Genomic DNA, 54,806 nt, shown 5'->3' with positions numbered 1-54,806 from the left:
GCTCAAGAGCTCCATATAACAAGGCAGATATGAAAATATCTGCCTTTGTTTTAATGGTTGCGGTCGCGTCTTGTTGTTTTTTGCTGGGTGATCGTGCGGGTGGTTTTGGTGTTGAAGTCAGGGCTGCCGAGTAAATTGTTGTAATGTCTTTTTCGGGTCGGCATAATGGTCGGCCTGATTTTGTTTTAGGTCAGTAGCTCAATTGGCAGAGCGACGGTCTCCAAAACCGTAGGTTGGGGGTTCGATTCCCTCCTGACCTGCCAGATTCACTTGGTGTGTCTGGCTTTCTTTTCACAGGATCTTCATAGATGACTCCTAAAGCTGAAGCTCAAGGCTCTCGCTTCGATCTGCTCAAGTGGCTGGTAGTAGTCGCTTTGGTGGTTGTTGGCGTTGTTGGCAATCAGTATTACTCTGCTTCGCCAATCCTGTATCGCGTACTTGCATTGCTCGCCATTGCTGCTGTAGCTGCCTTTGTAGGCCTGCAGACAGTCAAGGGCAAGTCTTTCTTTGTACTGGTCAAGGAAGCTCGCACCGAAATTCGTAAAGTCGTATGGCCAACTCGCCAAGAAACCACGCAGACCACGCTGATTGTTGTGGCTGTGGTCCTGGTTATGGCGTTGCTGTTGTGGGGGCTTGATTCCCTGCTCGGCTGGCTTGTTTCCTTGATTGTCGGCTAAGGGTGTCCCGTGGCTAAGCGTTGGTACGTTGTGCATGCTTACTCCGGTTACGAGAAGCATGTCATGCGCTCGTTAGTAGAGCGCGTAAAGCTGGCTGGCATGGAAGATGGCTTTGGCGAAATTCTGGTTCCCACTGAAGAAGTGGTTGAAATGCGTAATGGCCAGAAACGCAAAAGCGAGCGCAAGTTCTTCCCAGGTTATGTGCTGGTTCAGATGGACATGAATGAGGGTACTTGGCACTTGGTCAAGGATACTCCTCGGGTGATGGGTTTCATCGGCGGTACTGCTGATAAGCCTGCGCCAATCACAGACAAAGAGGCAGAAGCGATTCTGCGTCGCGTTGCTGATGGTAGCGACAAGCCGAAGCCGAAGACGTTGTTCGAGCCGGGTGAGTCGGTACGTGTCAACGACGGTCCGTTTGCCGACTTTACCGGCACGGTCGAAGAAGTTAACTACGAAAAGAGCCGGATCCAAGTGGCAGTGCTCATTTTCGGTCGCTCTACTCCGGTAGAGTTAGAGTTCAGTCAGGTCGAAAAGGTCTAGCTGAGCAAGCATCCCAACCCCGCAGCCCTAGGCTGTGGGGTTTTGTCGTCACTGGGATAAACGCGCAAGTAACCGGGGAGCCTTTCGAGGCGTTCGAACCCGTAATTGGAGTGCCTCATGGCCAAGAAGATTACCGCTTACATCAAGCTGCAAGTGAAGGCCGCTCAGGCTAACCCAAGCCCACCTGTTGGTCCTGCTTTGGGTCAGCACGGCGTGAACATCATGGAATTCTGCAAGGCTTTCAACGCCCGTACTCAGGGTATTGAACCAGGTCTGCCGACTCCAGTGATCATCACTGTCTATAGCGACCGTAGCTTCACTTTCGAAACCAAATCCACACCTGCTTCGGTTCTGCTGAAGAAGGCGGCCGGTCTGACTAGCGGTTCCGCTCGTCCGAACACCGTTAAGGTTGGCACCGTGACCCGTGCTCAGCTGGAAGAAATCGCGAAAACCAAAAACGCGGATCTGACTGCAGCTGATATGGACGCAGCCGTGCGTACTATCGCCGGTTCTGCTCGTAGCATGGGCCTTAACGTGGAGGGTGTGTAATGGCTAAGTTGACCAAGCGTCAAAAGGCTATCGCCGGCAAAATCGAAGCAGGCAAGTCCTACAACTTTGTAGACGCTGCTGCTCTGCTGGCTGAGCTGTCGACTGTCAAGTTCAGCGAGTCGTTCGACGTTGCTGTAAACCTGGGCGTTGACCCGCGTAAATCTGACCAGGTTGTTCGTAGCGCTACTGTGCTGCCACACGGCACTGGCAAGACCGTTCGCGTAGCTGTGTTCACCCAGGGTCCAGCTGCTGAGGCCGCTTTGGCTGCCGGCGCTGACCGTGTAGGTATGGACGATCTGGCTGCTGAAATGAAAGGCGGCGACCTGAACTATGACGTAGTTATCGCATCCCCGGATGCCATGCGCGTTGTTGGTCAGTTGGGTCAGATCCTGGGCCCGCGCGGCCTGATGCCTAACCCTAAAGTCGGCACCGTAACTCCAGACGTAGCTACCGCGGTTAAAAACGCCAAGGCTGGTCAGGTTCGTTATCGCACCGACAAAAACGGCATCATTCACACCTCCGTTGGCAAGGTCGGCTTTGATGCCGTCAAGCTGAAGGAAAACGTTGAAGCCCTGATCGCTGATCTGAAGCGTATCAAGCCAGCTTCCTCGAAAGGTATTTACGTCAAGCGCGTTACCCTGAGCACCACCATGGGTCCAGGCCTGGTCATCGACCAAGGCTCGCTCGACGCGTAAGACAAAGATTGGCGCAAGCGATTGCGCCAATTGAAAGATTGGGGTCCCTGCCTGGCGGGGGCTATCCAAGACCGTAGGCGACGCAAGTCTTAAACCTCAAGCCTACGCAGATGGTGCTCCCGGTTCCTTACCGAATCAGACACCAAAACGACATCTGGCCTCGGTTGGATGAAACGGTAACAAGCAGGAGTTTTTCCCGTGGCAATTAAACTTGAAGACAAGAAGGCCATCGTCGCTGAAGTCAACAAGGCTGCCCAAGTTGCTCTGTCCGCTGTCGTGGCTGATGCCCGTGGCGTAACAGTAGGCGCTATGACCGGACTCCGTAAAGAGGCTCGTGAAGCTGGCGTATACGTACGTGTTGTACGTAACACCCTGCTCAAGCGCGCCGTTGCCGGCACTCAATATGACGTGCTCAACGACGTGTTCACTGGCCCGACCTTGATTGCATTCTCCAAAGAACATCCGGGTGCTGCTGCCCGTATCTTCAAAGAGTTCGCAAAAGGTCAGGATAAGTTCGAGATCAAGGCAGCTGCGTTCGAGGGCAAGTTCCTCGCGGCTAATCAGATCGACGTACTGGCAAGCCTGCCGACCCGTGACGAAGCAATTTCTCAGCTGATGAGCGTGATTCAAGGCGCAACCAGCAAATTGGCTCGTACTCTGGCGGCTCTTCGCGACCAGAAAGAAGCAGCTGCAGCCTAAGGCTGAGCGTCTCCTTTCAGCGTTTATTGTTTATTTCGATGGCCGCGTAGGCTGTCACCCCAATACAGGAATTTATAGTCATGTCTCTGACTAACGACCAAATCATCGAAGCAATCGGCGAAAAATCCGTTCTGGAAATCGTTGAGCTGATCAAGGCCATGGAAGAGAAGTTCGGCGTTTCCGCTGCTGCTGCTTCCGCTGGTCCAGCTGCTGTCGCTGCTGTTGTTGAAGAACAAACTGAATTCAACGTCATGCTGCTGGAAGCTGGCGAGAAGAAAGTTAACGTGATCAAGGCAGTACGTGAACTGACCGGTCTGGGCTTGAAAGAAGCCAAGGCTGTAGTTGACGGCGCTCCAGGCATGGTTCTGGAAGCTGTTTCGAAAGACGCAGCTGACAAAGCCAAAGCCACTCTGGAAGAAGCAGGCGCTAAAGTCGAGCTGAAGTAAGCATCGACTTTGCTCCTCCAGCCCGAGCGTTAAGCGAAAGGCTGATGGCTGGTGGCTCTTGCCACCGGCCTTTTTCCGTTATTGGCAGCCGACTGGGTCGGTGCTGGTAACGAGCTGTAACCACCCGATGCGGTGGCGCAAACCATGGGGTTTGCACGATTTTCTGGCTGCTCCCGTCGGGAGGGGCCAAACAAGCAGGTGACCAAGCTGGGGAACGCTGATGGCTTACTCATATACTGAGAAAAAACGTATCCGCAAGGACTTTAGCAAGTTGCCGGACGTCATGGATGTGCCGTACCTCCTGGCCATCCAGCTGGATTCGTATCGTGAATTCTTGCAAGCGGGAGCGACTAAAGATCAGTTCCGCGACGTGGGCCTGCATGCGGCCTTCAAATCCGTTTTCCCGATCATCAGCTACTCCGGCAATGCTGCGCTGGAGTACGTCGGTTATCGCCTGGGCGAACCGGCATTTGATGTCAAAGAATGCGTATTGCGCGGTGTAACTTACGCCGTACCTTTGCGGGTAAAAGTGCGCCTGATCATTTTCGACAAAGAATCGTCGAACAAAGCGATCAAGGACATTAAAGAGCAAGAAGTCTACATGGGTGAAATCCCCCTGATGACTGAAAACGGTACCTTCGTAATCAACGGTACCGAGCGTGTAATCGTTTCCCAGCTGCACCGTTCCCCGGGCGTGTTCTTCGACCACGACCGTGGCAAGACGCACAGCTCTGGTAAACTGCTGTACTCCGCGCGCATCATTCCTTACCGCGGTTCGTGGCTGGACTTCGAGTTCGACCCGAAAGACTGCGTGTTCGTGCGTATCGACCGTCGTCGCAAGCTGCCTGCATCGGTACTGCTGCGCGCGCTCGGCTATACCACTGAAGAAGTGCTCGACGCGTTCTACACCACCAACGTTTTCCATCTGAGCGGCGAAACCCTCAGTCTGGAACTGATTGCTTCGCGTCTGCGTGGTGAAATTGCTGTTCTGGATATTCAGGACGAGAAGGGCAAGGTCATCGTTGAGGCTGGTCGTCGTATTACTGCGCGCCACATCAACCAGATCGAAAAAGCCGGTCTCAAGACCCTGGAAGTGCCACTGGACTACGTCCTGGGTCGCACTACCGCCAAGGCCATCGTGCATCCGGCAACCGGCGAAATCCTGGCAGAGTGCAACACCGAGCTGAACACCGAGATCCTGGCCAAAATTGCCAAGGCTCAGGTTGTTCGCATCGAAACTCTGTACACCAACGACATCGACTGCGGTCCGTTCGTCTCCGACACACTGAAGATCGACTCCACCAGCAACCAATTGGAAGCGCTGGTCGAGATCTATCGCATGATGCGTCCAGGCGAGCCGCCAACCAAAGACGCTGCCGAGACTCTGTTCAACAACCTGTTCTTCAGCCCTGAGCGCTATGACCTGTCTGCGGTCGGCCGGATGAAGTTCAACCGTCGTATCGGTCGTACCGAGATCGAAGGTTCGGGCGTGTTGTGCAAAGAAGACATCGTCGCGGTACTGAAGACTCTGGTCGACATCCGTAACGGTAAAGGCATCGTCGATGACATCGACCACCTGGGTAACCGTCGTGTTCGCTGCGTAGGCGAAATGGCCGAGAACCAGTTCCGCGTTGGCCTGGTACGTGTTGAGCGTGCGGTCAAAGAGCGTCTGTCGATGGCTGAAAGCGAAGGCCTGATGCCGCAAGACCTGATCAACGCCAAGCCAGTGGCTGCGGCGGTGAAAGAGTTCTTCGGTTCCAGCCAGCTTTCCCAGTTCATGGACCAGAACAACCCGCTGTCCGAGATCACCCACAAGCGTCGTGTTTCTGCACTCGGCCCTGGCGGTTTGACTCGTGAGCGTGCTGGCTTTGAAGTTCGTGACGTACACCCGACTCACTACGGTCGTGTATGCCCGATTGAAACGCCGGAAGGTCCGAACATCGGTCTGATCAACTCCCTGGCTGCCTATGCGCGCACCAACCAGTACGGCTTCCTCGAGAGCCCGTACCGTGTGGTGAAAGACGCTCTGGTCACCGACGAGATCGTGTTCCTGTCCGCCATCGAAGAAGCTGATCACGTGATCGCTCAGGCTTCGGCCACGATGAACGACAAGAAAGTCCTGATCGACGAGCTGGTAGCTGTTCGTCACTTGAACGAGTTCACCGTCAAGGCGCCGGAAGACGTCACCTTGATGGACGTATCGCCGAAGCAGGTAGTTTCGGTTGCTGCGTCGCTGATCCCGTTCCTCGAGCACGACGACGCCAACCGTGCGTTGATGGGTTCGAACATGCAGCGTCAAGCTGTACCAACCCTGCGCGCTGACAAACCGCTGGTCGGTACCGGCATGGAGCGTAACGTAGCCCGTGACTCCGGCGTTTGCGTCGTGGCTCGTCGTGGCGGTGTTATCGATTCCGTCGACGCCAGCCGTATCGTGGTTCGTGTTGCTGATGATGAAGTTGAAACCGGCGAAGCTGGTGTCGACATCTACAACCTGACCAAGTACACCCGCTCCAACCAGAACACCTGCATCAACCAGCGTCCGCTGGTGCGTAAAGGTGATCGGGTTCAGCGCAGCGACATCATGGCCGACGGTCCGTCCACCGATATGGGTGAGCTGGCTCTGGGCCAGAACATGCGCATCGCGTTCATGGCATGGAACGGCTTCAACTTCGAAGACTCCATCTGCCTGTCCGAGCGTGTGGTTCAGGAAGACCGCTTCACCACGATCCACATTCAGGAACTGACCTGTGTGGCACGTGACACCAAGCTTGGGCCAGAGGAAATCACTGCAGACATCCCGAACGTGGGTGAAGCTGCACTGAACAAACTGGACGAAGCCGGTATCGTTTACGTAGGTGCTGAAGTAGGCGCAGGCGACATTCTGGTAGGCAAGGTCACTCCGAAAGGCGAGACCCAACTGACTCCGGAAGAAAAACTGCTGCGTGCGATCTTCGGTGAAAAAGCCAGCGACGTTAAAGACACCTCCCTGCGTGTGCCTACCGGCACCAAGGGTACTGTCATCGACGTACAGGTCTTCACCCGCGACGGCGTTGAGCGTGATGCTCGTGCACTGTCGATCGAGAAGACTCAGCTCGACGAGATCCGCAAGGACCTGAACGAAGAGTTCCGTATCGTTGAAGGCGCTACTTTCGAACGTCTGCGTTCCGCTCTGGTCGGCCACAAAGCCGAAGGCGGCGCCGGTCTGAAGAAAGGTCAGGACATCACCGACGAAGTTCTCGACGGTCTTGAGCATGGTCAGTGGTTCAAGCTGCGCATGGCTGAAGATGCTCTGAACGAGCAGCTCGAGAAGGCTCAGGCCTACATCGTTGATCGCCGCCGTCTGCTGGACGACAAGTTCGAAGACAAGAAGCGCAAACTGCAGCAGGGCGATGACCTGGCTCCAGGCGTGCTGAAAATCGTCAAGGTTTACCTGGCAATCCGTCGCCGCATCCAGCCGGGCGACAAGATGGCCGGTCGTCACGGTAACAAAGGTGTGGTCTCCGTGATCATGCCGGTTGAAGACATGCCGCACGATGCCAATGGCACCCCGGTCGACGTCGTCCTCAACCCGTTGGGCGTACCTTCGCGTATGAACGTTGGTCAGATCCTTGAAACCCACCTGGGCCTCGCGGCCAAAGGTCTGGGCGAGAAGATCAACCGGATGATCGAAGAGCAGCGCAAAGTCGCCGAGCTTCGCAAGTTCCTGCACGAGATCTACAACGAAATCGGCGGTCGCAACGAAGATCTGGATAGCTTCTCCGACCAGGAAATCCTGGATCTGGCGAAGAACCTGCGTGGCGGCGTTCCAATGGCCACTCCAGTGTTCGACGGCGCCAAGGAAAGCGAAATCAAGGCCATGCTGAAACTGGCAGACCTGCCGGAAAGCGGCCAGATGCAGCTGACCGACGGCCGTACCGGCAACAAGTTCGAGCGCCCGGTTACTGTTGGCTATATGTACATGCTGAAGCTGAACCACTTGGTAGACGACAAGATGCACGCTCGTTCTACCGGTTCGTACAGCCTGGTTACCCAGCAGCCGCTGGGTGGTAAGGCACAGTTCGGTGGTCAGCGTTTCGGGGAGATGGAGGTCTGGGCACTGGAAGCATACGGTGCTGCTTACACTCTGCAAGAAATGCTCACAGTGAAGTCGGACGATGTGAACGGCCGTACCAAGATGTACAAAAACATCGTGGATGGCGATCACCGTATGGAGCCGGGCATGCCCGAGTCCTTCAACGTGTTGATCAAGGAAATTCGTTCCCTCGGCATCGATATCGATCTGGAAACCGAATAACACGTGACGCGAATCGAGAGCGGGGCAGCATTGCCCGCTCTCTGCTCCGCCAGGAGGAAAGGCCTTGAAAGACCTACTGAATTTGCTGAAAAACCAGGGTCAAGTCGAAGAGTTCGACGCCATCCGTATTGGATTGGCATCGCCTGAGATGATCCGTTCGTGGTCGTTCGGTGAAGTTAAAAAGCCGGAAACCATTAACTACCGTACGTTCAAACCTGAACGTGACGGCCTGTTCTGCGCCAAAATCTTTGGCCCGGTAAAGGATTACGAGTGCCTGTGCGGTAAGTACAAGCGCTTGAAGCACCGTGGTGTGATTTGCGAGAAGTGCGGCGTTGAAGTCGCGCTGGCTAAAGTTCGTCGTGAGCGCATGGCGCACATCGAACTGGCCTCGCCAGTTGCCCACATCTGGTTCCTGAAATCGCTGCCGTCCCGTATCGGCTTGCTGATGGACATGACCCTGCGTGATATCGAACGCGTTCTCTACTTCGAGAGCTATGTCGTTATCGATCCAGGCATGACCACCCTTGAAAAAGGTCAGCTGCTGAACGACGAGCAGTACTTCGAAGCGCTGGAAGAGTTCGGCGACGATTTCGATGCCCGCATGGGTGCTGAAGCTGTCCGTGAACTGCTGCACGCTATCGACCTGGAACACGAGATTGGCCGTCTGCGTGAAGAAATTCCGCAAACCAACTCCGAAACCAAAATCAAGAAGCTGTCCAAGCGTCTGAAGTTGATGGAAGCCTTCCAGGGTTCCGGCAACCTTCCAGAATGGATGGTGCTGACCGTTCTGCCGGTTCTGCCGCCAGATCTGCGTCCACTGGTCCCGCTGGATGGCGGTCGCTTCGCGACTTCCGACCTCAACGACCTGTATCGTCGAGTGATCAACCGTAACAACCGCTTGAAGCGCCTGCTTGATCTGTCCGCTCCGGACATTATCGTGCGCAACGAAAAGCGTATGTTGCAGGAAGCTGTCGATGCACTGCTCGACAACGGTCGTCGTGGCCGCGCTATCACCGGTTCGAACAAGCGTCCTCTGAAATCCCTGGCTGACATGATCAAGGGTAAGCAGGGTCGTTTCCGTCAGAACTTGCTCGGTAAGCGTGTTGACTACTCGGGTCGTTCGGTAATTACCGTAGGTCCGACCCTGCGTCTGCACCAGTGCGGTCTGCCGAAGAAGATGGCTCTCGAGCTGTTCAAGCCGTTCATTTTCGGCAAGCTGGAAATGCGTGGTCTTGCTACTACCATCAAAGCTGCCAAGAAGATGGTCGAGCGCGAGCTGCCGGAAGTTTGGGACGTTCTCGCTGAAGTGATTCGCGAACACCCGGTTCTCCTCAACCGTGCACCGACCCTTCACCGTCTGGGTATCCAGGCGTTTGAACCGGTACTGATCGAAGGCAAGGCTATCCAGCTGCACCCTCTGGTCTGTGCTGCGTACAACGCCGACTTCGACGGCGACCAAATGGCCGTGCACGTACCGCTGACACTGGAAGCCCAGTTGGAAGCGCGTGCGTTGATGATGTCGACCAACAACATTCTGTCGCCAGCCAACGGTGAGCCAATCATCGTTCCGTCGCAGGACGTTGTATTGGGTCTGTACTACATGACTCGTGAAGCGATCAACGCCAAGGGCGAAGGTCGTGTGTTCGCGGATCTGCAGGAAGTTGACCGTGTGTTCCGTGCCGGCGAAGCCGCACTGCACGCCAAAGTCAAAGTGCGGATCAACGAAACCGTCAACGATCGTGATGGTGGCAGCGTCAAGAACACCCGTATCGTCGACACCACTGTCGGCCGTGCGTTGTTGTTCCAGGTTGTTCCACCTGGCCTGTCGTACGACGTCGTCAACCAGCCGATGAAGAAAAAGGCGATCTCCAAGCTGATCAACCAGTGCTACCGCGTGGTTGGTTTGAAAGAGACCGTGATCTTCGCTGACCAGTTGATGTACACCGGTTTTGCCTATTCGACCATTTCCGGCGTTTCCATCGGCGTTAACGACTTCGTTATCCCTGATGAAAAAGCCCGCATCATCGGTGCTGCTACCGACGAAGTGAAAGAGATCGAAAGTCAGTACGCCTCCGGCCTGGTAACCCAGGGCGAGAAGTACAACAAAGTGATCGACCTTTGGTCCAAGGCGAACGACGAAGTTTCCAAGGCGATGATGGCCAACCTCTCGAAAGAGAAAGTCATCGACCGTCATGGCGTCGAAGTCGACCAAGAGTCCTTCAACTCGATGTACATGATGGCCGACTCGGGCGCACGGGGTTCTGCTGCGCAGATCCGTCAGCTCGCCGGTATGCGTGGCCTGATGGCCAAGCCGGACGGTTCCATCATCGAAACGCCGATTACTGCGAACTTCCGTGAAGGTTTGAGCGTACTTCAGTACTTCATCTCTACTCACGGTGCTCGTAAAGGTTTGGCGGATACCGCGTTGAAAACTGCGAACTCCGGTTACCTGACTCGTCGTCTGGTAGACGTGGCGCAGGATCTGGTTGTGACCGAGATCGATTGCGGCACCGAACATGGCCTGGTAATGACTCCGCACATTGAAGGCGGTGACGTTGTTGAGCCGCTGGGTGAGCGCGTATTGGGTCGTGTCATTGCCCGTGACGTGTTCAAGCCAGGTACCGAAGAAATCATCGTTCCTGCCGGTACGCTGGTAGACGAGAAGTGGGTCGAGTTCATCGAGCTGAACAGCATCGACGAAGTGATCGTGCGTTCGCCGATCAGCTGCGAAACCCGCTACGGCATTTGCGCCAAGTGCTACGGCCGTGACCTGGCTCGTGGTCACCAGGTGAACATCGGTGAAGCGGTCGGCGTTATCGCTGCCCAGTCCATCGGTGAGCCGGGTACCCAGCTGACCATGCGTACGTTCCACATCGGTGGTGCGGCAAGCCGGACCTCCGCAGCCGACAGCGTTCAGGTGAAGAATGGCGGTACCGTCCGTCTGCACAACCTGAAGCACGTTGAGCGAGTGGATGGTTGCCTGGTTGCTGTGTCCCGTTCCGGTGAGCTGGCAATCGCTGATGACTTCGGTCGTGAGCGCGAGCGCTACAAGCTGCCGTACGGTGCTGTGATTTCGGTTAAAGAAGGTGACAAGGTCGACGCTGGCGCAATCGTGGCCAAGTGGGATCCGCACACTCACCCAATCGTTACCGAAATGAAAGGTACCGTGACCTACGTGGGCATGGAAGAAGGCATCACGATCAAGCGTCAGACTGACGAATTGACCGGTATGACCAACATTGAAGTACTCGACGCCAAAGACCGTCCTGCTGCCGGTAAAGATATCCGTCCTGCTGTGAAGATGGTTGATGACAACGGCAAGGATCTCTTGCTGCCGGGTACCGACGTAATTGCTCAGTACTTCCTGCCTGCCAACGCCCTTGTCGGTGTTGCGGACGGTGCGAAAATCGCGATCGGTGATGTTATCGCTCGTATTCCGCAAGAGACTTCGAAGACCCGTGACATCACCGGTGGTCTGCCGCGTGTTGCCGACTTGTTCGAAGCCCGCCGTCCGAAAGAAGCCTCGATTCTGGCTGAAGTCAGCGGCACCATCGCGTTCGGTAAGGAGACCAAAGGCAAGCGCCGTCTGGTTATCACCCCGAACGACGGTAGCGATCCGTACGAAGAGCTGATTCCGAAGTGGCGTCACCTGAACGTCTTCGAAGGCGAACAGGTAAACCGCGGCGAAGTTATCTCCGACGGCCCGAGCGATCCACACGACATCCTGCGTCTGCTGGGTGTGAGTGCGCTGGCCAAGTACATCGTGAACGAGATCCAGGACGTTTACCGTCTGCAAGGCGTGAAGATCAACGACAAGCACATCGAGACCATCCTGCGTCAGATGCTGCGTAAAGTTGAAATCGCTGAATCCGGCGATTCCAGTTTCATCAAGGGCGACCAGATGGAATTGACTCACGTTCTGGTAGAGAACGAGCGTCTGGCTGGCGACGAGAAATTCGTTTCCAAGTTCACTCGCGTGCTGTTGGGTATCACCAAGGCGTCGCTGTCCACCGAATCGTTCATCTCGGCGGCTTCCTTCCAGGAAACCACTCGCGTACTGACCGAAGCGGCGGTAACCGGCAAGCGCGATTACCTGCGCGGCCTGAAAGAAAACGTGGTCGTGGGTCGTCTGATCCCGGCGGGTACTGGTCTGGCTTATCACAGCGAGCGCAAGCGCCGCCGTGATGCTGACAAACCGTTGCGCGTAAGCGCCAGTGAAGTGGAAGCTGCACTGACCGAAGCGCTGAACTCGAGCGGTAACTGAGTTCTGCGATAAATGAGCGTAAGGCCCTGGCCGTTCCGTTCATCGAATCGAGACAATTTGTCGAGGTTGGATGAGCGGGAAGGTCGGGGCCTTGCCTTGACTGGGGACAAGATCCTCTTTAGACTCTTGTACCCCTAAATTTGGCGGGAATTCGTTCCTGCCATTTTGCTTTTCTTGCAAGACAATAGCGTCGCAAGACAACAGTGGAGCTAGTAGATGGCAACTATCAACCAGCTGGTACGTCAGCCGCGTAAGCGTATCGTCGAGAAATCCGACGTACCTGCGCTGCAGAACTGCCCGCAACGTCGTGGCGTATGCACCCGTGTGTATACCACCACGCCGAAAAAACCTAACTCGGCACTGCGTAAAGTATGCCGTGTGCGTCTGACCAACGGTTTCGAGGTTTCCTCGTACATCGGCGGTGAAGGCCACAACCTGCAAGAGCACAGCGTCGTACTGATCCGTGGCGGCCGTGTAAAAGACTTGCCAGGTGTTCGTTACCACACCGTTCGCGGTTCTTTGGATACTTCCGGCGTTAAAGGTCGTAACCAGGGTCGTTCGAAGTACGGTACCAAGAAGCCTAAGTAGTAGCGGCTTTTTGTAAAACTGATTTTCTATTTTTCTGAGTCGATAAGAGTAAGGTCGGAGGCGTCCCGAAAGGGCACCGATTCCGAGCGAACCTGAAGACCGTTTGAGGGCTTATCCATGCCAAGAAGACGCGTAGCAGCCAAGCGCGAAGTGCTTGACGATCCAAAATACGGCAGCCAGATCCTGGCCAAGTTCATGAACCACGTGATGGAAAGCGGCAAGAAAGCCGTTGCCGAGCGTATCGTTTATGGCGCGCTGGAAAAGGTTAAAGAACGCAAGAACAGCGACCCCCTGGAAATCTTCGAGAAAGCTCTCGACGCCATCGCTCCGCTGGTCGAAGTAAAGTCGCGCCGTGTAGGCGGTGCTACTTACCAGGTTCCGGTTGAAGTTCGTCCGTCCCGTCGTAACGCTCTGGCAATGCGCTGGTTGGTAGACTTCGCCCGTAAGCGCGGCGAGAAGTCTATGGCTCTGCGTTTGGCTGGCGAACTGTTGGACGCTGCCGAAGGCAAAGGTGCTGCAGTTAAGAAGCGTGAAGACGTGCACCGTATGGCTGAAGCCAACAAGGCTTTCTCGCACTACCGCTTCTAATTTTAGCGTCACTAATTTTGCGAGGGCTTTATGGCTCGTACTACACCGATTAATCGCTACCGTAACATTGGTATCGTTGCTCACGTGGATGCTGGTAAAACCACCACCACCGAGCGCGTCCTTTTTTACACTGGCAAAAGTCACAAAATGGGCGAGGTGCATGACGGCGCCGCGACCACAGACTGGATGGTGCAGGAGCAGGAGCGTGGTATTACCATTACTTCTGCTGCTATTACCGCCTTCTGGCAGGGTTCCGAGAAGCAGCACAAGGACCAATACCGCTTCAACGTCATCGACACCCCGGGCCACGTTGACTTCACTATTGAAGTTGAGCGTTCCCTGCGTGTTCTCGACGGCGCGGTTGTTGTGTTCTGCGGCACCTCGGGTGTTGAGCCTCAGTCGGAAACCGTATGGCGTCAAGCCAACAAGTACGGTGTTCCACGTCTTGTTTACGTAAACAAGATGGACCGTGCTGGTGCGAACTTCCTGCGCGTGATCGGTCAGATCAAGCAGCGTCTGGGTCACACCCCGGTCCCAATCCAGTTGGCTATCGGTTCCGAAGACAACTTCCAGGGTCAGATCGACCTGATGTCCATGGAAGCTGTTTACTGGAATGACGCTGACAAAGGTATGGTTCCAGTTCGCAAGCCTATCCCTGCTGAACTGCAGGAATTGGCTGACGAGTGGCGCGGTAACATGGTTGAGGCTGCGGCCGAAGCCAGCGAAGAGCTGATGAACAAGTACCTCGAAGGTGAAGAACTCACCAACGCGGAAATCAAGGCCGCTCTGCGTCAGCGTACTATCGCTGGTGAGATCGTTCTGGCTGTTTGCGGTTCTTCCTTCAAGAACAAGGGTGTTCCCCTGGTTCTCGACGCCGTTATCGATTACCTGCCTGCGCCTGTTGATATTCCTGCCATCAAGGGTACTGACCCGGATGACGAGACTATCGATCTGGAGCGTCATGCAGACGACAACGAACCGTTCTCCGCTCTGGCATTCAAAATTGCCACCGACCCATTCGTGGGTACCTTGACCTTTGTTCGAGTTTACTCGGGCGTGTTGGCTTCCGGCGACGGCGTGATCAACTCGGTTAAAGGCAAGAAAGAGCGCGTGGGTCGTATGGTGCAAATGCACGCAAACGCCCGTGAAGAAATCAAGGAAGTACGCGCTGGTGACATCGCGGCCTTGATCGGCATGAAGGACGTCACCACTGGTGAGACTTTGTGCAACGCTGACAAGCCAATCATCCTGGTTCGCATGGACTTCCCGGAGCCGGTTATTTCGGTTGCCGTAGAGCCTAAGACCAAGGATGACCAGGAAAAAATGGGTATCGCTCTGGGCAAACTTGCTCAGGAAGACCCGTCTTTCCGCGTCAAGACTGATGAAGAGACTGGTCAAACGATCATCTCCGGCATGGGCGAGTTGCACTTGGACATCCTGGTTGACCGGATGCGCCGTGAGTTCAACGTCGAAGCCAACATCGGTAAGCCTCAAGTTTCGTACCGTGAGCGCATCACGAAGAGCTGCGAAATCGAAGGCAAGTTCGTTCGTCAGTCCGGCGGTCGTGGCCAGTTCGGTCATTGCTGGATTCGTTTTGCTCCTGCTGACGAAGGTCAGGAAGGTCTGCAATTCCTGAACGAAGTAGTGGGTGGTGTGGTTCCTAAGGAATACATCCCGGCTATCCAGAAGGGTATCGAAGAGCAGATGAAGAACGGCGTTGTTGCCGGCTATCCGCTGATCGGCCTGAAGGCTACCGTGTTTGATGGTTCCTACCATGACGTCGACTCCAACGAGATGGCGTTTAAGGTGGCTGCTTCCATGGCGACCAAGCAACTGGCCCAGAAGGGCGGTGGTGAGTTGCTCGAGCCGATCATGGCGGTAGAGGTTGTTACACCTGAAGACTATATGGGTGACGTGATGGGCGACCTTAACCGTCGTCGCGGCATGATCCTGGGTATGGAAGACACGGTCTCCGGCAAAGTAATTCGTGCCGAAGTTCCGCTGGGCGAGATGTTCGGTTATGCGACCGACGTCCGTTCCATGTCCCAAGGTCGCGCAAGCTACTCTATGGAATTCAAAAAATACAATACGGCTCCGTCGCACATCGTCGAAACCGTTACCAAAAAACAAGGCTGATTCAGCCCCTTTAGGCTAGGAGTTAATTGTCGTGGCTAAAGAAAAATTTGACCGTACCCTCCCGCACGTCAACGTTGGCACCATCGGTCACGTCGACCACGGTAAAACCACGCTGACCGCTGCTCTGACTCGCGTCTGCTCCGAAGTTTTCGGTTCGGCCGTTGTTGCTTTCGACAAGATCGACAGCGCTCCGGAAGAAAAGGCTCGTGGTATCACCATCAACACCGCGCACGTTGAATACAACTCGCTGATCCGTCACTACGCTCACGTTGACTGCCCAGGTCACGCTGACTACGTGAAGAACATGATCACCGGTGCTGCTCAGATGGACGGCGCTATCCTGGTTTGCTCGGCCGCTGATGGTCCGATGCCACAAACCCGTGAGCACATCCTGCTGTCCCGTCAGGTTGGCGTTCCGTACATCGTTGTCTTCCTGAACAAGGCTGACATGGTTGACGACGCTGAGCTGCTGGAACTGGTTGAGATGGAAGTGCGCGATCTGCTGAGCACTTACGACTTCCCGGGCGACGACACTCCGATCATCATCGGTTCGGCTCTGATGGCTCTGAACGGCCAAGACGACAACGAAATGGGCACCACTGCCGTTCGTAAACTGGTTGAGACTCTGGACAGCTACATCCCGGATCCGGTCCGTGTTATCGACAAGCCGTTCCTGATGCCAATCGAAGACGTATTCTCGATCTCCGGTCGCGGTACTGTTGTAACTGGCCGTATCGAGCGCGGTATCGTCAAGGTTCAGGATCCACTGGAAATCGTTGGTCTGCGTGACACTACCGTCACCACCTGCACCGGTGTTGAAATGTTCCGTAAGCTGCTCGACGAAGGTCGTGCTGGCGAGAACTGCGGCGTTCTGCTGCGTGGTACCAAGCGTGACGACGTTGAGCGTGGCCAGGTTCTGGTTAAGCCAGGTTCGGTTAAGCCGCACACCAAGTTCGAAGCTGAAGTTTACGTTCTGAGCAAAGAAGAAGGCGGTCGTCACACTCCGTTCTTCAAAGGCTACCGTCCACAGTTCTACTTCCGTACTACTGACGTGACTGGTAACTGCGAACTGCCGGAAGGCGTTGAAATGGTAATGCCAGGCGACAACATCAAAATGGTTGTCACCCTGATCAAGACCATCGCAATGGAAGACGGTCTGCGTTTCGCTATCCGTGAAGGCGGTCGTACCGTCGGCGCTGGCGTCGTAGCCAAAATCATCGAGTAAGCTCTTTTTGAGTAAGCTTTGATGAATTGAAGAAGCCCCCGCTCAGCGGGGGCTTTTTTATTGGGTTGACACCTATATGGGGCGTCTATAGAATTGCGCCTCCTTTTAACGGGCGTATTGCGCTCGGTGGGAATAGCAGCCGGAGTCTGAAATCCAATGCAAAATCAGCAAATCCGTATCAGGTTGAAGGCTTTTGACCATCGCCTGATCGACCAATCCACCCAGGAAATCGTGGAAACCGCGAAACGTACTGGTGCTCAAGTGCGTGGTCCAATTCCACTGCCTACCCGTAAAGAGCGGTTCACCGTTCTGGTCTCCCCGCACGTCAACAAAGACGCGCGTGACCAGTACGAGATCCGTACTCATAAGCGCGTTCTGGACATCGTCCAGCCAACGGATAAAACCGTTGATGCTCTTATGAAGCTTGATCTTGCGGCCGGTGTGGAAGTGCAGATCAGCCTCGGCTAAGACTCGGTCTTAGTCGTGTAACGCTCTGAAATGGGCGGCCATAGCGGGTGAAAGCCCCGTACACTCATGAGGTTTACAACATGACTATTGGTGTAGTCGGTCGTAAATGCGGTATGACCCGTATTTTCACCGAAGAAGGTGTCTCCATTCCGGTCACGGTCATTGAGATCGAGCCGAATCGCGTCACCCAGTTCAAAACTGAAGAGACCGATGGCTATCGTGCAGTGCAAGTCACTGTAGGCGAGCGTCGTGCTTCGCGTGTTACAGCTGCTCAAGCTGGCCACTTCGCTAAAGCGAACGTTGCCGCTGGTCGTACCGTAATGGAATTCCGCCTTGAAGAAGGCGAGTACCAGGCCGGCGATCTGATCAACGCTGAAATCTTCGCTGCTGGTCAACTGGTTGATGTAACCGGTCAGTCCAAAGGTAAAGGCTTCCAGGGTACGATCAAGCGTTGGAACTTCCGCGGGCAAGATAATACCCACGGTAACTCCGTGTCCCACCGCGTTCCAGGCTCTATCGGCCAGTGCCAGACTCCTGGTCGTGTATTCAAGGGCAAAAAAATGTCCGGTCATATGGGCGCTGAGCGCGTGACCGTGCAGTCCCTCGAAGTAGTGCGCGTGGACGCTGAACGCAATCTGTTGTTGGTCAAGGGCGCTGTTCCTGGCGCTACTGGCGGCAACTTGGTTGTACGTCCAGCAGCCAAGGCTCGCGGTTAAGGGGAAGCTGACATGCAATTAAATGTAAATGACGCTCAAGCGATCGAAGTTTCCGAACTGACATTTGGCGGCGAATTCAACGAGACGCTGGTTCACCAAGCAGTCGTGGCCTACATGGCCGGCGGCCGTCAAGGTAGCAAGCAGCAAAAGACCCGTTCCGACGTTCGTGGTGGCGGTAAGCGCCCATGGCGTCAGAAAGGTACTGGCCGTGCTCGTGCCGGTACTATCCGTAGCCCAATCTGGCGTGGCGGCGGTACCACTTTCGCAGCTCGTCCTCAGGATCACACCCAGAAGCTGAACAAGAAGATGTATCGCGCAGCAATGCGCTCCATCCTTGCTGAGCTGGTGCGTACTGATCGTCTGGTTGTGGTTCAGGACTTCGCTGTTGATGCACCGAAGACCAAAGATCTGCTGAACAAACTGACCGGCATGGGCCTGACTGACGTCTTGATCGTGTCTGAAGTAGTTGATCAGAACCTGTACCTGGCTGCTCGCAACCTGCCACACGTTGATGTACGTGACGTGCAAGGTTCCGATCCAGTTAGTCTGATCGCATACGACAAGGTGTTGATCACCGTGTCGGCCGTGAAGAAATTCGAGGAGCTGCTGGGATGAACCAGGAACGCGTATTTAAAGTTCTGCTTGGCCCGCACGTTTCCGAGAAGGCTACGGTTCTGGCTGACAAGAAAGGCCAGTTCGTTTTCAAGGTTGCAACTGACGCAACCAAGCTGGAAATCAAGAAGGCCGTCGAAAGCCTGTTCAGCGTGAAAGTAGAGCGTGTTACTACCCTGAATGTTCTGGGTAAGAGCAAGCGCACTGCTCGCGGTCTGGGCAAGCGTAATGACTGGAAGAAGGCAGTTATCTCCCTTCAGCCAGGCCAAGATCTCGATTTCAGCAGCAGTGCTGAGTAAGGAAGGGGTGCATCATGGCAATCGTTAAATGCAAACCGACTTCCCCTGGCCGCCGTTTTGTGGTCAAGGTGGTCAACCAGGAGCTGCATAAAGGCGCTCCTCACGCACCGCTGCTCGAGAAAAAATCGAAGACTGGTGGTCGTAACAACAATGGTCGCATTACCACTCGTCACATCGGTGGTGGCCATAAGCAGCATTATCGTCTGGTCGATTTCCGTCGCAACGACAAAGATGGCATCTCTGCCACTGTTGAGCGTATCGAATACGATCCAAACCGTACTGCTCACATCGCTCTGCTGCTGTACGCAGATGGCGAGCGTCGCTACATCATCGCCCCTAAAGGCGTGAGTGCTGGTGACCAGCTGATCGCAGGTGCTTTGGCACCGATCAAGCCGGGCAACGCTCTGCAACTGCGTAACATTCCAGTTGGTAGCACCGTACACGGCATCGAATTGAAGCCAGGTAAAGGCGCGCAAATCGCTCGTTCCGCTGGTGCTTCGGCTCAGCTGATCGCTCGTGAAGGTGTCTATGTGACCCTGCGTCTGCGTTCTGGTGAGATGCGTAAAGTGCTGGCTGAATGCCGCGCGACCCTGGGCGAAGTCTCGAACTCCGAGCACAGCCTGCGTTCGCTGGGTAAAGCTGGTGCCAAACGCTGGCGTGGCGTTCGCCCAACCGTTCGTGGTGTTGCCATGAACCCGGTTGACCACCCACATGGTGGTGGTGAAGGTCGTACCTCTGGTGGTCGTCATCCGGTATCGCCATGGGGCTTCCCGACTAAGGGCGCGAAGACTCGTGGTAATAAGCGTACCGACAAAATGATCGTCCGTCGTCGCAAGTAAATAGAGGGATACGACAGTGCCACGTTCTCTGAAAAAAGGTCCTTTTATTGATCTTCACCTACTGAAGAAGATCGAAGTGGCGGCGGAAAAGAACGATCGCAAACCAGTTAAAACCTGGTCGCGTCGTTCGATGATCCTGCCACAAATGGTCGGTCTGACCATCGCAGTTCATAACGGTCGTCAACATGTTCCAGTTCTCGTGAACGAAGACATGGTCGGCCACAAACTGGGCGAGTTTGCCGGTACCCGCACATATCGTGGGCACGTGGCAGACAAGAAAGCCAAGCGTTAAGGGGTAAGGAACGATGGAAGTAGCCGCTAAGTTGTCGGGCGCTCGAATCTCCGCCCAGAAAGCCCGCTTGGTCGCCGACCAGATCCGCGGGAAGAAGGTGGGCGAAGCGCTCAACCTGTTGGCTTTCAGCAGTAAGAAAGCCGCCGAGATCATGAAGAAAGTGCTGGAGTCGGCCGTAGCCAACGCCGAGCATAACGAAGGCGCAGACGTTGATGACCTTAAAGTCAGCACCGTTTTCGTCAACGAAGGGCGTTCGCTGAAGCGAATCATGCCACGTGCCAAAGGCCGTGCTGATCGCATCGTCAAGCGGTCTTGCCATATCACTGTCAAGGTTGCTGACAAGTAACGGAGTCGAAGAGATGGGTCAGAAAGTACATCCCATTGGCATTCGCCTGGGAATCGTCAAGGAGCACACCTCCGTCTGGTACGCAGACGGTCGGACTTATGCGGACTATTTGTTCGCTGATCTGAAGGTGCGTGAGTATCTCCAAGACAAACTAAAAAGCGCGTCCGTAAGCCGTATCGATATCCATCGTCCGGCTCAAACTGCACGTATCACCATCCACACCGCTCGTCCAGGTATCGTTATCGGGAAGAAAGGTGAAGATGTTGAGAAACTGCGTCAGGACCTGACCAAACAAATGGGTGTGCCTGTGCACATCAATATCGAAGAAATCCGCAAGCCGGAACTCGACGGTATGTTGGTTGCGCAGAGCGTAGCTCAGCAGCTGGAGCGTCGCGTAATGTTCCGTCGCGCTATGAAGCGCGCTGTACAGAACGCCATGCGCATTGGTGCCAAAGGCATCAAAATCCAAGTGAGCGGTCGTCTCGGCGGTGCTGAAATCGCACGTACTGAATGGTATCGCGAAGGTCGTGTGCCACTGCACACCCTGCGTGCCGACATCGACTATGCCAACTACGAAGCTCACACCACTTACGGTGTGATCGGTGTAAAGGTTTGGATCTTCAAAGGCGAAGTAATTGGTGGTCGCCAAGAAGAACTGAAACCACAAGCACCAGCGCCTCGTAAAAAAGCTGCTAAGTAAGGGGTACGCCAAATGTTGCAACCAAAGCGTACGAAGTTCCGCAAGCAGATGACAGGCCACAACCGTGGTCTGGCTCAGCGCGGTAGCAAAGTCAGCTTCGGCGAGTTCGCGCTGAAGTCTGTAGCTCGTGGTCGTCTCACCGCTCGTCAGATCGAGTCAGCGCGTCGTGCTCTGACCCGTCACGTTAAACGTGGCGGCAAGATCTGGATCCGTGTATTCCCGGACAAGCCTATTTCCAAAAAGCCACTCGAAGTTCGGATGGGTAAAGGTAAGGGTAGTGTGGAGTACTGGGTTGCCCAGATTCAGCCAGGCAAAGTCCTGTATGAAATCGAGGGTGTTTCTGAAGAGCTGGCGCGTGAGGCTTTTGCCCTGGCTGCTGCAAAGCTGCCGCTCGCCACCGCCTTTGTTAAACGGACGGTGATGTGATGAAAGCGAATGAACTTCGTGAAAAATCCGCACAGCAGCTGAACGAGCAACTGCTCGGCTTGCTGCGCGACCAGTTCAATCTGCGTATGCAGAAAGCAACTGGCCAGTTGGGGCAGTCTCATCTGCTCTCGCAAGTTAAGCGTGACATCGCTCGCGTGAAGACTGTGCTCAACCAGCAGGCAGGTAAGTAATCATGGCTGAAGCCGAAAAAACTGTCCGTACGCTGACTGGCCGTGTTGTCAGCGACAAGATGGACAAAACCATCACCGTTCTGATCGAGCGTCGCGTTAAGCACCCGATCTACGGTAAATACGTTAAGCGTTCGACTAAGCTGCACGCGCACGACGAAACCAATCAGTGCCACATCGGCGACAAAGTCACTATTCGTGAAACTCGTCCTTTGGCCAAGACCAAGTCTTGGGCGCTGGTTGATGTTCTCGAACGCGCTGTGGAAGTCTAAGGACTAGGGGTCGGAGAAATTATATGATTCAGACTCAATCCATGCTCGATGTGGCCGATAACAGCGGCGCTCGCCGTGTTATGTGCATCAAGGTGCTGGGTGGCTCCCATCGTCGTTACGCTGGTATCGGTGACATCATCAAGGTTACCGTGAAGGAAGCAATTCCTCGCGGTAAAGTGAAAAAAGGCCAAGTGATGACTGCTGTTGTAGTCCGCACTCGTCACGGCGTACGTCGTGCTGATGGCTCCATTATCCGCTTTGATGGCAACGCTGCTGTTCTTCTGAACAACAAGCAAGAGCCGATCGGCACCCGTATCTTTGGGCCAGTGACCCGTGAACTTCGTACTGAGAAGTTCATGAAGATCGTCTCGCTCGCCCCAGAAGTGCTGTAAGGAGATCCGACATGCAAAAGATTCGTCGTGACGACGAGATCATCGTGATCGCCGGCAAAGACAAAGGTAAGCGCGGTAAGGTGCTTAAGGTTCTCGCTAATAACCGTCTGGTTATTGGTGGTCTGAACCTGGTCAAGCGTCATACCAAGCCTAACCCGATGTCGGGCGTACAAGGCGGTATCGTCGAAAAAGAAGCTCCACTGGACGCTTCTAACGTCGCCATTTTCAACGGCGAAACCAACAAGGCTGATCGCGTTGGTTTCAAAGTAGAAGACGGCAAGAAAATTCGTGTCTTCAAGTCGACCCAAAAAGCGGTTGATGCTTGAACACTGCTAGGTAGATGAGACCATGGCACGACTAAAAGAGATTTACTGGAAAGAAATCGCACCGAAGCTTAAGGAAGAACTTAAGCTTTCGAACGTGATGGAAGTTCCACGCGTTACAAAGATCACCCTGAACATGGGTCTGGGCGAAGCGGTCGGTGACAAAAAAGTCATCGAGCACGCTGTAGCTGACCTGGAAAAGATCACCGGTCAGAAAGTCGTTGTGACTTACGCTCGGAAATCCATCGCTGGCTTTAAAGTCCGTGAAGGTTGGCCGATCGGCGTCAAAGTGACCCTGCGCCGTGAGCGTATGTACGAATTCCTGGATCGTCTGCTGTCGATCTCCCTGCCTCGGGTCCGCGACTTCCGCGGCCTGAATGCCAAGTCCTTCGATGGTCGTGGTAACTACAGCATGGGCGTTAAAGAGCAGATCATCTTCCCGGAAATCGACTACGACAAGATCGATGCTCTCCGCGGTCTGGACATTACCCTGACCACCACTGCCAAGAACGATGATGAAGGTCGCGCCCTGTTGCGTGCTTTCAAATTCCCGTTCCGCAACTGATTGGAGTAGGAAAATGGCCAAGATGAGCATGAAAAACCGCGAGCTGAAACGTCAGCTCACGGTTGCCAAGTACGCCAAAAAGCGTGCAGCACTGAAAGCTATCATCGTTGATCTGAACGCAAGTCCAGAAGCGCGTTGGGAAGCTACAGTAGCTCTGCAGAAGCAGCCACGTGACGCAAGCGCCTCGCGCATGCGTAACCGCTGCCGCCTGACCGGTCGTCCACACGGCGTTTACCGCAAGTTCGGCCTCGGCCGTAACAAACTGCGTGAAGCTGCAATGCGTGGTGACGTACCTGGTCTGGTTAAAGCCAGCTGGTAAGCACTGTCAAAGTCTCGGCGGTCGGTATCGCAAGATCCTGACCACCGGTGACCTTGAACTTGAATCAAGCCCCTTTTGGGGCTTGATTCATTTGTGGGGTGTGTCTAGAATACCCGGCTCGCCTGAGCCCGTGCTTTTTTCGCATGGATGTCCTCGGCGACAAGTAGTAGCCGCAAGGCTAATTTTTTTGTATTAGGAGCGTCTAGCCCATGAGTATGCAGGACCCGTTAGCGGACATGCTAACTCGAATCCGTAATGCCCAGATGGCTGAAAAGTCCGTCGTAAGCATGCCATCTTCTACTTTGAAGGTAGCTGTTGCCAAAGTCCTGAAGGACGAAGGTTACATTGCGGGTTATCAGATCAGCAGCGAAATCAAACCACTGCTGTCCATCGAGCTGAAGTACTTCGAAGGCCGTCCGGTCATCGAGGAAGTGAAGCGCGTTAGCCGTCCAGGCCTGCGTCAGTACAAGTCCGTCGATGATCTGCCAAAAGTTCGTGGCGGTCTCGGTGTGTCTATCGTCTCCACCAACAAAGGTGTGATGACGGATCGTGCTGCGCGCGCTGCCGGTGTCGGCGGCGAAGTTCTTTGCACTGTGTTCTAAGGGGGGATAAGCATGTCACGCGTCGCTAAGAACCCCGTTAAGCTGCCAGCCGGTGTCGAAGTAAAATTCGCAGGCCAACAGCTTTCGGTGAAGGGTGCCAAGGGTACTCTCGAACTGAACATCCATTCGTCCGTTGAGATCGTTGAAGAAGCTGGTGAGCTGCGTTTCGCTGCTCGCAATGGCGATCAACAAACTCGCGCAATGGCTGGTACCACTCGTGCGTTGGTAAACAACATGGTCCAAGGCGTAAGCCAAGGCTTCGAGCGTAAGCTCCAGCTGGTCGGTGTTGGTTACAAAGCGCAAGCAAAAGGCACAGTGCTGAACCTGGCTCTTGGCTTCTCGCACCCAGTGGATTATGAACTGCCGGAAGGCATCACCGCTGAGACTCCTAGCCAGACCGATATCCTGATCAAGGGCATCGATAAGCAGCTGGTAGGTCAAGTGGCCGCCGAGATCCGCGACTTCCGTCCACCAGAGCCGTACAAAGGCAAAGGTGTGCGCTACGCGGACGAAGTCGTCCGTCGTAAAGAAGCCAAGAAGAAGTAGGGCATAGCAAATGACCGACAAAAAAGTTACTCGACTGCGTCGCGCTCGCAAAGCACGCCTGAAAATGCACGAACTCGAAGTCGTGCGTCTCTGCGTGTTCCGCTCGTCGCAGCACATCTACGCCCAGGTCATTTCGGCCGACGGCAACAAAGTCCTGGCATCTGCCTCGACTTTGGATAAAGAACTGCGTGATGGCGCCACTGGCAACATCGACGCGGCCACTAAGGTTGGCCAGCTGGTCGCTACGCGTGCTAAAGCCGCTGGCGTCTCGCAGGTGGCTTTCGACCGCTCTGGCTTCAAGTACCACGGCCGCGTCAAGGCGCTGGCTGATGCTGCTCGTGAAGCTGGGCTGGAGTTCTAAGTTATGTCAAATAACGACCAAAAGCGCGACGAAGGCTACATTGAGAAGCTGGTTCAAGTTAACCGCGTAGCCAAAACCGTTAAAGGCGGCCGTATCTTCACTTTCACCGCGTTGACCGTGGTTGGTGATGGTAAAGGGCGTGTTGGCTTCGGCCGTGGCAAGTCACGTGAAGTGCCTGCTGCGATCCAGAAGGCAATGGAAGCTGCTCGTCGCAACATGATCCAAGTTGATCTGAACGGCACCACTCTGCAGTACGCAATGAAGTCCGGTCACGGCGCTTCGAAGGTGTACATGCAGCCTGCTTCTGAAGGTACCGGTATCATCGCTGGCGGCGCTATGCGTGCTGTCCTCGAAGTTGCTGGCGTTCAGAACGTTCTGGCCAAGTGCTACGGCTCGACTAACCCGGTAAACGTGGTTCACGCCACTTTCAAAGGTTTGAAAGCTATGCAGTCTCCTGAATCCATTGCCGCCAAGCGTGGCAAAAGCGTCAAGGAGATCTTCTGATCATGGCTACCGTTAAAGTTACGCTGATCAAAAGCATGACCGGCCGCATCCCTAACCACAAACTGTGCGTTAAGGGTCTGGGTCTGCGTCGCATCGGTCACACTGTAGAAGTACTTGATACTCCCGAGAATCGCGGGATGATCAACAAGGCTTACTACATGCTGCGTGTCGAGGGTTAATCGATGAAACTCAATGATCTGAGTCCAGCGCCGGGTTCCCGTCGCGAAAAGCATCGTCCGGGCCGTGGTATCGGTAGTGGTTTGGGCAAGACCGGTGGCCGTGGCCACAAAGGTCAGTCCTCCCGCTCCGGTGGCACCATTGCTCCAGGCTTTGAAGGCGGTCAACAGCCGCTGCATCGTCGCCTGCCGAAGTTCGGTTTCGTTTCCCTGAAAGCCATGGATCGCGCAGAAGTGCGTCTGTCCGAACTGGCTAAAGTGGAAGGCGACATCGTCACCGTGCAGTCCCTGAAAGATGCCAACGTGATCAACGTCAACGTACAGCGTGTGAAAATCATGCTGTCCGGCAAAGTTACTCGCGCTGTGACCATCGGAAAGGGAATCGGCGCCACCAAAGGTGCGCGTGCGGCTATCGAAGCAGCTGGCGGCAAGTTCGAGGAATAAATGGCTAAGCAAGGTGCTCTCTCTGCGCTCGGCAAAGGCGGTATGTCTGAACTCTGGGCTCGTCTGCGTTTTCTGTTCCTGGCGATTATCGTCTACCGAATAGGCGCACACATCCCGGTTCCAGGTATCAACCCGGACCGACTCGCGGACCTGTTTCGACAGAATGAGGGGACCATTCTTAGCTTGTTCAACATGTTTTCCGGCGGCGCGCTGGAACGGATGAGCATCTTTGCGTTGGGGATCATGCCGTACATTTCGGCGTCGATCATCATGCAACTGATGACAGCCGTCAGCCCGCAGCTGGAACAGTTGAAGAAGGAAGGTGAAGCTGGGCGTCGCAAGATTGCTCAGTACACCCGCTACGGCACTGTCGTTCTCGCTCTTGTTCAGGCAATTGGCATGTCCATTGGTCTGGCAGGGCAGGGCGTTGCGTTCACTGGTGACTTTGGCTTCCATTTCGTCGCGGTATCCACGTTTGTGGCTGGTGCGATGTTCATGATGTGGCTGGGTGAGCAGATTACTGAGCGTGGTGTTGGCAACGGTATCTCGATGTTGATTTTCGCAGGTATCGTAGCCGGTCTTCCGAGAGCGATCGGGCAGTCTTTCGAGTCTGCGCGTCAGGGTGATATCAACATTTTTGCCCTGGTTGCCATCGGTTTGCTGGCAGTAGCGATTATCGGTTTCGTGGTGTTCATTGAGCGTGGTCAGCGTCGTATTGCTGTTCATTACGCCAAGCGTCAGCAGGGCCGTAAGGTCTTTGCTGCGCAGACCAGCCACTTGCCGTTGAAGGTGAACATGGCCGGTGTTATTCCGGCCATTTTCGCGAGCAGCATTTTGCTGTTCCCGGCTTCGTTGGGTACCTGGTTCGGTCAGTCTGAAGGTATGGGCTGGCTGCAGGACATCTCGCAGTCGATCGCTCCTGGTCAGCCGTTGAATATTCTGCTGTTTAGTGCAGGGATTATTTTCTTCTGCTTCTTCTATACGGCGTTGATGTTCAATCCGAAAGACGTAGCGGAAAACCTGAAGAAGTCCGGTGCCTTTATTCCGGGTATCCGTCCAGGCGAGCAGTCGGCGCGCTACATTGATGGCGTTCTGACCCGTTTGACCCTGTTCGGTGCTCTATATATGACGGCCGTGTGTCTGTTGCCCCAGTTCCTGGTGGTTGCAGCAAACGTTCCGTTCTACCTTGGCGGGACCTCGTTGCTGATCGTCGTCGTGGTTGTGATGGACTTCATGTCCCAAGTACAATCGCACCTCGTTTCGCACCAGTACGAATCCCTGATGAAGAAAGCCAACCTGAAGGGTTACGGCAGCGGCATGTTGCGCTGAGTACCCATAAGGTTCGAGGAGTTGGTGATGAAAGTTCGTGCATCGGTGAAAAAGCTGTGCCGTAACTGCAAGATTATTCGCCGCGAAGGTGTTGTTCGAGTAATTTGCAGCGCGGAACCGCGTCACAAACAGCGCCAAGGCTGAGTGTGATTGTGCTTCAAGCCCGGTAGCTAGTGCGCTACCGGGTTGATTATTTGTTATTACAGCGATATTATCTCGCGCCCTATTTCTTGGCTTCCGGGGCGTAGGTAGCTGTCAATTGGAGTCCCACTGAATGGCCCGTATTGCAGGCGTTAACATTCCAGATAACAAGCATACTGTTATCTCGCTGACCTACATCTATGGTGTTGGTCGCACTACTGCGCAGAAGATCTGTGCAGTGACTGGGGTAAACCCAGCCGCAAAGATCAAGGATCTGAGCGACGAGCAGATTGAACAGCTGCGTGGCGAAGTGGCGAAGTTCACCACTGAAGGTGACCTGCGTCGCGAAATCAACATGAAAATCAAGCGTTTGATGGACCTCGGTTGCTATCGCGGTCTGCGTCATCGTCGTGGTCTTCCAGTGCGCGGTCAGCGTACCAAGACTAACGCGCGTACCCGTAAAGGTCCGCGTAAGCCGATCCGCAAGTAATCGCCCCAGCGAATCGACAGGAAATTAATCATGGCTAAACCTGCTGCTCGTCCTCGTAAAAAAGTTAAAAAGACAGTGGTTGATGGCATTGCCCACATCCATGCTTCTTTTAACAACACAATCGTGACCATCACCGACCGTCAAGGCAACGCTCTTTCCTGGGCTACCTCCGGTGGTTCGGGTTTCCGCGGTTCCCGCAAGTCCACCCCGTTTGCTGCTCAAGTAGCTGCTGAACGTGCTGGTCAAGCTGCGCTGGAATACGGTCTGAAAAACCTCGACGTTAACGTCAAAGGTCCAGGCCCAGGTCGTGAATCTGCAGTCCGCGCTTTGAACGGCTGTGGCTACAAGATCGCCAGCATCACCGACGTGACGCCAATCCCGCACAACGGGTGCCGTCCGCCGAAGAAGCGCCGCGTGTAATCCAGGAGATTGTAAAGAATGGCTCGTTACATTGGTCCAAAATGCAAACTCGCTCGTCGCGAAGGCACCGATCTCTTTCTGAAGAGCGGCGTGCGCGCGATCGAATCGAAGTGCAACATTGAAGCAGCACCTGGTATCCACGGCCAACGCCGCGGTCGCCAGTCCGATTACGGCACCCAACTGCGTGAAAAGCAGAAGGTCCGTCGTATCTACGGCGTTCTCGAGCGTCAATTCAGCGGCTACTACAAAGAAGCTGCTGGCAAGAAAGGTGCAACCGGTGAGAACCTGCTGCAACTGCTCGAATGCCGTCTGGACAACGTTGTATACCGTATGGGTTTTGGCTCTACTCGTGCCGAATCCCGTCAGCTGGTATCGCACAAATCCGTCAGCGTTAACGGTCAGACCGTAAACGTACCGTCCTACCAGGTTCGTGCTGGTGACGTGGTCGCGATTCGCGAGAAAGCAAAGAACCAACTTCGCATTGTCCAAGCTCTCGATCTGTGTGCCCAACGTGGCCGCGTAGAATGGGTAGAAGTAGACACTGAGAAGAAGTCGGGCGTTTTCAAGAACGTTCCTGCTCGCAGTGATCTGTCCGCCGACATCAACGAAAGCCTGATTGTCGAGCTCTACTCCAAGTAAGGGCTAGAAAATAGGTGCATCCATGCAGATTTCGGTAAATGAGTTCCTGACACCCCGCCATATTGATGTGCAGGTTGTCAGTCCAACCCGCGCCAAGATCACTCTCGAGCCTCTCGAGCGTGGTTTCGGCCACACCCTGGGCAACGCGCTGCGCCGCATCCTGTTGTCCTCAATGCCCGGCTGTGCAGTAGTCGAGGCCGAGATTGACGGTGTGCTCCATGAGTACAGCGCCATCGAAGGCGTACAGGAAGACGTAATTGAAATCCTGTTGAACCTTAAAGGTCTGGCTATCAAGCTGCACGGTCGTGACGAAGTTACGCTGACCTTGTCGAAGAAGGGTTCGGGGGTGGTTACCGCTGCCGATATTCAGCTGGATCATGATGTCGAGATCGTTAACCCCGATCACGTAATCGCTAACCTGGCGTCTAACGGCGCCCTGAACATGAAGCTCACCGTAGCTCGTGGTCGTGGTTATGAACCGGCAGACTCGCGTCAGAGCGATGAAGACGAAAGCCGCAGCATCGGTCGCTTGCAGCTTGACTCTTCGTTCAGCCCGGTTCGCCGTATCGCATACGTGGTGGAAAACGCCCGTGTCGAGCAGCGTACTAACCTGGACAAGCTGGTTATTGATCTGGAAACCAACGGTACCCTGGATCCTGAAGAGGCTATCCGCCGCGCTGCAACCATTCTGCAACAGCAGTTGGCTGCGTTCGTCGACCTCAAAGGTGACAGTGAGCCAGTGGTTGTCGAGCAGGAAGACGAGATCGATCCGATCCTGCTTCGCCCGGTTGACGATCTGGAACTGACTGTACGTTCGGCTAACTGCCTTAAGGCGGAAAACATCTACTACATCGGTGACCTGATTCAGCGTACCGAAGTAGAGCTGTTGAAGACTCCGAACCTTGGCAAGAAATCCTTGACTGAAATCAAGGACGTTCTGGCCTCCCGCGGTCTGTCCCTCGGCATGCGCCTCGACAACTGGCCGCCTGCAAGTCTTAAGAAGGACGACAAGGCGACTGCCTGATCGTCGTAATCACCGAACGTCGTGTTTGGTAAGGAATGAACCATGCGTCATCGTAAAAGTGGTCGTCACCTGAGCCGCACTAGCTCGCACCGCAAGGCCATGTTTCAAAACATGGCAGTGTCGCTGTTCGAGCACGAGCTGATCAAAACTACACTGCCGAAAGCTAAAGAACTGCGTCGCGTTGCTGAGCCGCTGATCACTTTGGCCAAGACAGACAGCCTGGCTAACCGCCGTCTGGCTTTCGACCGTACTCGTTCGAAAGCTATCGTTGGTAAGCTCTTCAACGACCTGGGCAAGCGTTACGCTACCCGTGAGGGTGGCTACCTGCGCATCCTCAAGTGCGGTTTCCGCACTGGCGACAACGCGCCTATGGCGTACGTCGAGTTGGTTGATCGTGCTACCGGCGGTGAAGCTGTATCCGCTGAGTAAGACGTCAGTCTGAAACGAAGAACCGGGCCTAGTGCCCGGTTTTTTGTGCCTGAAATAAACCTATGTCTGATTGTTCATGCATGCACATCATTAATATCGTCACCCTCCGAAAGGGAGGTGTATTAGTAATTTTCTATTGATGGTCGCGGGTTAATGAATTAGTCAGTGTAACGTTCGTGATCAATACTCCCTCTCAGCCGATAGACGGCAGCTAAAGACTGACAGAGGAAGAGATCGCATGAGTCAAAATAAAACGCTGACCACCGCCAGTGGCGCTCCTGTCGCCGACAACCAGAATTCCCGTTCCGCCGGCCCTCGTGGCCCGCTGCTGCTCGACGACTTCCACCTGATCGAGAAGCTAGCCCACTTCAACCGTGAGAACATCCCTGAGCGTCGTGTACACGCCAAAGGCTCGGGTGCTTACGGTACGTTTACCGTTACTCGCGACATCACCGGATACACCAGCGCAAAACTGTTTGAATCTGTCGGCAAGCAAACCCCGACGTTCCTGCGGTTTTCCACGGTCGGTGGCGAACGCGGTTCGGCTGACACCGAGCGCGATCCACGTGGCTTCGCCCTGAAGTTCTATACCGAAGAAGGTAACTGGGACATCGTCGGCAACAACACTCCGGTGTTCTTCATCCGTGATCCGCTGAAATTCCCTGATTTTATCCACACCCAAAAACGTCTGCCGCAAAGCAATCTGAAAAGTGCGCAGATGATGTGGGACTTTTGGTCGCACTCGCCCGAAGCGCTGCACCAGGTCACCATTCTGTTCTCCGACCGCGGCATTCCTGACGGCTATCGTCACATGCACGGCTTTGGCAGCCACACCTACAGCCTGATCAATGCCAATGGCGAGCGGCACTGGGTGAAGTGGCACTACAAGACGCTGCAAGGGATCAAGAACCTGGCGCCTGCGGAAGCGGCACGTTTGGCCGGTACCGATCCGGATTACGCTCAGCGCGACTTGTTCGGGGCGATTGAGCGTGGTGACTTCCCGAAATGGCGTGTGTGCATCCAGATCATGACGCAAGCTCAGGCCGCAGCGCACTACGAGAACCCGTTCGACGTGACCAAAACCTGGTCGCAAAAAGAGTTTCCGCTGATTGAAGTAGGCGAGCTGGAACTCAACCGCAATCCACAAAACTACTTCGCTGAAGTCGAGCAAGCGGCATTCGGTCCGAGCAACATGGTCCCGGGTGTTGGCCTCTCGCCCGATCGCATGCTTCAGGGCCGTGTATTCGCTTACGCCGACGCTCACCGCTACCGCATTGGCACCAACCATCAACAACTACCGGTGAACGCGCCGCGCAGTCCGGTCAATAGCTACCAGCGCGATGGTTCGATGGCGTTCGGCAGCAATGGTGGGGCGGCACCTAACTATGAACCGAACAGCTACGTCGATTCGCCAAAACAGGCGCCTCCCTATGCTGAGCCAGCTTTGGCATTGAGCGGTGCCGCTGATCGTTACGATCATCGTGAAGACACCGACTACTACAGCCACGCCGGTGCACTGTTTCGCTTGATGAGTGACGAGCAGAAAACACTGTTGGTCAACAACATTGCCGGAGCGATGGGCGGTGTTTCAAGTGATGTGGTTGATCGCCAGTTGCAGCATTTCTTCAAGGCCGACCCGGCGTATGGAGAAGCAATCGCAAAGGCACTCAACGTACAGCTTAACGAAGTCTAAACGAGAAGCAGAACCGCCCTCATTTGGGCGGTTTTTGCGTTATTTGAACTACTTTTCTCAGAATATCTTCGCTTTTATCTCGCAAACGAAGTGACCAAACAGTCGCCTTGGTTCAAACTACAGACTTTCAAGCAGGGAGATGTAGGGCGATGCAAGGCCACCCAGACGTAATCGATTACCTCAACACGTTGCTGACCGGCGAACTGGCCGCGCGTGATCAATATTTCGTTCACTCGCGGATGTATGAGGACTGGGGATTCACCAAGCTCTACGAACGAATCAATCACGAGATGGAAGAGGAAGCAGGACACGCCGATGCCCTGATGCGCCGTATCCTGATGCTGGAAGGCACGCCGCGCATGCGTCCGGACGATCTCGATGTCGGGACCACGGTGCCAGACATGCTCGCCGCCGACCTGCGCCTGGAATACAAAGTCCGCGCCGCACTCTGCAAGGGTATCCAGCTCTGCGAGCAGCACAAGGACTATGTCAGCCGCGAGATGCTGCGGGTTCAATTGCATGACACCGAAGAAGATCACACCTATTGGCTTGAAAAGCAGATGGGTCTGATCAAGTTGATCGGTCTTGAGAACTACCTGCAATCCCACGCCTGATTGCTACCGATACAAAAAAGCCCCTGTCACCGATAAAGTGTCAGGGGCTTTTTCATGGGCCCGAATCAGTCCCTGTCGCGAGCCAGCAGCGGCTTGAGGTAGAAGCCGGTGTGAGACTGCTTCATCTCTGACACTTCTTCCGGCGTGCCGACAGCAATGATCTGGCCGCCCTTGGAGCCGCCTTCCGGCCCCAGGTCCACCAGCCAGTCGGCCGTCTTGATCACATCCAGGTTGTGCTCGATTACCACCACGGTGTTGCCGTGGTCGCGCAATCGATGCAGTACGTCCAGCAATTGCTGAATATCCGCGAAGTGCAGGCCGGTGGTCGGCTCATCGAGGATGTACAGCGTCTTGCCGGTATCGCGCTTGGACAGCTCACGGGACAGCTTCACCCGCTGGGCTTCACCCCCCGACAGCGTCGTCGCCGATTGCCCCAGCTTGATGTAGGACAGGCCCACATCCATCAACGTCTGAAGCTTGCGTGCCAACGCCGGAACCGCATCGAAGAACACCCGCGCTTCCTCGATAGTCATCTCGAGGGTTTCGTGGATGCTCTTGCCCTTGTACTTGATCTCAAGGGTTTCGCGGTTGTAGCGCTTGCTCTTGCAGACGTCGCACGGGACATAGATGTCCGGCAGGAAGTGCATTTCCACCTTGATCAGGCCATCGCCCTGACACGCTTCGCAGCGTCCGCCCTTCACGTTGAAGGAGAAGCGGCCCGGGCCGTAGCCGCGGGAACGGGACTCCGGCACGCCGGCGAACAATTCACGAATCGGCGTGAACAGCCCGGTGTACGTCGCCGGGTTGGAGCGCGGCGTACGACCGATCGGGCTCTGGTCGATATCGACGACCTTGTCCAGATGCTCCAGGCCCTTGATGCTGTCGTGAGCGGACGCCTCAAGCGTCGTTGCACCGTTGAGTGCCGTAGCGCTCAAGGGGAACAGCGTGTTGTTGATCAGCGTCGACTTGCCCGAGCCAGATACACCGGTCACACACGTCAACAGACCGATAGGAATATCCAGATCGACGTTGCGCAAGTTGTTACCACGAGCGCCCTTGAGGGACAGCGACAACTTCTTGTTGCGCGGTGTGCGCTTGCCTGGAACGGCAATCTTCACTCGGCCAGACAGGTATTTACCGGTCAACGAGTCAGGATGGGCCATGACCTCTGCCGGGGTACCTTCGGCGACGATATGCCCACCGTGGATGCCAGCGCCCGGACCGATATCCACCACGTAATCCGCCAGGCGAATTGCATCTTCGTCGTGCTCGACCACGATCACCGTATTGCCGATGTCGCGAAGGTGCTTGAGTGTGCCGAGCAGCCGATCGTTATCGCGTTGATGCAGACCGATCGACGGCTCATCGAGGATGTACAGAACCCCCACCAGACCGGCGCCAATCTGGCTGGCCAAGCGAATTCGCTGAGCCTCGCCACCGGACAACGTGTCGGCACTGCGATCCAGCGACAGATAGTCGAGACCCACGTTGACCAGGAACTGCAGGCGCTCGCGAATCTCCTTGAGAATCTTGTCGGCAATTTCGCCGCGGCGCCCAGTGAGCTTCAGCACGCCGAAATACTCACAAGCATCGCCAATTGGCAGATTGGTCACCGCCGGCAGCGTCTTCTCACCCACCCAAACGTGCCGCGCCTCACGACGCAGGCGCGTGCCACGGCAATCCGGGCAAGGTTGCGTGCTCAGGAACTTGGCCAGCTCTTCACGCACCGAAGCCGACTCGGTTTCGCGGTAGCGGCGTTCCAGGTTCGGCACGATGCCTTCGAATGGGTGCGAGCGTTTGACGATGTCGCCACGGTCGTTCAGGTATTTGAAGTCGACGTTCTGCGAACCGCTGCCATGCAGGATGAATTTCTGCTGATCGGCGGGCAGGTCGTTGAACGGCACTTCGAGGCTGAACTTGTAGTGCGAGGCCAGCGACCCGAGCATCTGGAAGTAATAGACGTTACGCCTGTCCCAGCCGCGAATCGCACCCTCGGCCAATGTCAGCTCGCCGTTCACCAGTCGCTTGATGTCGAAGAACTGCTTGACCCCCAGGCCATCGCACGTCGGGCAAGCGCCGGCCGGGTTGTTGAAGGAGAACAGCTTGGGTTCCAGCTCGCTGATGGCGTGGCCGCAGATCGGGCAGGCGAAGCGCGCGGAGAAGATGATCTCTTCGCCGGGCTCGTCGTCCATCGGCGCGACCAGGGCAATCCCGTCCGCCAGCTTCAGCGCGGTCTCGAACGACTCGGCCAGGCGCTGTTGCAGATCGGCGCGAACCTTGAAGCGGTCGACCACCACATCGATCGAGTGCTTCTTCTGTTTATCCAGCTTCGGCAACTCGTCCAGCTCGCAGAGCCGGCCGTTGACCCGGGCGCGTACAAAGCCCTGGGCGCGCAGTTCTTCGAAGACCGAAAGGTGTTCGCCTTTGCGCTCGCGAATCACCGGGGCCAGCAGCATGAGCTTGCTGCCCTCCGGTTGGGCGAGGACCAGGTCAACCATCTGGCTGACGGTCTGCGCTTCCAGCGGAATGTCGTGGTCCGGACACCGCGGAATACCAACGCGTGCGTAAAGCAAACGCAGGTAGTCGTAGATTTCGGTGATGGTGCCGACCGTCGAGCGCGGGTTGTGCGAGGTCGACTTCTGTTCGATGGAAATGGCTGGCGACAAACCTTCAATGGTGTCGACGTCAGGTTTTTCCATCATCGACAAAAACTGCCGGGCATAGGCCGACAGTGATTCGACGTAGCGGCGTTGGCCTTCGGCATACAGCGTGTCGAACGCCAGGGACGATTTGCCGGATCCGGACAGGCCGGTGATAACGATCAGTTTGTCCCGTGGCAGGGTCAGGTCGATGTTCTTCAGGTTGTGGGTTCGGGCCCCACGAATCAGGATCTTGTCCAAAGTGGCCTCGCTTGGCGGGCGTCGAAAACGTAGGAGTATACGGCCAAATACTGGATGGATGCACACTATCAAACGAGCGGGTTGATGTCTTACATGAAGAGTCTGTCAGCGGAGCGCGTCAAAGCGTCGCGATATACCCCGTCAATCGATGGGACTGGTAGAATCGCCGCCGGTTCACATGAGGTTTTTCCATGCACGATCCCCACAGCGAACGCATGAGTGGCAGTGAGACCCGCGCAGCAAGCGGTCTGGCCCTGGTGTTCGCCTTCCGTATGCTTGGCATGTTCATGGTGTTGCCGGTACTGGCGACCTATGGGATGGATCTGGCAGGAGCGACCCCGGCCCTCATCGGGCTGGCGATTGGCGCTTACGGCCTGACCCAGGCGATCTTTCAGATTCCTTTCGGCTTCATCTCCGACCGCATCGGCCGTCGTCCGGTGATTTATCTGGGGCTGATTATCTTTGCCCTCGGCAGCGTGCTGGCAGCCAATGCCGATTCGATCTGGGGCGTCATCGCCGGACGCATCCTGCAAGGCGCCGGGGCGATTTCCGCAGCCGTCATGGCGCTGTTGTCGGACCTGACCCGGGAACAGCATCGGACCAAAGCCATGGCCATGATCGGCATGACGATTGGTCTGTCGTTCGCTGTCGCCATGGTTGTAGGACCTTTGCTGACCCGAGCCTTCGGTCTGTCCGGATTGTTCTTCGCCACGGGCGGCATGGCGCTGTTCGGCATCGTGATTGTGATGTTCATGGTGCCGCGGTCCACCGGCCCCTTGCAGCATCGTGAATCGGGCGTTGCGCGTCAGGCACTGATACCGACGCTCAAGCATCCGGACCTGCTGCGCCTGGACCTGGGCATTTTTGTGTTGCACGCGATGTTGATGTCGAGCTTCGTTGCCTTGCCCCTGGCCCTGGTCGAAAAAGCCGGGCTGCCCAAAGAGCAGCACTGGTGGGTCTACCTGACCGCACTGCTGATCTCCTTCTTCGCCATGATCCCGTTCATCATCTACGGCGAGAAGAAACGCAAAATGAAACGAGTTTTATTGGGCGCGGTGCTGACGCTGATGCTCACTGAGCTATTCTTCTGGCAGTTCGGCGATAGCCTGCGGGCTCTGGTGATCGGCACGGTGGTGTTCTTTACCGCGTTCAATCTGCTGGAAGCTTCGTTGCCATCGCTGATCAGCAAGGTTTCACCGGCAGGCGGCAAAGGCACGGCGATGGGGGTTTATTCCACCAGCCAGTTCCTCGGTTCGGCGCTGGGCGGGATCCTCGGCGGCTGGCTTTTCCAGCATGGCGGTTTGTCGGTTGTATTCCTCGGATGCGCCAGCCTGGCTGCCCTCTGGCTGGTCTTTGCTGTTACCATGCGCGAACCACCTTATGTCACGAGCCTGCGCTTGCCGTTGTCGCCCGAGGCGATCCGCGAAGCGGGTCTGGTTGAGCGCCTGAAGGCCGTCGTAGGGGTAACAGATGCGGTAGTCGTTGCTGATGAAGCGGCGATTTACATCAAATTGGACACAGAACTATTGGATCGTACCACCCTTGAGCGCCTGGTGAACAACCCGGCCGGGGCAGCGTGCGTAGCCTAGGAGAACGTTATGGCCCGTGGGGTTAACAAAGTCATATTGGTCGGCACTTGCGGCCAGGATCCCGAAGTTCGCTACTTGCCTAACGGTAACGCCGTGACCAACCTGAGTCTGGCGACCAGCGAACAGTGGACCGACAAGCAAACCGGTCAGAAGGTCGAGAAGACTGAATGGCACCGTGTTTCGATGTTCGGCAAGGTGGCCGAGATCGCCGGTGAATACCTGCGTAAAGGTTCGCAGGTCTACATCGAAGGTAAGCTGCAGACCCGCGAGTGGGAAAAAGACGGTATCAAGCGTTACACCACTGAAATCGTGGTCGACATGCAAGGCACCATGCAACTGCTCGGCGGCCGTCCACAACAGGGCGACCAACAAGGTGGGGGCAACAACTACCAGCAGTCCGCTCCGGCTCCACGTCAGCAGGCTCCACGCCCGCAACAGTCGGCTCCGCAACAGCGTTCGGCTCCGGCTCCACAGCAGGCTGCTCCGCAACCGGCTCCGGATTTCGACAGCTTTGATGACGATATCCCGTTCTAGGATATGGCTTAGACCTTTGTAAGGTTTAACCTCGAAACCCCCGATCAGTCCTCTAGATTGGTCGGGGGTTTTCTTTTGCACGCTGTTTTGTAGGAGCCAGCAAGCCGGCTCCTACAGATTTGTGCTCAACGGGATGACGTGGTTACGGCGGCCCTCGCCGTGTGCAGTTTCTTGTAGCTCTCGATCAGCCGCAGATGCCTGTCGAGCCCCTCCAGTTTCATGCTGGTCGGCGTCAAGCCATAGAAACGCACGCTGCCATCTACCGAGCCGATCGCTGCATCCGTCCGCTCGCTGCCAAACATCCGGCGGAAGTTGGCCTCGTAGTCTTCCAGTTCCAGGTCTTCGTCCAGCTTCATCTCCAGCACCACATTGACGGCCTGGTAGAACAAGCCGCGCTCGACCGTGTTGTCGTTGTACTGCAGGAACATTTCCACTGCCTCTTTTGCCTCTTCATATTGCTGCAAGGCGAGATAGATCAGCAGCTTCAACTCCAGGATCGTCAGCTGACCCCAAGCGGTATTGTCGTCAAATTCGATGCCGATCAGGGAGGTGATGTCGGTGTAGTCGTCCAGCTCGCTTTCCACCAGACGCTCGACCAGCGTTTTCAGTTCGTCTTCGTCCAGGCGATGCAGGTTCAGGATATCGGCGCGGAAAAACAGCGCTTTGTTGGTGTTATCCCAGATCAGATCGTCTGCGGGATAGATTTCTGAATAGTCCGGCACCAGGATGCGGCAGGCCGTTGCGCCAATGTGCTCATACACCGCCATATAGGCTTCTTTGCCCATGCCTTCGAGAATGCCGAACAGCGTCGCGGCTTCGTCGGTGTTCGAGTTTTCACCCTGGCCGGAGAAGTCCCACTCCACGAATTCGTAATCGGACTTGGAGCTGAAGAAGCGCCACGACACCACGCCGCTGGAGTCGATGAAGTGCTCGACGAAGTTGTTCGGCTCGGTCACCGCATGACCTTCAAACGTCGGCTGGGGCAAGTCGTTGAGTCCTTCGAAACTGCGGCCCTGAAGCAACTCGGTGAGGCTGCGTTCCAGCGCCACTTCCAGGCTCGGGTGTGCGCCGAATGAGGCGAAAACACCGCCGGTTCGCGGGTTCATCAAGGTGACACACATCACCGGGAATTCACCGCCCAGGGACGCATCCTTCACCAACACGGGGAAGCCCTGTTCTTCCAGCGCCTGAATACCGGCCAGAATTCCGGGGTACTTCGCCAGCACATTGGCCGGCACGTCCGGCAATGCAAATTCACCTTCGATGATTTCGCGTTTGACTGCGCGCTCGAAGATCTCCGACAGGCACTGCACCTGGGCTTCGGCCAGCGTGTTACCGGCGCTCATGCCGTTGCTCAGGAACAGGTTTTCAATCAGGTTGGACGGGAAATACACCACCTCGCCGTCCGACTGGCGCACGAAAGGCAGCGAGCAGATGCCGCGCTCTTCGTTGCCCGAGTTGGTGTCGATCAGATGGGAGCCGCGCAACTCGCCGTCGCGGTTGTAAATCTTCAGGCAGTACGCGTCGAGGATTTCCGCCGGCAGTTCATCTTTTCGGCCAGGCTTGAACCAGCGTTCGTCCGGGTAGTGCACAAACGCCGCGTTGGCGATGTCTTCGCCCCAGAACTGGTCGTTGTAGAAGAAGTTGCAGTTGAGTCGCTCGATAAACTCGCCCAACGCCGACGCCAGCGCGCTTTCCTTGGTCGAGCCCTTGCCGTTGGTAAAGCACATCGGCGAGTGCGCATCGCGAATATGCAGCGACCACACGTTGGGAACGATATTGCGCCACGAGGCGATTTCAATCTTCATGCCCAGGTCCGCCAGAATGGCCGACATATTGGCGATGGTCTGCTCCAGCGGCAGGTCCTTGCCGACAATGTAAGTGCTCGCCTCAGAGCTGGAAGCCGGCATCAGCAACGCCTGGGCATCGGCGTCGAGGTTGTCCACTTCTTCGATTACAAACTCAGGCCCGGCTTGCACCACTTTTTTCACGGTGCAGCGGTCGATGGAACGCAGGATGCCCTGGCGGTCCTTGTCCGAGATGTCTGCCGGCAGCTCGACCTGGATCTTGAAAATCTGGTTGTAACGGTTTTCCGGGTCAACAATGTTGTTCTGCGACAGCCGGATATTATCCGTGGGGATATTGCGCGTGCTGCAGTACAACTTCACAAAGTAGGCGGCACACAACGCCGACGACGCCAGGAAGTAGTCGAACGGACCCGGTGCCGAGCCATCGCCCTTGTAGCGGATAGGTTGATCGGCCACCACCGTGAAGTCATCGAACTTGGCTTCAAGTCGAAGGTTGTCGAGAAAGTTGACCTTGATTTCCATGGGGGATTACCAGAATAACGGCTAGACGAATGGCCGCCATTATCCGGCATTTCAGCCGTAAGTCTTGCGGCCGTCTCGCGATATGTCCCCAACGGCCTTTTTTTAGTGATCAGTCGAGTATCAGATGCGGCAAGAACCGGCTCGAATCCTTGGTGATCAAACTGTTGTCTTCCCGCACGCCGATACCGGCCGCTTGATCGCCAACCACCCAAGAGCCAATCAAGGTAAAGCTGTCGCCAAACTGCGGCAACGGCGCGAACTCCTGAAGGATAAACGGCGCATCGGTGTAGGGCCCGTCCTCTTTCACGATCAGACCGTCGGCTGTTTGCAGCTCGATGTTGGCGCCTTCCCGCGAGAAGAACGGCTTGCGCACCCAGCCTTTAGGCACAGCTTTACCCGGATCGGTATCCACGTGCGCTGCAAGCAAATTCGGATGACCTTTGTTGAATTCCCACAACAGCGGCAGGATGCCTTTGTTGGAGATGATGGATTTCCACGCGGGCTCGAAAAACTGCGTGTCACTTTGGGCAATCGCGGCACCAAAGGGCTCATGGAAGATGAACTCCCAGGCGTGCAGCTTGAACAGGTGAGGAATCCAGCGATCTTCGAGGTCGACGAAACGTCCGTCGCTGGTCAGGCCGATGTCTTCGATATCGATGTGGCGTGATTCGATGCCGACCTTTTCCGCCACCAGCCGCAGGTAGTCGGTGGTGCCCTTGTCTTCGACCGAGTCTTTCATCGAGGCGAAGTAGAAGGGTTGCTTGAGCTGCAATTGAGCGAAGGCCTGATGCAGTTTGGTGTCGATGCTGTTGAACTGGTCGGCCTGCTTGGGCAGCACGCCGCGTTCGATGCATTGCTCCAGCCAGCCCCACTGAAACGCCGCCGCCTCATACAGGCTGGTCGGCGTGTCGTAGTTGAGTTCCAGCAACTTGGCGGGACCGCTGCCGTTGTAGGAAAAGTCCATGCGCCCGTACAGGTGCGGGTGACCTTCGAGCCATGAGGTGCGGACCATGTCGAAGAACGGCGCGGGAATGCTGAGGCGCTCCAGCAGCTCCTCGCTCTGCACCACGCGGGCCACCAGGTCCAGGCACATCTCATGGATCTCGGTGGTCGGGTCTTCGAGATCATTCTCGATCTGCTTGAGCGAGAACTGGTAATACGCGCTCTCGTCCCAGTAGGGTTCGTTGTCGATGGTGTGAAACAGAAAGCCGAGACTCTCGGCTGTCTGTTTCCAGTCAGGACGTTCTGCGCAGTGGATCTTCTTCATGGGCCGGTTTCCTTAACTGCTCGACCCGCCGCCGCCCCAGCCGCTGCGTGCGCTGGCCTTGCTGCCGAAGCCGCCACGGGAGGTGGACGAGGCAACGGAAACCGGCTTGCTGGTGGAAGAACGAACCGAGTCGGCGTAGTTGCTGCTGCCGTACCGCGCCTGATTGGACTTGGTGAACGTCGAGCCCTTGGCAATCCGCTGGCTGAGCGTCGAGTTCGAGTAGCTGCCGCGATCATCGCGATAGCGGTACACCGGCTCGGAGTAGTAGCTGTTGCGGTTGCTGCTGAGCATGTTGCCGATCAGCAGGCCGGTCAGCAGGCTGCTGGTGGAGAAGCCCGAGCCACCGGTGTTCGCCGTTTCCGAGGCAGGTAATTGCGCCTTGGCCGCGTCCACTTGGGATTGCGTCACCTGGCCATCGGCGGTCAGTTCGAAACCGCCGAGCTTGGGGATGAACTTGCCGGCGGAATCCTGCTGGCACCAGTCGGCGACGAAGTCGGCATCGCAATCGGCCTGGCTGTCGTACACCGGCGCAATGCGGCGATGCTCGGCCATGGCCGTCATGTAGGCGTCCGAGCAGACATCCACCGGAAGTTTTTCATCGGCACACTGCTGAACGGACTGGAAGTTGTACTTCTTCTGCACCGCGTAGGTTTTTTCCGTCGGCCCGCAGCCTGATATCGCCATGGCGACCGACGCTGCCAGCGAAAGCTGAACGTACTTGCTTCGTTTCATCGGGATCTCCGGGCGCAATCAGTTCGGGGTAGGGGTCATGCAGGCGGCGTTCAACATGCCAACGCTGATAGCCACGGCCGCGACATAGACACCCGCCGCGATTTCGCCTTTCTTGATCCGTTCGGAAGTGCCTTTCAACACCAGGCTGGTCACCAGGAACGCCAGCAGTTGCACGACTGCTGCGATCAGCGACCAGACGACGAAGTCGAGCAGGCTGATCGAGTAGGCAATCACATTGCTGGCCGGAATCGCGAAACCGATGAGGGCTCCGCCCAGAGCGATTGCGGCGGCAACGTTGCCCGAGCGGATCAGTTCGAACTCCTTGTGCGGAGTGATGCGGGTGTAGATGAACTGGAACAGCGCGAAGAGCACAGCGGCGCCGATGATGTACGCGACAAACCCGAACACGGCGGCTTTGTTCAGGGAGATGGAGAGTGCTTCTAGCATGGACTGCTTCCTTTTTTAGAACGTGTTCAGGTCGGTTGTGTACAGCGAGATGCCCAGCGACGTACTCAAGCTGATGGTGCCTTCGGCGTCTTCTTCGACAGAAAAAAGCAGGAATTCCCGGCGATCGGTCAGGCCGGTTTCGCGGGCGTACAGCATTGAACGGTGCTCGATGCCGTAGGATTCTTCCGGGTTTTTCAGCTGTTCGCTCAACGCCACCAATTCGGTCTGGCCATTCTCGCTGCCCCATTCGCGGGCGTATTCGACGCCGTTATGGGTGTAGGTCGGCAACCCGATCAGGCTTTGCGGACCGGCCAGTCGGCGCAGCTCCGCTTCACTGCTGATGGTGATGTAACTGAGGTAATTGAACAGGATCACAGACTCGACCTGCCCGGCGATGTCGCCGGTGGTGTGCACTTGCAGCCAGTAGTCTTCGTCGTTCATGTAATAGCGCGACAGCCAGGTCGATTGCCCGAGGTCGACGGTGCCGTTGCTCCAGATCTGCTGCGAGCCCGGGATGGTCACCGTGGTGTTGCCGTCGAGCAACAATCTCAGGGAGGTGTCGAACATCACGCCCTTGCCCAATCCGAGACCCAACGGGCCGGTGGCTGGCGGCGGGGTTTCGCTGGTGGTCCATTTCGACTCTGGGGTCGCGTTCGGGGCCTCAAGCCCCATCAACTGTTTAAACCATCCCATTGGAGATTTCCTTGAGGCGAGTGGAGGCGATGTAGAAGAGTTCGCCGCCCTCAACACGCGTAGCGCTGGGCGGGTTGATCGACGGTTGTGTGGCACCTTTGGCGCGATAACCGATGAGCGTGGCGTTGTGGTGTTCTTTCATCCGAGTGTACAGATCGCCGAACGTGGCCTCGAAGGCCTCGGGCAGTTTCATCAGGTATTGAGTGGCGCCTTGACCCACGCACAGCAGTTCATTGATGACCACTGACGAGCCCGGATCCTGAGAAGCGCGCACCAGCATCTCGATGGCCATGCTCGAGGTGCATTCCAGGCTGGGCGCGTAGGCGCTGGCGAGGGCGGCGATTTCACTGTCATTGAAATGAGCGACCACATGCCCGACAGGCTTCAGTTGATTGACCGCCAGCACGGTGGCCAGGGTCAGGTCGTCTGAATGGGTTCGCACCAGCACGCGTTCGGCTCCGGGAACGCCGGCGCGCAGCAACAAAGCCACGGAGGACAGGCTTTCACCTTTGATGAAGGTCGCTTTGCCCGGCATCGGGTTTTCTTCGAGGGTGCAATCGCAAATGACGATCAGGTTGTCGTTCGAGGTTTCGTCCTGAAGCAGCAATTCAATGACTCGCTCGCTGGACGCGTCTTCCCAGCCGATGAGAACCGTATGGCCGACCTTGCCGGTGAAATCGCCTTTGCCCTTCATGCCTTTTCTCCATGCATCGATGACGCTGCTGGTGGTTTTGCCGATGGCTGCCGTCAGCAGCGCAATGCCCCCGAGCATGACCCAGGTGGCCACGAAAATCCGTCCCGCCGCTGTCTGCGGCGCGAGGTCGCCATAGCCGACGGTGAGTGTGGTGGTCAGATAGAAGTAAGTAAACGTGGCGGGGGCAGTGAGGTGTTGTTCGCCCAGTAATACCAGGCCCAGATAAGCCGTTATCAGGTGTACGCCCAAGGCAATGACCAAACCCGCCCAGCCGAAGCGGTGGAAGAGGGGCGAGGCGTACATGCGCAATAAAAGAAAAATCGACATTTCGTCCCTGACTCCGTGGGTGCTTGTTCCTGGCGATTTCATCGCCTCGGCGTCTGAATGCTCGAGTGCGTTCAACCGGCGGCATTAAACCTGCTGCGCGGCGCCGAGAAAAGTACCTTGGCTGCAATAAATCCGGCGAGCGCACCAAACAGATGACCTTCGAAGGAAACACCCTGGCGAGGCAGGAAGCCAAAAATCATCCCGCCATAGAGCAGGGCCACGACGCTGGCCGTTATCAGGTTGCCCCAGCTTCTCTGGAACCAGGCGCGCGCCAGGAGGTACGCCCACAATCCGAATATCCAGCCGCTGGCACCGATGTGTACGCCTGGAAAACCGAACAGCCAGACCAGCGCGCCGCCCAGCAGAATAATGATCGCGCTGACCACAATGAAGCGGTTGAGTCCTTCGATGATGACCAGGGTGCCCAGTATCAGAAAGGCAATCATGTTCGCGCTCAGGTGCGCAAAGGAGGCGTGCAGGAAAGGCGAGGTGATGATGCCGGGCAGACCGTACACGGTTCTCGGGATAAGGCCGAATGACATGAGGCTGTAGCCGGTCGCAAAGTTGAACACTTGCAACGCGACCATGAAGAGCGCCAGGCCTGCGATTGTCTTGAAACCCTTCAGGGCATCCATCCTTGACCTCGATTCAACGAAAACTGAAACGCAATCCATTGTGGGAGCGAGCCTGCTCCGGGCGGCGTTCCGACGATGGCGATGTATCAGTCAGCATTAATGTCGACTGGCAGATCGCAATCGCTAGCAGGCTAGCTCCCACAGGTTATGCGTCCGGCAAAGTTACTCAGCCGATTTTTTCTTCAGGCGTTCCAGAATCGCATTGGCACTGCCTTCGTTCGGCGTGATGCCGGCGTCGCGCAATTTGCGTTCCAGGTCGGTACCGGTCGATGCATCGGCCAGTTGATCCTGAGCTTCCAGCTCCGCAGCGCGTTGCTGTTGCTTGGCCTGCAGGCGGTTCAGCGTACCGACCGCGGTTTCCAGCTTGCCGTTGGCGCCGCCACTGGCAATCGAAGCGCTGACCTGGGCTTTCTGCACGCTTTCGCGGGCCTTGGCCATGTCGACTTGCTGGCGCAGGCTTTTGATGCGGTTTTCGGCCTTGGTGATGTCCTTGCGCATGTTTTCAGCGTAACCGCCGAACTCGGTGGCCTGCTTTTGCTCGACGTCCAGTTCGTTGGTCAGGGTCGAAATGGCTTCGGCCACTTCCAGCGCCAGGTCCTCACGGTTGGCCTGGATCGCGGCCAGGGCCTTGGATTCCAGGTCCTTGATCTTGGCGTTGTACTCGCTGACGCGATCAGCCGACAGTTTGTGCTTGGCCATGATGGTGACCAGCTCACGCTTGGCGTTGGCCAGGGCGCTGTCCGCATCGCGGATTTCCTGGTCGAGGATGCGCAGGGCCTGTTGGTCGACGATCGATTCGCCGACTTCAGTGGCACCGCCACGCAGCGCGGTGAACAATTTGCTCCAGATGGACTGAGTCATTGGATATTTCCTGTTACCGAATAATTAATTGAAGAAACGTTCGAAGGCTTCGCTGGCGCGCTGGACGTTGTCGACCAGGGTTTTAACCTCGGTCACGATGTTCGTCAGGCTGGAGTCGGAGCTCAGGGCGCCGAACATGTTGTAGACAATCTGCCCGTTCGGCATGGACTCGATACCGATCGAGGACAGCGGGAACATCTCCCGGCTGCGCAGCACGGCGTCGTTAAAGGCCGGTACGTCGTTGATGGACTCGACGTCGACCAGAACGGTATCGACGATGATCTGGTCGCCTACCACCGCGATGTAAATCGGCAAGCCACCGAAATCGTTCATTTCCAGCTTGATGCTGGACTCGGAGCCTTGAACGAGAGAAAGCGTGATGTCATTCGAAACCACTTCGTCCAGGGCCTGAAGGGCGGTGAAGAGGCGATCAATGTTCCAGTTTGTACCTGCGCTCATGTAATTCTCCGACATGAATGAGCCAGCCAGAATCGGTTGGCGAAGCTGTTTCTCCATCTGCTTGAGCAGGCTTCGGTTTTCGGGAAGCACCCAAGTCTCGTGTTTCACATAACCGGCGGCACCCAGGCCCGCGCGCATCTGCTTCATGTAGAAGCTCGACGGTTTTTTCGCGGACGGTTTCGCGCGCTCTCCCTTGCGGCTTGCTGGATCGGTCTCGGGCCCGGTAGGGGGGCTCGATGGAGAGCTGCTTTTCATGGGGCTGACCTCGATGTGAAAAACTCACGCGTGGGAAACACTACAGGCAATTTTTGCCACTCTCAATAGCTCACGCGTGAGATTTTTCGCATTACTTTTTCCGGCCAGCAAAAAGGGCCCGCAGCGCTGAAACGCGGCGGGCCCTTTTCGGAAGTTGATCAATACGTTAGGCGGTTAGCGGCTGGCCGCCAGGAATTCGTCGGTGGAAATCACGCTCGCATAGGCGAAACCCAGGGCCGACATGAAGGCGGCGTGAACGTGGGCGGCGGGCACCGTGACGCCGTTGAATTCCAGGTCCCGTGAGGCACAGGCGTCGTGGATCACGGTGACGGTGTAGCCGAAATCCGCCGCGGCGCGGGTAATGCCGTCGACACACATATGGCTCATGCTGCCGACAACCACCAGTTCCTTGATGCCTTGCTCGTCGAGGATCGATTTCAGTTCGGTTTCACGGAACGAGTTGACGAAGTGCTTGAGCACTACCGGCTCATCCTCGCGGTTCAGGACTTTGGGGTGCAGCTTCGCGCCTTCCGAACCCGGGGTGAAGAACGGGGCTTCTTCGGAGGTGAATTCGTGACGGATGTGCACCACCGAATCACCGGCATTGCGAAAGGCCTTGAGCAAACGGACGGCGTTGTCGGCGGCAGCATCGGCGCCGACCAACGGCCACTTGCCTTGGGGGAAGTAGTCGTTTTGGATATCGACTACGATGAGTGCTTGCTTGGCCATGGCTGTTTCCTCGAAATGTGTGGGTTGGGTGTGGAACGAAGTATTGGCTCTGGCAGGCCGACCGGGGATTGGCCGCACCGACAATAGAAGGGGGAAAACTGACAATGGATGCACAAAGGGCAATCGCCGAACTCGGCGTGCTGATTTATCCCGGCGCGCAGATGGCGGCGGTGCACGGGCTGACGGATTTGTTCGGCGTGGCCAACCGGATTGCCGCCGAGCATCAGTCCGCGCAGTTGCCGCTGCTGCGGGTCAGCCACTGGCGTGTTGATGGCGAGCAGACGCCCGAGCGGGTTTACGACAGTCATCCGGGGCCCGACCGTCCATTGGTGGCGGTGTTGATTCCGCCGTCGATTGCCGGATTTTCCGAAGGCCAGGCACCGCAGGCGTTGATCCACTGGATGCGCCGGCAACATGCGCAGGGCGCAACCCTTGGTGGCGTCTGCGTGGGCTCGATTCTGCTGGCCGAAAGCGGCTTGCTCGACGGCCGCAGCGCAACCACCCACTGGACCTCGGCCAAAACTTTCGCCGAGCGTTATCCGGCGATCAAACTCAAGGCCGATACGCCCATTGTCGACGACGGCGACCTGATCACGACCGCCGGGCTGATGGCCTGGTCCGAGCTGGGCCTGCGCCTGGTAGACCGTCTGCTCGGCCCGAGTATCGCCACCGGCACCGCGCGATTTCTGGTGGTGGAACACAGCGACAGCGCGAGTGAATGCGGCAGTAATTTTTCACCGATTCTCAGCCATGGCGACGCATCGATTCTCAAGGTCCAGCATTGGCTGCAAAGCACCGGGGCCACCGATGTATCGCTGACGGCAATGGCCGAGCGGGCAGGGCTGGAAGAACGCACATTCCTGCGCCGCTTCCGCGCGGCGACCGGGTTGAAACCCACCGAGTACTGCCAGCACCTGCGGGTTGGCAAGGCGCGGGAAATGCTTGAGTTCACCAACGGCACCATCGACCACATCGCGTGGACCGTGGGCTATCAAGATCCAGGCGCGTTCCGGGCGACGTTCAAGAAGATCACCGGGTTGGCGCCGAGTGATTACCGGTCACGGTTTGGCGTGACGCCCACTGTCGCAACCCGGTAGTCGTAACACCCCAATCCCTGTGGGATCAGTGGAAGGCCAGAATCGTGCAAAATACAGGAGTCATGACGGGTCTCGTGCAGAATAAGACAGGCTCATTGCTATCACTGATTTCGCAACTGCCTGATTTGAAAAACGTTTCACTCCAATCGCCCTTGGCTTGATCTCTGCACCCCTTCAACTACATTCATCAAAAGCCGATTGAAGGGGGACGCATGACCCCAACAAGCCGCAAGAAACTGGTGGTCGCCCACTCGGTCCGCGCCGAGGCGCCCCTGCACGAAGTCGAAACCAATCGCGCGCTGGCCCGTTGGCTGGCGCAGATCCTCGGGCTCAAGTTCGGCGGCAGTTACGACGCCGAACTTCACCATGGCCGCGACCTTTATCTCTTGCCGACCCAAACCCTGGTCGGCGTCGCTGCTGCCCGGGCATTGGGCGTCAAGGGGCCGGAGGATATGTGGGGCGGCTACGTCGACCATGATTTCATCTGCACCAAAGCCATCAGCCACGGATTACGCAATAAGCATGCGCTAGCGCCGGAAGGCTGGTCACCGCTGTTTTCCGAACGGGTACGCAACGTCGTGCTCGATGGCCTCAGCGTGTTTTCTTTCGACGATGCGCGACCCGCCGCAGAGCATCTGCTCTATGCCGGGCCTATCCGCATCAAACCGATTCATGCCTGTGCCGGGCGCGGGCAGGAAGTGATCAAAAGCCTCGACCAGTTCGATACCGTGCTGGCTCGCGCGGATGCCAAGGCACTGTTCAACGAGGGCGTGGTGCTCGAACAGGATCTCGACAAAGTGATCACCCACAGCGTCGGCCAGAGCTTTATCGGTGGAAAGATCCTGAGTTACTGCGGCGATCAATACTTGACCGAAGACGGTCAGGGCGAGCAGGTTTATGGAGGTTCCAATCTGTTGGTGGTGCAGGGTGGTTACGAAGACCTGCTGGAACTGGACCTGCCTGACGATGTGCGACTGGCGATCCGGCAGGCGCAAGTGTTCGACAGTGCCGCGGACGAGGCCTATCCCGGTTTCTATGCCTCGCGCCGCAACTATGACATTGCCCAAGGCCTGGACAGCAACGGCAAACCGCGCAGCGGTGTCCTCGAACAATCATGGCGCATGGGCGGTGCCAGCAGTGCCGAAGTGGCGGCGTTGCAGAGTTTCGTCAACGACCCGGGGATGCGCGCGATTCGCGTGTCTTCGGTGGAAACCTACATCGATCAACCGTTGCCGGCGGACGCCATCGAGGTGTACCGCGGGCGAGCGGAAAACAGTGACTTTCTTCTCAAGTACGTAACGGTCAAATCCTATGACGGCTAGAAGCGAAACCATTCAGATCGACATCGATGATGAACAGATGAGCGGGACTTTTCTGAGCCCCAAATCGAAAGTCCCAGGCGTGTTGTTTGTGCACGGCTGGGGCGGCAGCCAGGAGCGGGATCTTGAACGGGCCAAGGGCATCGCCGGGCTGGGCTGCGTGTGCCTGACGTTCGACTTGCGCGGGCACACCGGCGGCACGGGTATTCCGCTCACTCGCGTAACGCGCGAAGACAACCTGCGCGACTTGCTGGCGGCGTACGACCGCTTGCTCGCCCACCCGGCGCTCGATACCTCCGCCATTGCGGTGGTCGGCACCAGTTATGGCGGGTATCTGGCGTCGATTCTGACCTCGTTGCGCCCGGTGCGCTGGCTGGCGCTGCGGGTGCCGGCGCTGTATCGCGACGATGAATGGCACACGCCCAAGCGTGAACTGGACAAGGCGGATTTGCGCGATTACCGCAACACGCTGGTGCGCGCCGACAGCAATCGTGCCCTGCATGCCTGCTCGCAATTCACCGGGGATGTGCTGCTGGTCGAGTCCGAGACAGACGACTTCGTGCCTCACGCCACGATCATGAGCTACCGCGCCGCGTGCCAGCAGACCCATTCGCTCACGCACCGGATCATTGACGGCGCCGATCACGCGCTGAGCGAGCCAGTTTCGCAACAGGCGTATACCTCGATTCTGGTGGACTGGATTACCGAGATGGTGGTGGGCGAGCGGTTGAGCATTATCCAATCGAAGTGAGATTCGTAGTGTTCTTGCGATCATCGCGAGCAGGTCGGATCGCCGCACCGTCGCTCCCACATTTTGACCGCGATCAACCTGTGGGAGCGAGCCTGCTCGCGATAGTGTCATCCGCCTCACCACACCTATCTCATGAAGGTTTCTTGGCAATCCGCAGCGACTTCGCCTTGGCCTCCACCACCAAATACATCACCAACGTAATCAGCAACGGCAAAATAAAATAGATCGCCCGATACGCCAGCAACCCCGCCACCAGGCTTCCTCGCGAAGCCTCATGCTGTAACAGCGCCACAAACACCGCTTCCAGTACCCCGAGCCCGGCAGGAATGTGGGTAATTACCCCGGCAATCGCACTGATCAGCAACACGCCCAGCACCAGCGGGTAATCCAGCTTGCTCGGCAGCAGCGTGAAAATCACCGCCGCCATCAGCGACCAGTTCAGCGCCCCGAGGGCCAGCTGCAGCGTCGCCATTCGCAACGACGGCAGGTTGATTTCCACTCCGCGTATCGCCCATTCCCGACGCTTGGAGAACCGACACGCCGCCAGGTATCCCGCGCTCACCACCAGCAGCAACACGCCCACACCCTGCAATGCATCGCTGCTCAACTTCCAGCCGGGGGGCATTCTGACCAGTCCGCTGCTGAACACTGCGCCGGCAATCACCATGTAGCCGAACCAGTTGGTCGCCAGGCTCAGCCCGAGGATTTTCGCGATGTTGCTTTTGCTCACCCCCAGGCGTGAGTACAGGCGATACCGCATGGCAATGCCGCCGACCCACGCGCTCAGATTGAGGTTGAAGGCGTAACTGATGATCCCCACCGGCAAGATCTGCTTCCAGGTCAGGTCCTGGCGGATGTAGGTGCGGCCGATCAGGTCGAAGCAGGCGTACACCAGAAAACTGACCAGCGTCAGGCCGGACGCAATGATCAGCGTGCGTACCTTGAAATTGGCCAGGGTGTGGAACACTTCATCCCATTCCAGGCGCTGGGCAAGCATCGTCAACAGCACGATCAACGCCAGGAAAAACAGCATCGTCAGCGGTTTTTTCCAGCGGCTCCAGCGTGTTTTCTTTTCCGGGACAGGTGTTGCGCTGTCATCGTGAGGTGCCGAGTGAGCTTCAACGCGGTCCATGGTGGTCGCTCCCGGCGGGATGAGTGAAGGGTTTCAGACGAGGTTTGTGCGCGGGCAGCCAACCGGCCCATGCCGGGAAGTGGCGCAGGAAGTGAAACACCAGAAAACCGACGGTCATGTGCCAGATCCGTCCGCGCGGTGACTTGTCCGCTGACATGGCTTTGCAGTGGTTATTGCTCAGCACCTCGAGCCGTTCAAACAGATCGCGGTTGAAGGCACGGTCGCGGATCAACACATTCGCTTCCAGGTTCATGGACAAGCTCAACGGGTCGAGATTGCTTGAGCCGACAGTGCTCCAGTCCTCATCCACCAGCGCGACTTTGCCGTGCAGCGGGCGTTCGCAATATTCGTAGATTTGCACGCCGGACTTGAGCAGATAGTCGTAGGTCATGCGTGCCGCCAGTTTGGCCACCAGCATGTCCGGTTGGCCCTGCAGAATCAGGCGCACATCAACGCCACGGCGAGCGGCGTTGCGGATTTCGCGCAGCAAGCGATATCCCGGAAAGAAGTAGGCATTGGCGATCACGACGCGGCGCTGGGCACTGCGCAGCACCTCCCGGTAAACCTCCTCGATGTCTGTGCGATGATCACCGTTGTCGCGGTACACCAGGCGAACCTGACCGTCGTGGTCGCTGAAGGCCATTTCCGAACGCCGCTGCCGACGACGCTGCCACCAGTACTTGGCGCGCCCCGGGCGGCCACTTTGCAGCAAGGCGAAATGATGAATGTCTGCCACCGCCGGGCCTTGCACTTCGACGGAATAATCCTGCTTGGCCTCGGGGCCGAAGTCGGCCAGATGATCGGCGGAAAAGTTGATCCCGCCGATGAACGCAATCGTACCGTCCACCACCACAATCTTGCGGTGCAGGCGGCGGAACCAGTTGGTGCGGATGCCCAGATGCTTGGGGGCCGGATCGAATATTTGCAGACGTACGCCGGCCTGGCTCAATGCAGTGAGGTACCCGGTAGTCAACTCGCCACAGCCAAATCCGTCGAGGCTGGCCGTGACCCGTACACCGCGCTGCGCCGCCTCGATCAGCACTTCTGCCAGCTCATTGCCGACCTTGTCCTCGAACACAATGAAGGTTTCCAGGAGGATTTCGGTCTTGGCCTGGCGCATGGCCTCGAATACCCGAGGGAAATACGCTTCGCCGTTTTCCAGCATTTCCACAAGGTTGTTGCCCTGCCAGCCGTATTCAACGTCGACGACGCCGGGCTCACGTACCGGCGGAGTGGTCGGTATGTGTTCAACGGTGGCTTTTTCCATCGGTGCGCTACTCATAGCTCGATCTCCACCGATAGCGGTGCGTGGTCGGAAAGGTGTGACCAAGGACGCGCCGCCAGCACTTGCGGACGGCTGGCCTTGAGGTTGCGCACATAGATGCGGTCCAGGCGTAACGCCGGCAACCGCGCCGGAAAACTGCGTGCCGGTTTGCCGTGGTGCTCGGCGAACACCTCGCGCAAACCACAGGGCTTGAGCAGTGCATCGGCACGTTGGCGCCAATCGTTGAAATCGCCGGCGACGATGACCGGAGCATCTTCCGGAAGCTCTTCGAGGCGTCGCGCCAACAACTTGAGTTGTTCCGTGCGGTGGGTTTCACGCAGGCCCAGATGCACGCAAATCGCGTGCACTTCCCGGGCATCGCCCGGCAGGCGCAACACGCAATGCAGGATGCCGCGGTTCTCATGGCCACTGATCGAGACGTCGAGGTTGTCATGGCGAATGATCTGGAATTTCGACAGCAGCGCATTGCCGTGATCACCCTCCGGATAGACCGCGTTGCGGCCGTAGGCAAATTGCGGCCACAGGGTGTCGGCGAGAAATTCGTACTGCGGCATTGCCGGCCAATTGGTATAGCGCTGCGGATGGTGTTCGTGGGTGCCGTGGACTTCCTGCAAAAACACCACGTCGGCGGACACGCTGCGCACTGCTTCGCGCAATTCCGGCAGGATGAAGCGCCGGTTCAGCGCGGTGAAACCCTTGTGGGTGTTGACCGTCAGCACGGTAAAGCTGCGCACGGCGGTGATGATGGGTTGCTGTTCGTCGGTAGTGCCGACCGGTTCGGAAATACTCATGACAGCACTCCTTCGGCGACCGGTTCACCGGGACGGGTGGCGAGATCCTTGTCGAGGTGGAAGTGCTCCAGCAAGCGCCGCGCATCGAAGGGTGCGCGCACTTTGATGTCATTGTCGAAATAGCAGAACACTTCACGGGACTTGCGCGCTTTCGGCTTTTGCCGAGGTGCGATCAGCTGCGGATCCGTCGGTTGCTGACCGTGGTTCCAGGCGTCGATCCGCTCGCCCCAGCGCTCCAGCGCCTCAGGCGTATAACCGCTGGCGTAGAGCTCTTCGGCACCGTGCAGGCGCAGGTAAACGAAATCACTGGTGACGTCTTCACGGTACGGCCATTTCCCGGCGGTGTCAGCGATAACCAGCGCTACGTTGTAGCGTTTGAGCAGGCGCACGAACGACGGATCAACAAAGGTCTCGTTCCTGATTTCAACGGCGTGGCGCAGCGGCTTTTTCTTGTACGCCTTCAGGCTGGCGGGGCCGTGCAGGTGCGAATCGTGCTGGCGGGCGAGGGCGGCTGCCTGCTGGGTGTCGTGGGGCAATTGCTCGAGGAAGCTTTCGAACAGTTCGACGTCGAATTTGAAATTGGGCGGGAACTGCCAAAGGATCGGGCCGAGTTTTTCCTTGAGCTCCAGGATCCCGGAGGCAAAGAAGTTCGCCAGCGGTTTGTGAATGTCCCGCAGGCGTTTGATGTGGGTGATGAAACGTGGGGCTTTGACGCTGAACACGAAGTCCGCCGGGGTTTCGGCGTACCACTGCGCGTAACGTTCAGGCCGTTGCAGGGCGTAAAACGATCCATTGATTTCGATGCTGTTGACCGCCCGTGACGCGAACTGCAATTCGCGCTTCTGGGTCAACCCCTTCGGGTAGAAGCCCCCCCGCCAGGGTGTGTAGCGCCAGCCTGAAATACCGATGTGAATCGCCGCCATGTCGCCTCCCGTCTAATGGTCCTCGGTTGCCCCTGTCTTTTGATGACCGTGGGGCAAGCGAGAAAGTTTCGACGGGGCTACGGACGGTGCACAGCTAGACGTACGGACCTGTAGGAGCCGGCTTGCTGGCGATAGCGATGGCACATTCAACATCTATGTGACTGACACACCGCTATCGCCAGC

The 54,806-nt window shown here is 56.7% G+C and carries 62 protein-coding genes and 2 tRNA genes (1 of these 64 running past the window's edge); 49 read left to right on the top strand and 15 right to left on the bottom strand.

Going from position 1 to position 54,806, the window contains the following annotated elements; translation table 11 throughout:
• The 44 genes from ACRC4F_RS29020 to bfr form a co-directional block, all read left to right on the top strand.
• Positions 1 to 14, top strand: a tRNA-Thr gene (locus ACRC4F_RS29020) (it extends 62 nt beyond the left edge of the window).
• A 173-nt stretch (positions 15 to 187) separates the two neighbouring features.
• A tRNA-Trp gene (locus ACRC4F_RS29015) sits at positions 188 to 263 on the top strand.
• A gap of 45 nt (positions 264 to 308) precedes the next feature.
• The gene (gene secE, locus ACRC4F_RS29010) at positions 309 to 677 is read left to right on the top strand and encodes a preprotein translocase subunit SecE (protein WP_008145488.1); all 369 of its coding nucleotides are present in this window, start codon (positions 309 to 311) and stop codon (positions 675 to 677) included.
• Positions 678 to 686: 9 nt separating this feature from the next.
• Positions 687 to 1,220 carry a transcription termination/antitermination protein NusG gene (gene nusG / locus ACRC4F_RS29005; RefSeq protein WP_007896622.1) on the top strand — a complete coding sequence of 178 codons (534 nt, stop codon included), beginning with the start codon at positions 687 to 689 and terminating at the stop codon, positions 1,218 to 1,220.
• Positions 1,221 to 1,337: 117 nt separating this feature from the next.
• A complete protein-coding gene (gene rplK, locus ACRC4F_RS29000) occupies positions 1,338 to 1,769 on the top strand; it encodes a 50S ribosomal protein L11 (protein ID WP_003210097.1) in 432 nt (143 codons plus the stop codon).
• A complete protein-coding gene (gene rplA / locus ACRC4F_RS28995; RefSeq protein WP_007896626.1) occupies positions 1,769 to 2,464 on the top strand; it encodes a 50S ribosomal protein L1 in 696 nt (231 codons plus the stop codon). The genes rplK and rplA overlap by 1 nt, the downstream gene beginning before the upstream one ends.
• A 198-nt stretch (positions 2,465 to 2,662) precedes the next feature.
• Positions 2,663 to 3,163: a 50S ribosomal protein L10 gene (rplJ, locus tag ACRC4F_RS28990; RefSeq protein WP_010467255.1), complete on the top strand. Its 501-nt coding sequence runs from the start codon at positions 2,663 to 2,665 to the stop codon at positions 3,161 to 3,163.
• A gap of 80 nt (positions 3,164 to 3,243) precedes the next feature.
• A complete protein-coding gene (rplL, locus tag ACRC4F_RS28985; protein WP_010467258.1) occupies positions 3,244 to 3,609 on the top strand; it encodes a 50S ribosomal protein L7/L12 in 366 nt (121 codons plus the stop codon).
• Positions 3,610 to 3,829: 220 nt separating this feature from the next.
• Positions 3,830 to 7,903 (top strand): DNA-directed RNA polymerase subunit beta, encoded by a 4,074-nt coding sequence (gene rpoB / locus ACRC4F_RS28980; protein ID WP_157712996.1) that lies wholly within the window; start codon positions 3,830 to 3,832, stop codon positions 7,901 to 7,903.
• Between the two features lie 64 nt (positions 7,904 to 7,967).
• On the top strand, positions 7,968 to 12,167 hold the full coding sequence (rpoC, locus tag ACRC4F_RS28975; RefSeq protein WP_007896632.1) for a DNA-directed RNA polymerase subunit beta': 4,200 nt from the start codon (positions 7,968 to 7,970) through the stop codon (positions 12,165 to 12,167).
• Positions 12,168 to 12,383: 216 nt separating this feature from the next.
• Complete coding sequence (rpsL, locus tag ACRC4F_RS28970; protein ID WP_002555494.1) at positions 12,384 to 12,755, top strand: 30S ribosomal protein S12; 372 nt, start codon at positions 12,384 to 12,386, stop codon at positions 12,753 to 12,755.
• A gap of 117 nt (positions 12,756 to 12,872) precedes the next feature.
• The gene (gene rpsG, locus ACRC4F_RS28965) at positions 12,873 to 13,343 is read left to right on the top strand and encodes a 30S ribosomal protein S7 (protein WP_002555493.1); all 471 of its coding nucleotides are present in this window, start codon (positions 12,873 to 12,875) and stop codon (positions 13,341 to 13,343) included.
• A 30-nt stretch (positions 13,344 to 13,373) separates the two neighbouring features.
• Complete coding sequence (fusA, locus tag ACRC4F_RS28960; protein ID WP_438662389.1) at positions 13,374 to 15,479, top strand: elongation factor G; 2,106 nt, start codon at positions 13,374 to 13,376, stop codon at positions 15,477 to 15,479.
• Positions 15,480 to 15,510: 31 nt separating this feature from the next.
• Positions 15,511 to 16,704, top strand: a complete 1,194-nt coding sequence (tuf, locus tag ACRC4F_RS28955) for an elongation factor Tu (protein ID WP_007896660.1) — start codon at positions 15,511 to 15,513, stop codon at positions 16,702 to 16,704.
• A gap of 156 nt (positions 16,705 to 16,860) precedes the next feature.
• The gene (gene rpsJ, locus ACRC4F_RS28950; RefSeq protein WP_003186070.1) at positions 16,861 to 17,172 is read left to right on the top strand and encodes a 30S ribosomal protein S10; all 312 of its coding nucleotides are present in this window, start codon (positions 16,861 to 16,863) and stop codon (positions 17,170 to 17,172) included.
• Positions 17,173 to 17,252: 80 nt separating this feature from the next.
• On the top strand, positions 17,253 to 17,888 hold the full coding sequence (gene rplC / locus ACRC4F_RS28945) for a 50S ribosomal protein L3 (protein ID WP_003186059.1): 636 nt from the start codon (positions 17,253 to 17,255) through the stop codon (positions 17,886 to 17,888).
• 12 nt (positions 17,889 to 17,900) lie between these two features.
• Entirely contained in the window at positions 17,901 to 18,503 is a 603-nt protein-coding gene (gene rplD / locus ACRC4F_RS28940; RefSeq protein WP_007896707.1) for a 50S ribosomal protein L4, read from the top strand.
• Entirely contained in the window at positions 18,500 to 18,799 is a 300-nt protein-coding gene (gene rplW / locus ACRC4F_RS28935; RefSeq protein ID WP_002555488.1) for a 50S ribosomal protein L23, read from the top strand. The genes rplD and rplW overlap by 4 nt, the downstream gene beginning before the upstream one ends.
• A gap of 14 nt (positions 18,800 to 18,813) precedes the next feature.
• Positions 18,814 to 19,638, top strand: a complete 825-nt coding sequence (rplB, locus tag ACRC4F_RS28930) for a 50S ribosomal protein L2 (RefSeq protein WP_003176423.1) — start codon at positions 18,814 to 18,816, stop codon at positions 19,636 to 19,638.
• Between the two features lie 16 nt (positions 19,639 to 19,654).
• Positions 19,655 to 19,930 carry a 30S ribosomal protein S19 gene (gene rpsS / locus ACRC4F_RS28925; RefSeq protein WP_002555486.1) on the top strand — a complete coding sequence of 92 codons (276 nt, stop codon included), beginning with the start codon at positions 19,655 to 19,657 and terminating at the stop codon, positions 19,928 to 19,930.
• A gap of 13 nt (positions 19,931 to 19,943) precedes the next feature.
• On the top strand, positions 19,944 to 20,276 hold the full coding sequence (rplV, locus tag ACRC4F_RS28920) for a 50S ribosomal protein L22 (RefSeq protein WP_003103908.1): 333 nt from the start codon (positions 19,944 to 19,946) through the stop codon (positions 20,274 to 20,276).
• Between the two features lie 13 nt (positions 20,277 to 20,289).
• The gene (rpsC, locus tag ACRC4F_RS28915; protein WP_003176422.1) at positions 20,290 to 20,976 is read left to right on the top strand and encodes a 30S ribosomal protein S3; all 687 of its coding nucleotides are present in this window, start codon (positions 20,290 to 20,292) and stop codon (positions 20,974 to 20,976) included.
• Between the two features lie 12 nt (positions 20,977 to 20,988).
• The gene (gene rplP / locus ACRC4F_RS28910; RefSeq protein WP_007896757.1) at positions 20,989 to 21,402 is read left to right on the top strand and encodes a 50S ribosomal protein L16; all 414 of its coding nucleotides are present in this window, start codon (positions 20,989 to 20,991) and stop codon (positions 21,400 to 21,402) included.
• The gene (gene rpmC, locus ACRC4F_RS28905; RefSeq protein WP_002555481.1) at positions 21,402 to 21,593 is read left to right on the top strand and encodes a 50S ribosomal protein L29; all 192 of its coding nucleotides are present in this window, start codon (positions 21,402 to 21,404) and stop codon (positions 21,591 to 21,593) included. The genes rplP and rpmC overlap by 1 nt, the downstream gene beginning before the upstream one ends.
• A 2-nt stretch (positions 21,594 to 21,595) precedes the next feature.
• Positions 21,596 to 21,862: a 30S ribosomal protein S17 gene (gene rpsQ / locus ACRC4F_RS28900; protein ID WP_003176419.1), complete on the top strand. Its 267-nt coding sequence runs from the start codon at positions 21,596 to 21,598 to the stop codon at positions 21,860 to 21,862.
• A 23-nt stretch (positions 21,863 to 21,885) separates the two neighbouring features.
• Entirely contained in the window at positions 21,886 to 22,254 is a 369-nt protein-coding gene (rplN, locus tag ACRC4F_RS28895; RefSeq protein ID WP_002555479.1) for a 50S ribosomal protein L14, read from the top strand.
• 11 nt (positions 22,255 to 22,265) lie between these two features.
• Positions 22,266 to 22,580 (top strand): 50S ribosomal protein L24, encoded by a 315-nt coding sequence (rplX, locus tag ACRC4F_RS28890; protein WP_003176416.1) that lies wholly within the window; start codon positions 22,266 to 22,268, stop codon positions 22,578 to 22,580.
• Between the two features lie 22 nt (positions 22,581 to 22,602).
• On the top strand, positions 22,603 to 23,142 hold the full coding sequence (rplE, locus tag ACRC4F_RS28885) for a 50S ribosomal protein L5 (RefSeq protein WP_003176415.1): 540 nt from the start codon (positions 22,603 to 22,605) through the stop codon (positions 23,140 to 23,142).
• Positions 23,143 to 23,155: 13 nt separating this feature from the next.
• Positions 23,156 to 23,461 carry a 30S ribosomal protein S14 gene (gene rpsN / locus ACRC4F_RS28880; RefSeq protein ID WP_003176414.1) on the top strand — a complete coding sequence of 102 codons (306 nt, stop codon included), beginning with the start codon at positions 23,156 to 23,158 and terminating at the stop codon, positions 23,459 to 23,461.
• Between the two features lie 209 nt (positions 23,462 to 23,670).
• A complete protein-coding gene (gene rpsH / locus ACRC4F_RS28875) occupies positions 23,671 to 24,063 on the top strand; it encodes a 30S ribosomal protein S8 (protein ID WP_003186040.1) in 393 nt (130 codons plus the stop codon).
• A 12-nt stretch (positions 24,064 to 24,075) separates the two neighbouring features.
• Positions 24,076 to 24,609, top strand: a complete 534-nt coding sequence (rplF, locus tag ACRC4F_RS28870; protein WP_003176412.1) for a 50S ribosomal protein L6 — start codon at positions 24,076 to 24,078, stop codon at positions 24,607 to 24,609.
• A gap of 10 nt (positions 24,610 to 24,619) precedes the next feature.
• On the top strand, positions 24,620 to 24,970 hold the full coding sequence (gene rplR, locus ACRC4F_RS28865) for a 50S ribosomal protein L18 (protein ID WP_003186037.1): 351 nt from the start codon (positions 24,620 to 24,622) through the stop codon (positions 24,968 to 24,970).
• 3 nt (positions 24,971 to 24,973) lie between these two features.
• Positions 24,974 to 25,474, top strand: coding sequence for a 30S ribosomal protein S5 (rpsE, locus tag ACRC4F_RS28860; RefSeq protein WP_007943782.1), 501 nt, complete (start codon positions 24,974 to 24,976; stop codon positions 25,472 to 25,474).
• Between the two features lie 2 nt (positions 25,475 to 25,476).
• The gene (gene rpmD / locus ACRC4F_RS28855; RefSeq protein WP_003186033.1) at positions 25,477 to 25,653 is read left to right on the top strand and encodes a 50S ribosomal protein L30; all 177 of its coding nucleotides are present in this window, start codon (positions 25,477 to 25,479) and stop codon (positions 25,651 to 25,653) included.
• A 3-nt stretch (positions 25,654 to 25,656) separates the two neighbouring features.
• A complete protein-coding gene (gene rplO / locus ACRC4F_RS28850; RefSeq protein WP_438662388.1) occupies positions 25,657 to 26,094 on the top strand; it encodes a 50S ribosomal protein L15 in 438 nt (145 codons plus the stop codon).
• Positions 26,095 to 27,423 (top strand): preprotein translocase subunit SecY, encoded by a 1,329-nt coding sequence (gene secY, locus ACRC4F_RS28845; RefSeq protein ID WP_007896784.1) that lies wholly within the window; start codon positions 26,095 to 26,097, stop codon positions 27,421 to 27,423.
• Between the two features lie 27 nt (positions 27,424 to 27,450).
• Positions 27,451 to 27,567, top strand: a complete 117-nt coding sequence (rpmJ, locus tag ACRC4F_RS28840; protein WP_002555468.1) for a 50S ribosomal protein L36 — start codon at positions 27,451 to 27,453, stop codon at positions 27,565 to 27,567.
• Positions 27,568 to 27,697: 130 nt separating this feature from the next.
• Entirely contained in the window at positions 27,698 to 28,054 is a 357-nt protein-coding gene (gene rpsM, locus ACRC4F_RS28835) for a 30S ribosomal protein S13 (protein ID WP_003186020.1), read from the top strand.
• A gap of 30 nt (positions 28,055 to 28,084) precedes the next feature.
• Entirely contained in the window at positions 28,085 to 28,474 is a 390-nt protein-coding gene (rpsK, locus tag ACRC4F_RS28830; protein WP_002555466.1) for a 30S ribosomal protein S11, read from the top strand.
• Positions 28,475 to 28,492: 18 nt separating this feature from the next.
• Positions 28,493 to 29,113, top strand: a complete 621-nt coding sequence (rpsD, locus tag ACRC4F_RS28825; protein WP_003210056.1) for a 30S ribosomal protein S4 — start codon at positions 28,493 to 28,495, stop codon at positions 29,111 to 29,113.
• A 22-nt stretch (positions 29,114 to 29,135) separates the two neighbouring features.
• Positions 29,136 to 30,137: a DNA-directed RNA polymerase subunit alpha gene (locus tag ACRC4F_RS28820; protein ID WP_003186012.1), complete on the top strand. Its 1,002-nt coding sequence runs from the start codon at positions 29,136 to 29,138 to the stop codon at positions 30,135 to 30,137.
• A 42-nt stretch (positions 30,138 to 30,179) separates the two neighbouring features.
• Entirely contained in the window at positions 30,180 to 30,566 is a 387-nt protein-coding gene (gene rplQ, locus ACRC4F_RS28815; RefSeq protein ID WP_007943777.1) for a 50S ribosomal protein L17, read from the top strand.
• A gap of 238 nt (positions 30,567 to 30,804) precedes the next feature.
• Complete coding sequence (locus tag ACRC4F_RS28810; protein WP_438662387.1) at positions 30,805 to 32,259, top strand: catalase; 1,455 nt, start codon at positions 30,805 to 30,807, stop codon at positions 32,257 to 32,259.
• Between the two features lie 149 nt (positions 32,260 to 32,408).
• Positions 32,409 to 32,873, top strand: coding sequence for a bacterioferritin (gene bfr, locus ACRC4F_RS28805; protein WP_131062041.1), 465 nt, complete (start codon positions 32,409 to 32,411; stop codon positions 32,871 to 32,873).
• 65 nt (positions 32,874 to 32,938) lie between these two features.
• On the opposite strand, the gene uvrA is transcribed toward bfr, so the two are convergent.
• On the bottom strand, positions 32,939 to 35,773 hold the full coding sequence (gene uvrA / locus ACRC4F_RS28800; protein ID WP_438662386.1) for an excinuclease ABC subunit UvrA: 2,835 nt from the start codon (positions 35,771 to 35,773) through the stop codon (positions 32,939 to 32,941).
• A 191-nt stretch (positions 35,774 to 35,964) separates the two neighbouring features.
• On the opposite strand from uvrA, the gene ACRC4F_RS28795 reads away from it, so the two are divergent.
• Entirely contained in the window at positions 35,965 to 37,362 is a 1,398-nt protein-coding gene (locus ACRC4F_RS28795) for an MFS transporter (protein ID WP_438662385.1), read from the top strand.
• A 9-nt stretch (positions 37,363 to 37,371) separates the two neighbouring features.
• Entirely contained in the window at positions 37,372 to 37,896 is a 525-nt protein-coding gene (locus ACRC4F_RS28790) for a single-stranded DNA-binding protein (RefSeq protein ID WP_008081898.1), read from the top strand.
• Between the two features lie 125 nt (positions 37,897 to 38,021).
• Here ACRC4F_RS28790 and ACRC4F_RS28785 read toward each other — a convergent pair whose 3' ends face one another.
• The 10 genes from ACRC4F_RS28785 to ACRC4F_RS28740 form a co-directional block, all read right to left on the bottom strand.
• Positions 38,022 to 40,226: an OsmC domain/YcaO domain-containing protein gene (locus ACRC4F_RS28785; protein ID WP_438662384.1), complete on the bottom strand. Its 2,205-nt coding sequence runs from the start codon at positions 40,224 to 40,226 to the stop codon at positions 38,022 to 38,024.
• Between the two features lie 109 nt (positions 40,227 to 40,335).
• Positions 40,336 to 41,493, bottom strand: a complete 1,158-nt coding sequence (locus tag ACRC4F_RS28780; protein WP_438662383.1) for a glutathionylspermidine synthase family protein — start codon at positions 41,491 to 41,493, stop codon at positions 40,336 to 40,338.
• A gap of 12 nt (positions 41,494 to 41,505) precedes the next feature.
• On the bottom strand, positions 41,506 to 42,225 hold the full coding sequence (locus ACRC4F_RS28775; RefSeq protein WP_438662382.1) for a DUF1190 domain-containing protein: 720 nt from the start codon (positions 42,223 to 42,225) through the stop codon (positions 41,506 to 41,508).
• Positions 42,226 to 42,243: 18 nt separating this feature from the next.
• Positions 42,244 to 42,672 carry a DUF350 domain-containing protein gene (locus tag ACRC4F_RS28770; RefSeq protein ID WP_438662381.1) on the bottom strand — a complete coding sequence of 143 codons (429 nt, stop codon included), beginning with the start codon at positions 42,670 to 42,672 and terminating at the stop codon, positions 42,244 to 42,246.
• Between the two features lie 15 nt (positions 42,673 to 42,687).
• The gene (locus tag ACRC4F_RS28765) at positions 42,688 to 43,365 is read right to left on the bottom strand and encodes a DUF2491 family protein (RefSeq protein ID WP_438662380.1); all 678 of its coding nucleotides are present in this window, start codon (positions 43,363 to 43,365) and stop codon (positions 42,688 to 42,690) included.
• Positions 43,352 to 44,386, bottom strand: coding sequence for an ion channel (locus ACRC4F_RS28760; protein WP_438662379.1), 1,035 nt, complete (start codon positions 44,384 to 44,386; stop codon positions 43,352 to 43,354). Before ACRC4F_RS28760 ends, ACRC4F_RS28765 begins: the two co-directional genes overlap by 14 nt.
• Before the next feature lie 71 nt (positions 44,387 to 44,457).
• The gene (locus ACRC4F_RS28755) at positions 44,458 to 45,021 is read right to left on the bottom strand and encodes a rhomboid family intramembrane serine protease (protein ID WP_438662378.1); all 564 of its coding nucleotides are present in this window, start codon (positions 45,019 to 45,021) and stop codon (positions 44,458 to 44,460) included.
• Between the two features lie 162 nt (positions 45,022 to 45,183).
• Complete coding sequence (locus ACRC4F_RS28750; protein WP_109635239.1) at positions 45,184 to 45,882, bottom strand: PspA/IM30 family protein; 699 nt, start codon at positions 45,880 to 45,882, stop codon at positions 45,184 to 45,186.
• A gap of 24 nt (positions 45,883 to 45,906) precedes the next feature.
• The gene (locus tag ACRC4F_RS28745) at positions 45,907 to 46,488 is read right to left on the bottom strand and encodes a YjfI family protein (protein WP_438662377.1); all 582 of its coding nucleotides are present in this window, start codon (positions 46,486 to 46,488) and stop codon (positions 45,907 to 45,909) included.
• A gap of 282 nt (positions 46,489 to 46,770) precedes the next feature.
• A complete protein-coding gene (locus tag ACRC4F_RS28740; RefSeq protein WP_438662376.1) occupies positions 46,771 to 47,325 on the bottom strand; it encodes a cysteine hydrolase family protein in 555 nt (184 codons plus the stop codon).
• A 104-nt stretch (positions 47,326 to 47,429) separates the two neighbouring features.
• Here ACRC4F_RS28740 and ACRC4F_RS28735 point away from each other — a divergent pair, with 104 nt between their 5' ends.
• From ACRC4F_RS28735 to ACRC4F_RS28725, 3 genes are all read left to right on the top strand, one after another.
• Complete coding sequence (locus tag ACRC4F_RS28735) at positions 47,430 to 48,422, top strand: GlxA family transcriptional regulator (protein WP_438662375.1); 993 nt, start codon at positions 47,430 to 47,432, stop codon at positions 48,420 to 48,422.
• Positions 48,423 to 48,634: 212 nt separating this feature from the next.
• Positions 48,635 to 49,744: a DUF3182 family protein gene (locus ACRC4F_RS28730; protein ID WP_438662374.1), complete on the top strand. Its 1,110-nt coding sequence runs from the start codon at positions 48,635 to 48,637 to the stop codon at positions 49,742 to 49,744.
• Positions 49,734 to 50,492 carry an alpha/beta hydrolase family protein gene (locus ACRC4F_RS28725; RefSeq protein WP_109635233.1) on the top strand — a complete coding sequence of 253 codons (759 nt, stop codon included), beginning with the start codon at positions 49,734 to 49,736 and terminating at the stop codon, positions 50,490 to 50,492. Before ACRC4F_RS28730 ends, ACRC4F_RS28725 begins: the two co-directional genes overlap by 11 nt.
• Positions 50,493 to 50,622: 130 nt before the next feature.
• On the opposite strand, the gene ACRC4F_RS28720 is transcribed toward ACRC4F_RS28725, so the two are convergent.
• The 4 genes from ACRC4F_RS28720 to ACRC4F_RS28705 are packed head-to-tail and all read right to left on the bottom strand — an operon-like array spanning position 50,623 to position 54,623.
• Positions 50,623 to 51,624: a lysylphosphatidylglycerol synthase domain-containing protein gene (locus ACRC4F_RS28720; RefSeq protein ID WP_438662373.1), complete on the bottom strand. Its 1,002-nt coding sequence runs from the start codon at positions 51,622 to 51,624 to the stop codon at positions 50,623 to 50,625.
• Entirely contained in the window at positions 51,611 to 52,906 is a 1,296-nt protein-coding gene (gene clsB / locus ACRC4F_RS28715; protein ID WP_438662372.1) for a cardiolipin synthase ClsB, read from the bottom strand. Before clsB ends, ACRC4F_RS28720 begins: the two co-directional genes overlap by 14 nt.
• Positions 52,903 to 53,700 (bottom strand): endonuclease/exonuclease/phosphatase family protein, encoded by a 798-nt coding sequence (locus ACRC4F_RS28710; protein ID WP_438662371.1) that lies wholly within the window; start codon positions 53,698 to 53,700, stop codon positions 52,903 to 52,905. The genes clsB and ACRC4F_RS28710 overlap by 4 nt, the downstream gene beginning before the upstream one ends.
• The gene (locus ACRC4F_RS28705; protein WP_438662370.1) at positions 53,697 to 54,623 is read right to left on the bottom strand and encodes a DUF72 domain-containing protein; all 927 of its coding nucleotides are present in this window, start codon (positions 54,621 to 54,623) and stop codon (positions 53,697 to 53,699) included. Before ACRC4F_RS28705 ends, ACRC4F_RS28710 begins: the two co-directional genes overlap by 4 nt.
• Between the last annotated feature and the right edge of the window lie 183 nt (positions 54,624 to 54,806).

Origin of the sequence: Pseudomonas sp. (genome assembly GCF_051660785.1) — a bacterium.
Taxonomy (GTDB): domain Bacteria; phylum Pseudomonadota; class Gammaproteobacteria; order Pseudomonadales; family Pseudomonadaceae; genus Aquipseudomonas.
The sequence above is the reverse complement of the archived record's forward strand: the minus strand, read 5'-3'. Positions and strand labels throughout refer to the sequence as shown.

Bases quoted from the DNA above. Each gene is read 5' to 3' on its own strand.
- rplW (WP_002555488.1), top strand. From the start codon at position 18,500: ATGAACCAGGAACGCGTATTTAAAGTTCTGCTTGGCCCGCACGTTTCC.
- ACRC4F_RS28790 (WP_008081898.1), top strand. From the start codon at position 37,372: ATGGCCCGTGGGGTTAACAAAGTCATATTGGTCGGCACTTGCGGCCAG.
- rplD (WP_007896707.1), top strand. From the start codon at position 17,901: ATGCAATTAAATGTAAATGACGCTCAAGCGATCGAAGTTTCCGAACTG.
- rplV (WP_003103908.1), top strand. From the start codon at position 19,944: ATGGAAGTAGCCGCTAAGTTGTCGGGCGCTCGAATCTCCGCCCAGAAA.
- ACRC4F_RS28780 (WP_438662383.1), bottom strand. From the start codon at position 41,493: ATGAAGAAGATCCACTGCGCAGAACGTCCTGACTGGAAACAGACAGCC.
- rplP (WP_007896757.1), top strand. From the start codon at position 20,989: ATGTTGCAACCAAAGCGTACGAAGTTCCGCAAGCAGATGACAGGCCAC.
- clsB (WP_438662372.1), bottom strand. From the start codon at position 52,906: ATGAGTAGCGCACCGATGGAAAAAGCCACCGTTGAACACATACCGACC.
- ACRC4F_RS28745 (WP_438662377.1), bottom strand. From the start codon at position 46,488: ATGAAGCAGATGCGCGCGGGCCTGGGTGCCGCCGGTTATGTGAAACAC.
- ACRC4F_RS28720 (WP_438662373.1), bottom strand. From the start codon at position 51,624: ATGGACCGCGTTGAAGCTCACTCGGCACCTCACGATGACAGCGCAACA.
- ACRC4F_RS28740 (WP_438662376.1), bottom strand. From the start codon at position 47,325: ATGGCCAAGCAAGCACTCATCGTAGTCGATATCCAAAACGACTACTTC.
- rplF (WP_003176412.1), top strand. From the start codon at position 24,076: ATGTCACGCGTCGCTAAGAACCCCGTTAAGCTGCCAGCCGGTGTCGAA.
- rpsM (WP_003186020.1), top strand. From the start codon at position 27,698: ATGGCCCGTATTGCAGGCGTTAACATTCCAGATAACAAGCATACTGTT.
- rpsK (WP_002555466.1), top strand. From the start codon at position 28,085: ATGGCTAAACCTGCTGCTCGTCCTCGTAAAAAAGTTAAAAAGACAGTG.
- rpsQ (WP_003176419.1), top strand. From the start codon at position 21,596: ATGGCTGAAGCCGAAAAAACTGTCCGTACGCTGACTGGCCGTGTTGTC.
- rplA (WP_007896626.1), top strand. From the start codon at position 1,769: ATGGCTAAGTTGACCAAGCGTCAAAAGGCTATCGCCGGCAAAATCGAA.
- rpsL (WP_002555494.1), top strand. From the start codon at position 12,384: ATGGCAACTATCAACCAGCTGGTACGTCAGCCGCGTAAGCGTATCGTC.
- rpmJ (WP_002555468.1), top strand. From the start codon at position 27,451: ATGAAAGTTCGTGCATCGGTGAAAAAGCTGTGCCGTAACTGCAAGATT.
- ACRC4F_RS28725 (WP_109635233.1), top strand. From the start codon at position 49,734: ATGACGGCTAGAAGCGAAACCATTCAGATCGACATCGATGATGAACAG.
- rpsE (WP_007943782.1), top strand. From the start codon at position 24,974: ATGTCAAATAACGACCAAAAGCGCGACGAAGGCTACATTGAGAAGCTG.
- rplO (WP_438662388.1), top strand. From the start codon at position 25,657: ATGAAACTCAATGATCTGAGTCCAGCGCCGGGTTCCCGTCGCGAAAAG.
- rplL (WP_010467258.1), top strand. From the start codon at position 3,244: ATGTCTCTGACTAACGACCAAATCATCGAAGCAATCGGCGAAAAATCC.
- ACRC4F_RS28795 (WP_438662385.1), top strand. From the start codon at position 35,965: ATGCACGATCCCCACAGCGAACGCATGAGTGGCAGTGAGACCCGCGCA.
- rplE (WP_003176415.1), top strand. From the start codon at position 22,603: ATGGCACGACTAAAAGAGATTTACTGGAAAGAAATCGCACCGAAGCTT.
- ACRC4F_RS28735 (WP_438662375.1), top strand. From the start codon at position 47,430: ATGGATGCACAAAGGGCAATCGCCGAACTCGGCGTGCTGATTTATCCC.
- secE (WP_008145488.1), top strand. From the start codon at position 309: ATGACTCCTAAAGCTGAAGCTCAAGGCTCTCGCTTCGATCTGCTCAAG.
- rpsD (WP_003210056.1), top strand. From the start codon at position 28,493: ATGGCTCGTTACATTGGTCCAAAATGCAAACTCGCTCGTCGCGAAGGC.
- rpmD (WP_003186033.1), top strand. From the start codon at position 25,477: ATGGCTACCGTTAAAGTTACGCTGATCAAAAGCATGACCGGCCGCATC.
- ACRC4F_RS28810 (WP_438662387.1), top strand. From the start codon at position 30,805: ATGAGTCAAAATAAAACGCTGACCACCGCCAGTGGCGCTCCTGTCGCC.
- rpsN (WP_003176414.1), top strand. From the start codon at position 23,156: ATGGCCAAGATGAGCATGAAAAACCGCGAGCTGAAACGTCAGCTCACG.
- ACRC4F_RS28705 (WP_438662370.1), bottom strand. From the start codon at position 54,623: ATGGCGGCGATTCACATCGGTATTTCAGGCTGGCGCTACACACCCTGG.
- ACRC4F_RS28730 (WP_438662374.1), top strand. From the start codon at position 48,635: ATGACCCCAACAAGCCGCAAGAAACTGGTGGTCGCCCACTCGGTCCGC.
- ACRC4F_RS28770 (WP_438662381.1), bottom strand. From the start codon at position 42,672: ATGCTAGAAGCACTCTCCATCTCCCTGAACAAAGCCGCCGTGTTCGGG.
- rplQ (WP_007943777.1), top strand. From the start codon at position 30,180: ATGCGTCATCGTAAAAGTGGTCGTCACCTGAGCCGCACTAGCTCGCAC.
- rplC (WP_003186059.1), top strand. From the start codon at position 17,253: ATGACTATTGGTGTAGTCGGTCGTAAATGCGGTATGACCCGTATTTTC.
- rplR (WP_003186037.1), top strand. From the start codon at position 24,620: ATGACCGACAAAAAAGTTACTCGACTGCGTCGCGCTCGCAAAGCACGC.
- rplX (WP_003176416.1), top strand. From the start codon at position 22,266: ATGCAAAAGATTCGTCGTGACGACGAGATCATCGTGATCGCCGGCAAA.
- rpsG (WP_002555493.1), top strand. From the start codon at position 12,873: ATGCCAAGAAGACGCGTAGCAGCCAAGCGCGAAGTGCTTGACGATCCA.
- ACRC4F_RS28755 (WP_438662378.1), bottom strand. From the start codon at position 45,021: ATGGATGCCCTGAAGGGTTTCAAGACAATCGCAGGCCTGGCGCTCTTC.
- ACRC4F_RS28820 (WP_003186012.1), top strand. From the start codon at position 29,136: ATGCAGATTTCGGTAAATGAGTTCCTGACACCCCGCCATATTGATGTG.
- rplK (WP_003210097.1), top strand. From the start codon at position 1,338: ATGGCCAAGAAGATTACCGCTTACATCAAGCTGCAAGTGAAGGCCGCT.
- bfr (WP_131062041.1), top strand. From the start codon at position 32,409: ATGCAAGGCCACCCAGACGTAATCGATTACCTCAACACGTTGCTGACC.
- rplB (WP_003176423.1), top strand. From the start codon at position 18,814: ATGGCAATCGTTAAATGCAAACCGACTTCCCCTGGCCGCCGTTTTGTG.
- rpmC (WP_002555481.1), top strand. From the start codon at position 21,402: ATGAAAGCGAATGAACTTCGTGAAAAATCCGCACAGCAGCTGAACGAG.
- rpsC (WP_003176422.1), top strand. From the start codon at position 20,290: ATGGGTCAGAAAGTACATCCCATTGGCATTCGCCTGGGAATCGTCAAG.
- ACRC4F_RS28760 (WP_438662379.1), bottom strand. From the start codon at position 44,386: ATGTCGATTTTTCTTTTATTGCGCATGTACGCCTCGCCCCTCTTCCAC.
- fusA (WP_438662389.1), top strand. From the start codon at position 13,374: ATGGCTCGTACTACACCGATTAATCGCTACCGTAACATTGGTATCGTT.
- ACRC4F_RS28765 (WP_438662380.1), bottom strand. From the start codon at position 43,365: ATGGGATGGTTTAAACAGTTGATGGGGCTTGAGGCCCCGAACGCGACC.
- rplN (WP_002555479.1), top strand. From the start codon at position 21,886: ATGATTCAGACTCAATCCATGCTCGATGTGGCCGATAACAGCGGCGCT.
- ACRC4F_RS28750 (WP_109635239.1), bottom strand. From the start codon at position 45,882: ATGACTCAGTCCATCTGGAGCAAATTGTTCACCGCGCTGCGTGGCGGT.
- ACRC4F_RS28710 (WP_438662371.1), bottom strand. From the start codon at position 53,700: ATGAGTATTTCCGAACCGGTCGGCACTACCGACGAACAGCAACCCATC.
- rpoB (WP_157712996.1), top strand. From the start codon at position 3,830: ATGGCTTACTCATATACTGAGAAAAAACGTATCCGCAAGGACTTTAGC.
- secY (WP_007896784.1), top strand. From the start codon at position 26,095: ATGGCTAAGCAAGGTGCTCTCTCTGCGCTCGGCAAAGGCGGTATGTCT.
- ACRC4F_RS28775 (WP_438662382.1), bottom strand. From the start codon at position 42,225: ATGAAACGAAGCAAGTACGTTCAGCTTTCGCTGGCAGCGTCGGTCGCC.
- rpsH (WP_003186040.1), top strand. From the start codon at position 23,671: ATGAGTATGCAGGACCCGTTAGCGGACATGCTAACTCGAATCCGTAAT.
- rpsJ (WP_003186070.1), top strand. From the start codon at position 16,861: ATGCAAAATCAGCAAATCCGTATCAGGTTGAAGGCTTTTGACCATCGC.
- ACRC4F_RS28785 (WP_438662384.1), bottom strand. From the start codon at position 40,226: ATGGAAATCAAGGTCAACTTTCTCGACAACCTTCGACTTGAAGCCAAG.